The following is a 55,881-nucleotide window of genomic DNA, read 5'->3' as shown; positions in this document are numbered from 1 at the left end:
CCCTACCCGCAAGAACGCGATGCCTCAAGGCAGTACCGCGCCGCGAACCGCGGCTCTTGACCGCAAGGCCGGAGCGCGACGCAATCCGGCCCGGCACGATGCGGAGGGAAACGCGATGAGCGAGCTCAAGTACAGCAAGGTCGAGAAAGACGGGCGCCTGCTGGTCGTCACGATCAACCGGCCCGAGGTCTACAATGCCTGCCATCCCATGGCGAACCAGGAGCTGGGCGACATCTTCGACGAGTTCGCCGCCGATCCGGAGCTATGGGTTGCCATCATCACCGGCGCCGGCGACAAGGCGTTCAGCGCCGGCAACGATTTGAAATACCACGCTGAATTGCAGAAGACGACGGGCAAGCGCCCGCACTCCCCGCCCAAGGGCTTCGGCGGCCTGGCCAACCGCTTCGACCTCGACAAGCCGGTGATCGCGGCGGTCAACGGCGTGGCGATGGGCGGCGGCTTCGAGATCGCGCTGGCCTGCGACATCATCATCGCCTCCGACAACGCGCGCTTTGCCCTGCCTGAACCCCGGGTCGGCCTGGCCGCCGGTGCCGGCGGCATGCAGCGCCTGTCGCGCCAGATCCCGCTGAAGAAGGCGATGGGCATGATGCTCACCGGCCGGCATGTCTCGGCGCAGGAAGGCTACGAGCTGGGCTTCGTCACCAAGGTCGTGCCGCAGGCCGAGCTGATGAAGGAGGCCCGCGCCTGGGCGCAGCAGATCCTCGAGTGTTCACCGATGAGCATCCGCGCCACCAAGCAGGTCGTCATGCGCTCGCTCGACGTGCCCGCCACCGAGATGGCCATGCGCAACCAGAGCTACCCCGCCTTCGTCGCCATGGCCCGCAGCGAGGACACCGTCGAGGGCCCCCGCGCCTTCGCCGAGAAGCGCAAGCCCAACTGGAAGGGTCGCTGAGCCGTCCGTCTCCCCGGGCGGACCGGAAGCGGGGCTCTGCGATTCGGGGCTTTGCGATGGTTTGCCATGGTCCGGCGCGGTCGGTGAGGCGGCAGCCGCCTCCCCGGCCGCGCTGACTTCCGGCGGCTTCTCCGCCGGATAGCGGCGCCGGGCGGTCTTGCCGACGCGCTGGAACTGCGCCCAGCCGACGATCGCCAGGTATTCGACGCCGTCGACCGCGTAGATCCGCACCAGCCCCTGCGCCGCCAGCTCGTCGATCATCGCGCGGATGCTATCGTTTTCTATGGTGTCGCCGGGAAAGACCTGCATGCGGATGGTGCGCGGCTTGAGCGGCTGCACGCCGTGATCGTCGGCGAAATTCCACAGGCCAATGAACAGCAGGCGGGCCATGGGCTGGCAGTCGATGACTGCCTCCCAGGTCCAGAAGTCGGAAGGAAGCGTACGGTCGCGGGCCATCGGACGGACTCCAGGTTTGAAACACTGGCGCAGGTTTACCGCGGCAGGACGCCCGCACCGATTTAAACCCCTACAGTTGCGCTCGAGGGGGTAGAAAGCCTTGTGGCCGTAGCAGTATTTCCACCCCTACGGTGGTCGGTTTTGCCCTTCAGGATCAATTTTTCCGCAGAATCCTGTCCATCGCCTTTCCCCTGGCCAGCTCGTCGATCAGCTTGTGGGCGTGGTGTCAGGCTTGCATTATTGCGTTGTTGCGCCGTCCAACGGCGCGCCGCTCCCGCGGATCGGCCAGCGTCTGGCGCAAGGCGGCCATCGAGCGATCAGGAGCCGGCGGTCCCGTCAGCGGACCCCTGGGTCCCCGCCGCCAGCGGAGGACGGTCGCTTCGTTCGATCAGGTCGTGCGCGCCCGTGCTCACGGTGCCTGGCTGAAGTAGCTTCCAGAAGCTACCTTAGGTCAATGCGCGCCGTCGACCTGAAGACCCTCAAGAACAAGCTCAGCGAATACGTCCGCCTCGCGGCGGGCGGCGAGACCGTGCTGGTCACCGACCGCGAGCGGGTCGTGGCCGAGTTGGTGCCGCCGCGCGCCGGGCGCGGCGAATTTCTCGCCGACGCCTTGTTGGCCGATGAGGTGCGACGCGGCGTCATCCGGCCGCCGCTGATCGTCGGCGGCCCGCCGCCGCCGCGCGAACCCGTGATGTCTCACGACGAGCTGATGGAAGAGCTGCGGCGGGACCGGGAAGACCGGTGATCTGCCTCGACACCACGGTCGCCTTGGCCGTTCGCACAGCGAGGAGGTACGCGCCTTGCTCGATCGCGTCGGGCTGATCGAGCTGATCCCATCGGTCCTCGCCCGGGTGCTCGACCCGTTCCCGGTGCCGGTGCGCACGCTTCACGGCCTTTATCTGGCGTCGATGGCGCATCTGCGCGGCCGCAGCCAGTCCGTCGAGCTGGCCAGCTACGACGAGCGACTGCTGGCCGCCGCCGCCGCGATGGGCATTCCGCGGCTGGCACTGTGAGCCGCCTCATTCGATCGCCGCGTCGGCGCGAAGGAGGACGGCGCGCGGGATGGTCTTGCCCAACGCCAGAGCGGTCCGTTGGTTGATGAGCAGTTCAAAGCGGGTCAGAAGGCCGGAGGGCTTGGCGTCCTTGAGACTATCGACAGACGCGCTCAAACAACGCAATAACGCAAGCCTGACACTCGCGCTTAGCGCAATAACGCAAGCCTGACACTCGCGCCTCGTTGACTTACCTCGACCAGTTTCGAGTCAGACTCTAACACTTCAGTGCTTTGGGTGAGCCACCAACATGCATCACTCTCGTCACCAAAGCGTCAGTCGGTGGGCCAGGTCGCAATCGAATCTCTATCAGCCACGCATCTATTCGACTGTAGACGTAGGACCAGCCTCTTCCAGTTATGAACTTTTGCTCGTAGGTATAGATACAAAGATAGTCGCTTTGGCCGCGTTCGTCGCGTTTGCAGAAGAGGTCCGGATCAGGAATGTTGCCGCTGAAATAGGTCCGCCCATCGGGGCCTCTCTCCAACCCCTCCAAGAGTTTTCTTTTTAGGATCGCATCCACAGCAACCTTCTCTGGTGTTGCCTTGGCCAGCACAAAGTCATGGATCGAACGGTCAGCGCTTTGGAGATATGTTGCGAGCGCCCGATCCAATTCTGATCTTGCAGCACAACTATCTGCGTTGCTTTCGCATCCTGCAAGACAGAGCAGCCCAGCGATGAAGAGTACTTTCGCCACCCATTGGTGTGGTGATGCTGTCACGCCGAACTTGCCGTTGCGGTGAAGACTCGATCTCGGCATGCGAGACTCCAGGTAACTGCTCTTGATGACGGGCGACGGCAACTCACCCCGCGCCCATGCCTGCGGTCATGCCGCCATCCGACACGAACTCCGCGCCGGTGACGTAGGTCGCCTCGTCCGACACCAGCCAGGCGACCAGCGACGCCATCTCCTCGGGCTCGGCGAAGCGACCGATCGGCGTCTGTGCCATCCAGCGGGCGCGGCCTTCCGCCTCGCTGGGCGCGCGGGCGATGCTGGCCTTCATCAGCCCGGTCATGGTCGGGCCGGGATGGATCGAGTTGCAGCGGATGGCGTAGCCCTTGGCCGCGCAATGCAGCGCCACGCTCTTGGTGAACTGGCGCACCGCCGTCTTGCTCGCGCCGTAATGCACGGATAGCGGGAAACCGCCATAGGCGGCGCAGGACGAGACGTTGACGATCGCCCCGCCCTTGTCCTTCATCAGCGCGATGGCCGCGCGGCAGCCCAGGAACACGCCGTCGAGGTTCACCGCCATCACCCGGCGCCATTCCTGCAGGGTGCAGGTCTCGGGATCCGCGGGACCGCTGGTGCCGGCGTTGTTGAACAGGATGTCGAGCCGGCCGAAGCGGCCGCGGATCTCGCGCTCGAGGCGCGACCAATCGGCTTCGCTCGCGGCATCCTGCGGCAGGAAAGCGCCTGTCTCGCCGACAATAGCCGAGGCCTCGCTGGCCGCCGGCACGGCGATGTCGGTGCCGACCACGATGGCGCCTTCATCGGCGAAGCGCCGCGCCGTGGCGCGGCCGATGCCGGAGCCCGCCCCGGTCACCAGCGCGACGCGGCCTTTCAGCCGCTCAGCGCGGGCCATGATCCCAGTCCAGCTCGAAATCGTCGCCCTTGGCCTTGATGTACGCCGCGTGTGGCGGCGCGAAATGCGCCGGCATCAAGAGCGCATGCTCGTGCGCGCAATGCGAGAGGATCTTGTTGCGCGACTGGCGCGCGACGTTCGTGTCCTCGCAGAAGCGGCTGTTCCACTTCCACAGCGGCACCTGCACCGGGTTGTGCAGCGCGTCGCCCGAGAACACCGCGCGCCTGCCCTTCGAGTCGAGCGTGACGTGGATGTGCCCCGGCGTGTGGCCGGGCGACGGATTGATCATCAGGCCGCGGCCGAGATCGTGCTGGCCGTCGACCATCTCGGCCAGCCCGGCCTCGACGATCGGCAGCACCGAGTCGTTGTAGGTGTTGCGCTGGTACTCGTCGGTCTCCGGCTTCTTCGCCGCCGCCTGCCAGTGATCGTGATCGCCGCGCGACATCACGTACTTCGCCTTGGCAAAGGTCGGCACCCACTTGCCGTTCTCCAGCCTGGTGTTCCAGCCGACGTGATCGACATGCAGGTGCGTGCACAAGACCAGGTCGATCTCCTCCGGCTGCACGCCGGCGCGGCGCAGCCTGTCGAGGTAGTCCGTGTTGAGCATGTCGAAGCGCGGCATGCCGGGACGCGGCTTGTGGTTGCCGCTGCAGGCATCGACCAGGATGGTGAGCCCGTTCATGCGGATCACCCAGCTGTGGATGCTGGCGATCAGCCGGCCGAGCTCGGGCGAGTAGTAGGAGGGCGCCAGCCAGTGCTCGTGCGCCTTGAACGTGGCGGCGTCGAACTCGGGGAAGAACTGGTCGGCCGGGAAGCCCGGTCCCATGATCTCCTCGATGCGGGTGACCCTGGCGTCCCCGATCATGCGTTCCTGCATCGCTTCCTCCCGTTTGTCTCGCCTGTCATCCCGAGCGCAGCGAGGGATCCAGTGGCAGCCTTAGATCCCTCGCTGCGCTCGGGATGACAGGGGGTCCGATCTGCCCTGCTGTCGCTCAGGCATGCCGACTGTAGCGCGCGACGCGCGGCCCGTGTAAGCGAAGCCTGCATACGCAGCAGGACACGAGGACATGGCAGCTGAAAAGACGACCGGCGCGCTGGCCGGGCTGAAGGTGATCGATCTGTCGCGCGTGCTGGGCGGCCCCTATTGCGGGCAGATGCTGGCCGACCACGGCGCCGAGGTGATCAAGATCGAGCCGCCGCAGGGCGACGAGACGCGGCTGTGGGGCCCGCCCTTCGACGACGAGGGCATCTCCGCCTATTACGCCGGCATCAACCGCAACAAGCGCAACGTCGCGCTCGACCTCACCAAGCCCAGGGGCCGCGAGGTGCTGCTGAAGCTGCTCGAGAGCGCCGACGTGCTGATCGAGAACTTCAAGGCCGGCACCATGGAGAAATGGGGCATCGGCTACGAGGACGTGCTGTCGAAGAAGTTCCCGCGCCTGGTGCATGCGCGCGTCACCGGCTTTGGCAGCGACGGGCCGATGGGCGCCTATCCCGGCTACGACGCCATGGTGCAGGCCTGGGCCGGGCTGGTCTCGGTCAACGGCGCGCCCGACAGCGGGCCGGTGCGCATCGGCGTGCCGGTGGTCGATCTGTCGACGGGCATGAATGCCTGCATGGGCATCCTGATGGCGCTGTTCGAGCGCTCGCATTCGGGCAAGGGCCAGTTCGTCGACGCGACGCTCTATGACAGCGCCGTGGCGCTGCATCAGCCGCACGCGCCGAACTACCTGATGGGCGGCGTGAAGCCGAAGCTGTTCGGCAACAGCCACGGCAATCTCGCGCCCTATGCCAACTTCCCGACCAAAGGCCGCAACATCGTCATCGGCGCCGGCAACGATGCGCAGTTCCGCAAGCTGACGCAGATGCTGGGCAAGCCGGAGATGGCCGACGACCCGCGCTTCAGGACCAACAAGGATCGGCTGGCCAACAAGGCGGCGATGGAGGCCGAGCTCGCGGCGCTGACAAAAGACCGCGACGGTGAGTCCTTCGCCGAGGAGCTGATGCTGGCCGGCGTGCCCTCGGGCGCGGTGCTGGAGGTGCCCGACGTGCTGGAGCATCCGCACACCAAGCATCGCGGGATGGTCTGGGAGAAGGACGGCTATCGCAACGTCGGCAATCCCATCAAGCTCTCGCGCACCCCGCCCGGCGTGCGCAGCAAGCCGCGCCGATTCGGTGTCGACACGAAGACGGTGCTGCAGGAAGCCGGCTACAGCGACGCCGACATCACCGCGATGCTCAACGACGGCGTGGCACTCACAGAAAAGAAATCCTGATACCTTCCCCCGGAGGGGGAAGGTGCCCGAAGGGCGGAAGGGGGATGTCGAAGCCGGACTCCTCCGTTCGTCTTCGACATCCCCCATCCGGCGCTCCGCGCCACCTTCCCCCTCCGGGGGAAGGTAAGACTTCATAGGGGACCAAGTCATGGCGATCGCGGAGTACGAGACGCTGGATGCGATGGCGCTGAGCGCGCTGGTCGAGAAGCGCGAGGTGACGGCGGCGGAGGTGCTCGAGGAGGCCATCGCGCGTGCCGAGAAGCTCAACGGCGCGCTCAACGCCATCACCATCCCGCTCTACGACCTCGCCCGCCAGGTCGCGAAGGGATCGCTGCCGGCGGGGCCGCTGTCGGGCGCGCCGTTCCTGCTCAAGGATCTCGGCACGCTGTACAAGGGCACGCGCTCGACCGGCTCGAGCCGGCTGTTCGCCGACTTCGTGGCGCCGCACGACGCCACCATCGTCGCGCGCTACCACGCGGCGGGCCTCGTCACCTTCGGCAAGTCGGCCTCGCCCGAGATGGGGCTGGCGCCGTCGACCGAGCCGGCGATGTTCGGCCCCTGCCACAACCCGTGGAACCTCGGCTACAGCTCGGGCGGTTCGTCCGGCGGCGCGGCCGCCTCGGTCGCCGCGCGCATTCTGCCGATGGCGCACGCCACCGACGGCGGCGGCTCGATCCGCGTGCCGGCCTCGGCCTGCGGCGTGTTCGGGCTCAAGCCGACGCGCGCGCGCAACCCCAGCGGGCCGGATGTCGGCGAAGGCTGGGGCGGCCAGGCGGTGGCGCATTGCGTCAGCATCAGCGTGCGCGACAGCGCCGCCCTGCTCGACGCCAGCCATGGTCCCGATGTCGGCGATCCCTATTTCGCGCCGGCGCCCGCGGGCAGGTTCCTGGACGAGGTCGGCCGCGATCCCGGCAAGCTGCGCATCGCGCTCTGCATCGATCCGTGGAACGGCGAGCCGGTCGATCCCGAGTGCCGCAAGGGCACGGAAGACGCGGCGAAGCTCTGCGAGCAGCTGGGCCACACGGTGACGATCGCGCGGCCCGAGTTCGACGTCACGCAGTTCCGCGAGGCCACGCGCATCGTCATCGCCTCCAACGTTTACGCCACCTTGGCGGCGCGCGCGAGGGCGCTGGGCAAGAAGCTGGAGTCGACCGACGCCGAGCCGCTCACCTGGTCGATGGCCGAGCTCGGCCTGAAGTACACCGCCGCCGACTATGCCGGCGCGGTCACCGTGCTGCATCGCGTCGGCCGCGTCGTCGCGCGCTTCTTCCAGCAGCACGACATCCTGCTGACGCCGACCATGTGCGCGCCGCCCTGGCCGCTCGGCGTGCTGTCGCTGTCGAGCCAGGACGCCGACGCCTATCTGGTCGCGCTCAACCGCTCGATCGCCTTCACCTCGCTGTTCAACGCCGCGGGCAATCCGGCGATGAGCGTGCCGCTGCACTGGAGCGCGTCGGGGCTGCCGATCGGCATCCAGTTCGTGGCACCGTTCGGCGACGAGGCCCGCCTGTTCCGGCTGGCCGCGCAGCTCGAGCAGGCGAAGCCGTGGAAGGACAGGCGGCCGGCGTTGATTGCGGGGTAGTCTTTCTCTTGGGGGCCGCGCCGCTCCAGCGGCGCTCATGCGAGAAGAGCGCCGCTGGAGCGGCGCGGCCCGAAGTAGTGGGAGGAAGCCGCCATGACTCCAGCCGAGATCGAAGCCGCCGCCGTCGCGCTGCTGCGCGCGCGCTTCACGCGCACGCAGGTGAGCCCGCCCGGGCCGGCGCCGGCGAGCGAGGACGAGGCCTATGCCATCCAGGACATCGTCGCCAAGGGCTACCGGCCAGTCGACGGCTGGAAGACCGGCGCCAAGACGCCCGAGGCGACACCGAACTGCGCGCCGCTGCTGAAGGGCAACGTGATCGACGGCCCGGCCAGCTTCCCCGCCGCCAGCATGGCGATGCATGGCGTCGAGGCCGAAATCGCCTTCCGCTTCGCGCGCGACCTTACCAGCGCGCCGTCGGACGACGCGGTGCTCGACGCTATCGGCTCGGCGCATGTCGTGATGGAGGTCGTCGACACGCGGCTCGCCGACTACAAGTCGCTCGATCCGCTGTGGGCGCTCAGCGACAACGGCATGAACAAGGCGCTGGTCGTGGGTCCCGCCTTCGCCGGCTGGCGCACGCACGACTATGCGAAGCAGCCGGTGAAGCTGATCGTCGACGGCGTGCCGCTGGTCGACATGGTCGGCGGGCTGAGCGGCGGCTCGCCGCTGCGCCTGGTGCAATGGCTGGCCAGGCATGTCGCGGCGCGCCGCGGCGGCATCCGCGCCGGGCAGATCGTCACCACCGGCTCGTGGGTCGGCCTGCAATTCGTGCAGCCGGGTGCGAAGGTCGAGGCGCAGTTCCCCGGCCTCGGCTCGACCTCGGTCTCGTTCCCGACTTAGCCAAGGCACTCTGTCATCCCGAGCGCAGCGAGGGATCCAGGCAGCCACCCTGGATCCCTCGCTACGCTCGGGATGACAGGCTTCAGGCGGCGCGGGCGATCGCGGGCGCCGGCTCCTGGGCCGCCTGCGGCGCCTTCGGCAGGGTCAGCCTGAACAGGGCGCCGCCGTCGGCGCGGTTCTCGGCGCTGAGCGTGCCGCCCATCTTGCGCACGATCTCGAGGCTGATCGACAGGCCCAGCCCGGTGCCCTTGCCGGTCGGCTTGGTGGTGAAGAAGGGCTCGAACAGCCTGGCCAGGGCCTCGGCGGGGATGCCGGGCCCGTTGTCGGCGACCTCGATCACCACCGCGTCGCGCGCGGTGTCGTGGCGGGCGCAGAGCTCGATGCGGCCGCGCCGCGCCGGCGTGGCGCCTTCGGGCGCGCTGTCCTTGATCGCGTCGCGGGCGTTGATGATCAGGTTGATCAGTACCTGCTGCAGGCCGTTGGGATAGCCGTGCACCGCCGGCACCGGCGCGCCCGGCGCGACCTCGAGATCGATGCCGGCCGTGCGCAGCTGCTCGCGCAGGATGTCGACCGTGCTGCCGATGGTCTGCGCCACGTCGAAGACGCCGGGCTTGCTGTCGGCGTGGCGGGCGAAGCCCTGCAGCGAGCGGATGATGCCCGAGGCGCGCTGGATCTGCGCCTCCATCTTGCCCAGGCGGCCCAGGGTGGCGACGCCGAACTCGTCGGGGTCGTCGCGATGGAAGCCTTCCTCGATCTCGTTGGCGAGGCCCTCGACGGCGAATTGCAGCACGGTGAGCGGCTGGTTGACCTCGTGCGCCATGCCGGTGGCCATACGCCCGACGACCTCCATCTTCTGCGCCTGCGCCAGCTGCCGCGTGGTGTTCAGCACCTGGTCCGCCGCCGCTTCGCGCAGCGCGATCTCCTGGCGGACGCGGCGGTCGAAGACCAGGATCGCCAGCGCCAGCAGCAGGACCAGCGCCGTGATGATCGTCGTCACGGTGCTGAAGACCGCGGGATCGAGCGCCAGGTGGTCGGGCTGCTCGTCGGGGACGGCAAAGCAGTTGGTCGAGGCCATCGCCGTGTAGTGCATGGCGGTGACGGCGAAGCCCAGGATCAGGGCGCTGGCGCTCTCGCGCAGCAGCCCGGCGACGCCATCTTTCGCGGCGAACCAGAAGCGCACCTTGAGCGCGACGATCGACAGCGCCACGGCGACGACGATCGAGGTGGCGAACAGCGCCGGGTCGTAGCGCACGATGCCGTCGAAGCGCATCGCCGCCATGCCGGTGTAGTGCATCACGCCGATGCCGGCGCCCATCAGCACGCCGCCGACCAGCAGCCGGCCGGCGCCCACCGAGGGCTGCGCGACCAGGTGCAGGGCGACGCCGGCCGCCAGCATCGCCGGCAGGATCGACGCGGCGGTGAGCAGCGGGTCGTAGGCGACGGGCGCGGGCAGCTCGTGCGCCAGCATGCCGACGAAGTGCATGGCCCAGATGCCGCCGCCCATGGTGATCGCGCCGGCGCCGAGCCACATGAAGCGCAGGGTCGGCAGCTCGGTCAGGCGCCCGGCGAAGCGCAGGAAGGTGAAGCCGGCGAACGAGGCGATCAGGTAGGACAGCACGACCAGAGAGGGCCGGTAGGTCGCCGGCATCGCCGTCGCCGTATCGACACCGATGGTGAAGAAACCGCCGAGATCCACGTCCGCCCTTTCGCTCGCAATCGCGCCACCGACACTGGGCGGAGCCCGCCGCGCGGGCAATCGCCATCGGGTCCGATTCGGTCGCGATCAGGCCGACGAGGTGGCGCGCGTGCCGCCGAAGCGCGCGACGATGTCGTCGGGGATGCGCGTCGCCTTGAGCTTGCCGGGCTGGCCCGCGAGCGCCTTTGTCCAGCAGCGCGTCTCGTGGCCGCTGGCGACCGGCGAGCCGTCGAGGCGCGCCACGGCGTGGGAGACGCGGAACGAGCTGTTGCCCCAGCGCTCGACGATGCTGGAGACGACCAGCGCGTCGCCCGGCGTCACCGTCGCCTGGAAGGCGCCGGCGGCCTCGAGGATCGGGATGTCGACGCCGCCGAGATCCTCGCGCATGGCGCGGCGGTCGAGCCCGATGGCGCGGAACAGCCGCCAGCTGCCCTGGTCCCACCAGCGGAAATAGGTCGGATAGAAGATGATGCCGGCGGGATCGCAATCGCCCCACTCCACCGTCACCCGGTGACGTATCGCGAGGCCGCGGCCGTCGACCGCCGGCACGATGGCGAAGTCGTCGTGGCTCGGCGGCAGCGGAGTCACTTCCCTTCCCCCGGAGGGGGAAGGTGCCCGAAGGGCGGAAGGGGGATGTCGAAGGCGGACAGCGAGCGCGTTGAGGCATCCCCCTTCCGTCGCGCTTCGCGCGCCACCTTCGCCCTCCGGGGGAAGGCAAGAGCGACGGCGTTCACTCCGCGGCCTTCGCCAGCGCGGGCGTGCGATCGGCGATCTCGCCGAGCGTGCGCGACAGCGAGGCGCCTTCCGGATCGGCCAGTGCTGCGACACGCGCGGAGGCGACGGCATCGGCGGCGAGCGTCGCGGGCAGCGTGCCCGCCAGCGCCGGCTCGATCACCGCGCGCTCGATCGCGGCGTAGCTGGCCGAGCCGCGGCGATGCGTATCGCCGTAGCCCTTGATCAGCCGCGCGCATTCCGCGATCTCCAGCGCCAGTGGTGGCGAGAGTGCGACGGCGCGGATGATGGCGTCGAGCCAGCGCTCGATCTGCGCCTGCTCCTCCTGGAAGCGCAGGCTGCGCGGCCGCCACCAGCGCAGCTTCGACAAGGTCCACAGGCGCAGGAAGCCCAGCACCGACGTCGTGTTCACGCGCATCGACCAATAGGATCTGTTGAGCCGCCCGGTGCGCTCGCCCCAGCGGACGAAGGCGCGGCCCATCGCCGGCGGCAGGATCGCGGCGATCTCCTCGATGCCGGGCTTGAAATGCTCGGTGAGCACGACCGGCTCGTGCGCCTTCGCGCGCACCTCGCGGCGCACGCGCGCGAAGCGCTCGGCCGAGACCTTGGCCTGCGCGACGCGGATCACGTCCTCGAACGACATGCGCACGGCGAGATGGCGCGCGCTCTCGCGCAGCAGCCGGTTGTCGGCGCCGGCCTGCTGCAGCCGGTCGAGGCGATCGAGGTACAGATCGGCGTAGGCCAGGCCCTGGTAGTGCACGAGGCGGCGCACGCCCTCCTCGATCCCGTCGAGCGCCTCGCCGGCGAAGCTCGTGCGCGCGCGGGCCAGCGGCGCCTCGGCGCCGGCATCGCGCGCGGCGCGCTTGGCGGCCTCGCGCGCCATCTCCTCGAGATCGCCGCGCGCATGCGCCTGGCCGAAGGCGAAGCCGGCGAGGTTGGCGTCGACCGCCTTGCCGCCCTCGCGGATCGCCGCCTCGTAATGCGACGCCGCCACCGGCGTGCGGTTGCTGCCAGCCAGCGCGCCCAGCAGCACGGCGTTGAGCACCGAGCCGCTTTCCTCGGCCGCCTGCTCCATGTCGAACAGGATGCGCTCGCGGCTGTTGTCCTTGACCACGCGCAGCAGCCTGGCCGCGTCATAGCGGCCGTCGCCCATCTCCATCTTCTCCGAGGTGGCGAAGACGCGATGGGTCGAGCCGATCAGGATCGTGCGCTCGGGCGACATGAAGCCGTTGGCGGCGGCGCGCGCGGCTTCCAGCAGCTCGGTCGCCATCATGATGTCGACCTCGCCCAGCGCCGGGTTCAGCGCCAGCACCGGCGCGCTGTTGCTGCGCCGCGTGCCGTCGGGCGGCACCATCTCGATGTAGTAGGTCGTGGCACCGGTGCGCTGCGCCACGCCGGGGATCGAGGTGAGCTGCACCGCGAGCCCGGCGCCCTGCGCCGCGCGCACGATCCAGTCGGCCAGCACGCCGCCGCCCTCGCCGCCCATGGCGGCGATCAGGATGGAAACGCGGTTGGTTGCCATTACCTTCCCCCGGAGGGGGAAGGTGGCGCGCAGCGACGGATGGGGGATGCCCCAACGAAGCCGGTGTCCGTCTTCGACATCCCCCTTCCGCCCTTCGGGCACCTTCCCCCTCCGGGGGAAGGTAGAGTTCGAAAACTGCACATCGCCCTACTCCGCCGGCTGCATCGCGGGCGAAGGCGCCTTGCCCTGCAGCGCGCCGATCACGGTCCTGCGCACCTTCCAGACCAGGCGGTCCCACCAGCTCGGGTTCTGCACGATGTCGGCCTTGTAGAAGCTCGGGCACAGCACGGCGGCGTCGGCGACCTCGCCGCACAGGCCGCAGCCGACGCAGGAGTTGATCACCGCCGCCACCGGATCGCTGCGCAGCGGATCGGGGCTGGGCTTGATGGTCAGCGACGGGCAGCCCGACAGGCGGATGCAGGAGTGGTCGCCGGTGCAGACCTCGTCGTCGACGCCGTAGCGCGTGCGCACCACGCGTTCGCCCCGCGACAGCGCCGCGGCCTGCAGCGGGCGGATGCGGCGCTGGCGCGCCAGCTGGCATTCGCCGTCGCCGATGATCACCTTCAGGCCGCGCTCCTTCGACGAGAAGGCCTCGCGCAGCACCTTGATCATGTCGCGCAAGGAGTAGGTGTGCTGGATGCGCAGCCACTTCACGCCCACGGCGCGCAATGTGTTGGCGATGTCCGAGGTCTTCTGGTCGTCGCGGCGGTTGCCGGCGCTCGACGGCAGGTACTGCGCGCCGGTGGCCGAGGTGTAGCCGTTCTGCAGGATGATCAGCACGCCGTCGCCGCGATTGAAGAGCGTCGAGGACACGCCCGACAGCAATCCGTTGTGCCAGAAGCCGCCGTCGCCCATCACCGTCAGCGTGCGCCGATCCATGAACGACGACACGCCCTGCGCCGCGGCCAGCGACATGCCGAAGCCGAGGATCGAGTTGCCGAGGCTGAAGGGCGCGAAGGTCGCGAAGGAATGGCAGCCGATATCGGTCGAGACATGCACCTTGCCGATCTCGCGCTCCACGAGCTTCACCGCCGTGAACACCGGCCGCTCCGGGCACCCGGTACAGAAACCCGGCGGGCGCAACGGCAACGGCGCGCCGAGCGCGGCCTGCACGCGCGCGCGCCGCTCGCGTACGGCGGCGAAGCGCTTGGCCGGTTCGCTGATGTCTATGTCGGGACGCGCCGCGCCGATGAAGGTCAGCAGCCCGTCCGTCAGCACCTCGGCGGTGTACTCACCGGCCATCGGCAGGGCGCCCTTGCCGTGGATCCTAGTCTGCACGTCGGCCTTGCGCAGGATCGAGTCGATGGCGGTCTCGACGAAGTTCGGGCTGCCCTCCTCGATCACCAGCACGTGGCGCTTGCCCGTGCAGAAGCCGCCGATCTGCTCCGGCACCAGCGGGTGCACGACGTTGAGCACCAGCATCGGCACCCTGGTGCCGCCGAAGCCGTCGGCCAGGCCCAGCCGCTCCAGCGCGCGCAGCGTGACATTGGTCAGGCCGCCCTGCACGATGATGCCAATGTCGTCGAGATCGCCCGGCAGCGTCTCGTTCAGACCGCGCTCGACGATGTACTTGCGCGCCGCCGGCAGGCGCACCTCGAACTTCAGCTTCTCGTGCGCGTAGGTCGAGGGCGGGTGCGAGAGCTTGGCGTAGTCGTGCGGCGCCGGCTTCGACAGCAGGCGGTTGCGCGAGATCGCCGGCGCCACGTTGGTCTTCGCCGTGAACTCGCCGGTGACGTGACAGGCGCGGATGCGCAGGTCCATGATCGTCGGCGTGTTCGACGTCTCCGACAGCTCGAAGCCGCTCTCGACCAGCTTCACGATGGTCGGCAGGTCGGGCCTGGGATCCATCAGCCAGACCGAGGACTTGAGCGCATAGGCATGCGTGCGCTCCTGGATCACCGAGGCGCCTTCGCCGTAATCCTCGCCGACCACGATCAGGGCACCGCCGACCACGCCGGCGGAGGCGAGGTTGGAGAGCGCGTCGGAGGCGACGTTGGTGCCGACGATCGACTTCCAGGTGACGCACCCGCGGATCGGGTAGTTGATCGAGGCGGCCAGCAGGGCGGCGGCCGAGGCCTCGTTGGCGCAGGTCTCGAGATGCACGCCGAGCTCGTCGAGCAGGTCCTGGGCGTCGACCAGCACGTCCACCAGGTGCGACACGGGCGCGCCCTGGTAGCCGCCGACATAGGCCACGCCGGCCTGCAGGATGGCCTTGGTCACCGCCAGGATGCCTTCGCCGCGGAAGGTCTCGCCGTCGCCCAGGCGCAGCGACTTCACCTCTTCCTTGAACGATCTCTCGGCCAAGCGCGTCCTCCCGGAACGTCTTTCGCGCGCGTTCCGCCGCCCGAGTGATCGGGCGGCCGCGGCGCCCTGTCAATGCGTTTTCCCTTGCCGCACCGGGCACCCCCCACTACCGTCGTTCGGGTGAAGGCGCGTGCAACAGCGTCGACCGTTGGGGGGTGCAACATTTGATGATCCGCGGGATCGTCGGTGCGATCGCAGCCATGCTGCTGGGCCTCGGCACCGCCGTCGCGCAGGACGGCCCGGTCGAGCTGAAATTCGCCCATTGGCTGCCCGCCGACCACGTGCTGCACCGCATCGGCTTCGACGCCTGGGCGCGCTCGATCGAGGCGGAGTCCGATGGCACGCTGAAGATCGTCATGCATGGCGCGCAGGGCCTGGGCAGGACCGGCGACCACTACGACATGGCGCGCGACGGCGTCGCCGACTTCGCCTTCATCAACCCCGGCCATATACCCGGCCGCTTCCCGATCTTCACCGCCATCGAGCTGCCGTTCAGCGTCACCGACCCGCTGCGGGGAACCGCGGCGCTCGACCGCTGGTACCGCCGGCACGCCGCCCAGGAGATGGCCGAGGTGCGCTTCTGCCTGGCACACGTCCATGACCCCGGCGCGCTGCACGGGCGCATGCCGGTGGCGAGCCCGGGCGACATCGATGGCGCGCGCGTGCGCACCGTCAGTGATTCGACACATGCGCTGGTCAAGGGGCTGGGTGGCATACCGGTGCGCGTGCCGGCGCCGGAGGTGCGCAAGGCGATCAAGAAGGGCGCCATCGACGCGGTGCTGATGCCGTGGAGCACGCTCAGGACCTGGGGAGTCGACAGGCTCGCGACCTTTCACCTCGACCTGCCGTTCTACGTCGGCGGCTATGCCATCGTGATGAATCCTGCCACCTACGCCCGGCTGTCGCCCGCCCAGCGCAAGGTCGTCGACCGCCATTGCACCACCGACTGGGCGGTGAAGGTCGCGACGGCATGGGCCGAGGACGAGCAGCGCGGGCACGCGGCCATGCTCGTGGCACCGGGACACACGGTCCATCGGCCGACCGGCGGCGATCTCAAGGCATGGCGCCGGCTGGCCCAGCCGCTGGTCGAACGCTGGACGGATGCGCTGCGCGGCCGGGGCATCGAGTCTGAGTCGCTCCGCCAGGGACTGCGCCGCGAGCTGCAGGCCGCCAACGCCGCCTACTGAATGACAGGCGCATGTTGATCGGCAGGCAAGCTCGAACCGGGCATTTGGTCACGCTCGATCCGCTGGCAGTGGCCCAGATGCATCGCCCGTGCTGGCCGAATTGAAGCGCGATGTGACTCCCCGAGATGCTGTTGCGCAGGCTCTAGACCATGCAAGCTATGTCCCGGGACCTGTGCGTAGGCTCGCTGCTCGAGCTTGCTGGAGCTGCCCCATCAGCAACGGGATGAAGACGTGACCAACCAGCTTCGATTCTCCGTGCTCGTGCTGCCAAACGTGCCGTGGCCCGAGTTCCTGCGCCGCTGCCGCCAGGTCGAGGAGCTTGGTTTCGACTCCATCGGCCTCGCCGACCATCTCGTCGATTGGGCCGGCAACAAGGGGCCCTGGTTCGAGCTGTGGACCCAGGTTGCGGCCGTCGCCCAGGCGACCACCCGCATTCGCCTGACGACGCTGGTCGCCCAGATCCCGCTGCGCAACCCGGTCCACTTCGCGCTGCAGGCGCTGACCGCCGATCACATCTCCGGCGGCCGGCTCGACATCGGCCTCGGCACCGGCCTGACGATCGACCCGTCGTACCGGATGATGGGCATCGAGAACTGGAGCGCGAAGGAACGCGTCGCGCGCTTCGGCGAATATGTCGAGATCGTCGACCGGGTGCTGTCGCAGGAGGAGACGCATTTCAAGGGGCGCTACTACCAGGTTGATGGCGCGGCGCTCGGTCCGCGTCCCGTCCAGTCACCGCGCCCACCCATCATGATCGCCGCGATGGGGCCGCTCATGCTGGGGCATACCGCGCGGCATGCCGACATCTGGAACAGCATCAGCTTCGCCAGAACCTTCGAGGCCCAGCTCGAGGAGACACGCGGCCGCGTCGCCGCGCTCGACGCAAGGTGCGCCGCGATCGGCCGCGAACCGGCGACGCTGCGGCGCTCCTATCTCATGTTCGACGCGATGGCGCGGCAGAGCGGCGGCAGGGTCAACTACTACGACTCGGAGGAGGCCTTCACGCGGATGGTCGGCCAGGTGATCGCGCTCGGCATCACGGAGATCGCGCTGTACTACCCGATCGCCGACGAGCAGAAGCCGGTATTCGAGCGCATCGCGCGCGACGTGCTGCCGGCGATGCGGGCGGCGCACAAGTAACGGCCCATCTGTCTTATCCTCCCCCTCCGGGAGAAGGTAAAATCAGGTCAATTCAGTCGGGCGGCTGCGCGCCAGCCTGGCGTCCTTCCAGGCGAAGTAGCGCATCGCCAGGGGCAGGAACCACGGATTGCCGCGATAGAGCGGCATGGTCGGAAAGGCGGCCGCCTCGAAGGCGGTGGCGCCTTCCGGCAGGCCGAGAATCCTCTGCGCGATCTTCAGGCCGAAGAACGATCCCATGGGAATGCCGGCAAAGTTGTAGCCCATGCCATGCCAGATGCCGTCGTGGCAGCCGATATGCGGCATCATGTCGAAGGTGCCGGCGCAATGCCCCGTCCAGACATGGCTGAGCTTGACGTCGGCTAGGTCCGGCAGCGCGCGCGCGAGACGTCCGCGCAGGAGCGCGGCGATGGCTTCCGGGTCCTGAAGACCGTTTGCCGTGGCGCCGCCGAACAGCAGGCGCACCGAGTCGGGGGCCGGCCGGAAGAAATCGATGTCGAGATTGGAATCGATCACCGTGCGCCGGCGCGGCAGCTGCTTCTCCAGCAGATCGGGCGGCAGCGGCTCGGTCGCCGCCATGTAGCCGACGAACGGAATGACGCGCCGCGCATGCCAGCGCAGGCTCCTCGGCGTGTAGCCGTTGGTGGCGACGACCACATCCCGTGCGCGTGTTTCTCCGGCGGCAGTGGAGACGCGGAAGCGTTCGCCCTGGCCGCCCTGCTCGACCGCAGTGACCTCGCACCTGCCGAAGATCGCGACGCCGGCAGCGAGCGCGCGCATCATCAGGCCGCGGTGATAGAGACCCGGATGCAGCGATCCAAGATCAGGAATGACGGCGCCGCCGTCGTAGAGGTCGGTCGCCATTTCCTCGCGCTGCCGGGCGCGCGGCAGCATGGAATAGGGCAGGCCGAGATCGGCTTTCATGCCCTCCAGCTCGCGTTCCAGCACGGCATAGTGGGCGGCCGACGTCGCCCCGATGAAACGCCCGCAGCGGACGGCGTGGCAGTCAATGCCCTCCTCTTCGATGAAGCGCAGCGTGCTCTCGAAGGCCATCGCCAGGTCACGATAGATGGCGGTGGCATGGGCGATGCCCTTGGCAGCTTTCAGGTCGACATAGGCGTGCTTCAGCGTGCGACCCAGAAACCCGGCATTGCGGCGCGACGCGCCATGGCCCGGCAGCTCCTTGTCGAACACCGCGACACCTCGTCCAGCCCGCGCCAGGGTCAAGCCGGCACGCAATCCGGTGTAACCCGACCCGATGATGACCACGTCGTAGGAGGGCGCGAGGGGACCACCGGGAACCCCGGTGAGCGGCGCGGCGTCCCACCAATAGGACGCATTCCTGAAGTCAGTGGTCAGCAGGTCTTTCATCAGGAGGAATCCCAAGGCGAAGTCTCACTCATACTCCGAGACCTTGGCTGAGGTCACGGCAATGACCCTGCGCTGAACTCAGGCTGAATGATCCAACGCAAGGTTTCATGTTTCACGATGGTCCCTGCGGCTGGGTCAGTTCCGCTTCTGCGCAAGCTGACCGAGAACGGCGTCCCGCTCATCGTCGTCGCCGCCGCCTGCGATCCGGAGTCTTGGGACGCGCAAAGCTGTCGCGGTACTTGCGCAGCAGCATCCGCAGCGGCTCGAGCATCGGCGCCACGATCTCAGGCCGCCCCTCGAGGATCGACAGCGCCAGCGCGCCCGCCTCCAGGGTCGAGACGCTCTCGCGTCGCGGCTCGCGGCGCAGATCGCCGTAGAGCGAGGGCGCCCGCGGATTGAGGACGAGGCGGCGCGTCTTGAGGAGCCAGGCGTTGCGCCACCAAAGCGCCTTGGCCTGCGCCCAGTTGCCGTCGAGCAGGATCAGCCCTTCGAGCGAATCCAGCACACCCTCCTGGTCGGGCAGCTCGGCGCCCTCGGCGTCGACGGCGAGCAGCGGTGGCGCGTCGGGGGCCGGTGCCTGGGTGCGGGTGCCGAGATAGAGCGCGCCCCAGCGCCGCGTCTCGGCCGGCCGGCCCAGCGCCCTGGCAAGATTGGGCCACGACAGGCCGGTGACGAGCGTCGCGCGCGCGAGCTGGCGGCAGAGGATGCCGGCGGTGCCCAGCTCGCGGTCCTGCTCCTGGGGATGACGCAGCACCAGCAGCTCGACGCGGTTGTCGATGCGCACCAGCGCGGCACAGACGCACAGTCCCACCGGCTTGCCGCAGCGCGGACAGGATTGCGCCTCGGGCCCAGGGCTGTCGGTCATCGGCTGCTTGTAGCGCGATTTCGCGCGGCGCGGGCGGCGGTCAGCGCGGGCTTGATCTGGCGACGATAGCGGTCGAAGAATCCGGCCGGACAAGGGAGACAGGATCGATGCCTAGCGTCGCGGTTAAGTCGGAAATCGCCGGCAAGGTATGGAAGATCGAGACCAAGATCGGCGATTCCGTCGAGGAAGAGGGCCAGATCATGATCCTCGAATCGATGAAGATGGAGATCCCGGTCCTGGCGCCGCGCGCCGGCACGATCAAGGCCCTCCTCGTCGCCGAGGGCGACTCGGTTGCCGAAGGCCAGCCGGTCGCGACGCTGGATACCTGACGGTCGCCGACACCGCGACAACGGCCCCCGCCCGCCGCCCCCACGGACGGGACGGAACGTCTCGTCCGCTGCGTGGTTTCGGGCCAGCTCCGTGGTCCCGCCCACGCGTCGGAGCCGCCCGTCATGGCTCGACTGCCAGCCCTGCACAATCACCGGTAGTGATTTTCGCATTGCTTGGTACTATTCACTGACGATCCTATTGCATCATGACTTGATTCTGGATGGCTGACCCGAGCCGGGCTCGCATGGCGCGCAGCTTACTTCCGGCGCTTCGGGAGGACGAGCATGGCCACACAGCAGCAGCAGATGTTTCTGTCGCTGATGCCCGCCGGACGCGCCGACAACCGCCTGGCGCTGACCGTCGTTCTGATCTCAGCCGCCGCCTTCGTCGCCGCGGCGCCCTTCGCCACCGAGCAGCTGGGACGTCTCGACGCCTTCATCCCGATCTACCAGTCGGCGCTGACCCTCAGCGACCTGATCACCGCGGTGCTGCTGTTCGGTCAGTACAGCATCCTGCGTCGGCGCGCGCTTCTCGTGCTGGCCAGCGGCTATCTGTTCACCGCGGCCATGGTCGTCATCCACACGTTGAGCTTCCCCGGCCTGTTCGCGCCCGGCGGCCTGCTGGGCGCCGGGCCCCAGAGCACGGCCTGGCTCTACATGCTCTGGCACGCCGGCTTCCCCCTGGCGGTGATCGCCTATGCCCTGCTCATGCCGCGCAACGGCGATCTCGGCGAGACGCCGGGCGCGGCGCGCGGCGACATCATCTTCGCGATCGCCGGCGTCGCGGCCATCGTCAGCGTACTGTCCACCCTGGTGACGGCCGGCCATGCGCTGTTGCCGCCGATCATGCGGGGCAACCACTATACGCCGATCATGATCGGCGTCGTCACGACGGTGTGGCTGCTCAGCCTGATCGCCCTGGCCGTCCTGTGGCGCCGTCGCCAGCGCAGCGTGCTCGACGTCTGGCTCATGGTGACGATGTGCGCGTGGATGTTCGACATCGGGCTGAGCGCCGTGCTCAACGCCGGCCGCTTCGATCTCGGCTTCTACGCGGGCCGCATCTACGGGCTTCTTGCTGCCAGCTTCGTCCTGCTCGTGCTGCTGCTCGAAACCCGCGCGCTCTACGCCAAGCTGGCGCGCTCGCTGCTGGCCGAGCGCGAATCGGCCGACGCGCGGGCGCGCGACCTGGCGCGCAGCGAGGATCGCCTGCGCCAACTCAACGAGACCCTCGAGCAGCGCGTCGCCGAGCGCACAAGTGAGCTGCGGGCGGAGGTCGCCGAGCGCGAGCGCGCACAGGAAGCGTTGCGCGAGACGCAGAAGCTCGAGGCCGTCGGCCGGCTGGCGGGCAGCGTGGCGCACGACTTCAACAATTTGCTCACGGTGATCCAGGGCAACACCGAGTTCCTGCTCGACAGCGCGCAGACCGAGGCCGACCTGCACGCGGCGCAGGCGATCGACCGCTCCGTCGAGCGCGGCACGCGGCTGGTGCGCCAGGTGCTGGCGTTCTCGCGACGCCAGGGCGTGAAGCCCGAGGTGATCGACATGCACCGGCGCAAGAACGAGCTCGCCGAGCTGCTGTCGCGATCGCTGCGCGGCGACATCCGGCTGACGGTGACGATTCCCGGCGACATCTGGTCGATCGAGTGCGATGCGGGCGAGCTCGAGCTGGCGCTGCTCAATCTGTGCGTCAACGCGCGAGACGCGATGCCCAATGGCGGCGCGGTGCGCGTCGAGGTGCGCAACTTCGACGCCGCCGTCGAGGCGCCCTTCGACGACGAGCTGGACGGCGAGTACGTCGCGCTGTCGGTGACCGATTCGGGCACCGGCATTTCGCCGGACGTGCTGGCGCGCGTCTTCGAGCCGTTCTTCACCACCAAGGAGGTCGGCAAGGGCACCGGCCTTGGGCTGAGCCAGGTGCATGGCTTCGCCCAGCAGACCGGCGGGCGCGCCGCGATCAGCAGCGAGGTCGGTCGCGGCACCATCGTGACGCTCTATCTGCCGCGCGCCACCGCCGCCGTCGCTGCGCAGCCGGCGGCGGCGAAGCGGCCCGCCCTGGCGCGCGGCAGCGGCCTGGTGCTGCTGGTCGAGGACGACGACGAGGTCGCGGCCGCCGCCGAGCGCATGCTGGCGGCGATCGGCTATCGTGCCCAGCGCGTGCGCAACGCCGGCGCGGCGCTGGCGCTGATCGTCGCCGGCCAGCGCTTCGACGCGATGTTCAGCGACATCGTGATGCCGGGCAATCTCAGTGGCCTCGATCTGGCGCGCAGGGTTCGCCAGCGCCAGCCGTCGCTGCCGATCCTGCTCGCCAGCGGCTACGGCACCGCCGTGGCCGACGCCGTCGGCAGCGGCTTCACGCTGATCGCCAAGCCCTATGGCATCGTCACCCTGTCCGAAGCGCTGCACGAGATCGGCGCCGACAGCCGCGACAGGGACTTCGGCAGCGCGCTGGGCAGCACCGCCTGAGTCTCAGGCCCGCGCGTTTGGCCGGCCCCGCGCAGCCTTCAAATCGCGCAGATCGTTGATGTCGGTCAAACGACCGACGAGCGAGATCAACTAGCCTCGTCCGCGTTGATCGATGCTCTCGGCCACTCGGGGTGCTGGGCCGGCGACTTCTTCGGGTGAGGGAATTCCTGAAGGTCGACGAGGCGGCGGTGCGCCCGTGGATCGGGCTCGGTGAACTGCGCGCCGTTGCCCTGATGCGCGAATGGCATCGCCTCCGGATTTTGAGAACCGTGCGTGGCGGCATGACAGAGGAGCGAACCATGGCGCAAAAGATGAAAGCGGCGGTCTTCGTTGAACCCGACCGGATCGTCCTCGATGAGAAGCCGATCCCGGATATCGGTCCTCTCGACGCCCTGATCCGCATCACCACCACGACGATCTGCGGAACGGATGTGCATATCCTGAAGGGTGAGTATCCCGTCGCGCGCGGCCTCACGATCGGCCACGAGCCGGTCGGCGTCATCGAGAAGCTCGGCTCGGCGGTCGAAGGCTATCGCGAGGGACAGCGCGTCATCGCCGGCGCCATCACGCCGAGCGGGCACAGCGCCGCCTGCCTGTGCGGCTGCCATTCGCAGGATGGCGCCGGCACCCGGCATGGCTTCAGGCCCATGGGCGGTTGGCGTTTCGGCAATACGATCGACGGTGCTCAGGCGGAGTATCTCCGCGTGCCCGACGCCATGGCCAATCTCGCCCCGATCCCTGAAGCTCTCAGCGACGAGCAGGTGCTGATGTGCCCCGACATCATGTCCACCGGCTTTTCGGGAGCCGAGAGCGGCAAGGTGAGGGTCGGCGACACTGTCGCGGTCTTCGCGCAAGGGCCGATCGGTCTGTGCGCCACGGCGGGTGCGCGCCTGATGGGCGCGACGACGATCATCGGCGTCGATGCAGTGCCCGCGCGGATGGAAATCGCCCGCAGGATGGGGGCCGACCACGTCGTCGATTTCACCAGGGTCGACCCGGTCGACGCGATCATGCGACTCACCGATGGTCGCGGCGTCGACGTCGCGGTCGAGGCGCTGGGCCGGCAGGAGACGTTCGAGGCGGCGCTGCGTGTCCTGCGTCCCGGCGGAACCCTTTCCTCGCTGGGCGTTTATTCGAGCGACCTGAAGATTCCCCTCGGTCCGTTCCTCGCGGGGCTTGGCGATCACACCATCGTCACGACGCTCTGCCCGGGCGGAAAGGAGCGCATGCGGCGACTGATGGAGGTGATCGCTTCCAATCGTCTTGATGCGCGACCGCTGGTCACGCACCGGTTCAGGCTCGACCAGATCGAGGCGGCATACGATCTCTTCGCCAGCCAGCGCGACGGCGTCCTCAAGGTCGCAATCACGCCGTGACATGCGCCAGCCAGGCCGAAGCTTCCCGCAGGAGGCAGCGTCGTGCCGCAAGACCGCACTGATGGAGCAGGAATCCATGCGCAACGCGCCATCCACGGCACCGTCGACCACGACTTCGTCGGGCACGCCGGACCTGGCATGGCATGCCGTCACCCCTGATGCCGCGCTTGATGCGCTCCACTCGAGTGTCGACGGCCTTTCCGAACAGGAAGCGGCTCGTCGCCTGGAGACCTATGGTCCGAACCGCCTGCCCGAGGGGCGCCGTCGCGGTATCCTGACTCGATTCCTGCTGCAGTTTCACAACCTGCTCATCTATGTCCTACTGGCGGCGGGCGGGCTCGCCGCGGCAATCGGCCATGGGACGGACGCGCTGGTCATCTTCGCCGTCGTCCTCGTCAACGCGTTCATCGGCTTCATCCAGGAAGGCCGCGCCGAGAAGGCGCTCGACGCCATCCGCGCGATGATTGATCCAGACGCTTCGGTCATACGCGACGGTCGGCGCGCGACGATCGCAGCGGACAGGGTCGTGCCGGGCGACATCGTGCTGCTCGAAGCCGGGGACCGGGTGCCGGCCGACCTGCGGCTCGTCAAGGCACGCAACCTGCGGATCGACGAGGCGATCCTCACGGGCGAATCCGTACCCGTCGACAAGGCCGTGAAGGCGGTGGATGCCGGCGCCGCCCTCGGCGACCGCTTCGCGATGGCCTTCTCCGGGACGTTCGCCACCGCCGGCCAGGGAACCGGGGTCGTCGTGACGACGGGCGCAGCCACCGAACTCGGCCGCATCAGCACCATGATCGGCGCGGTGGAGCGGCTGGCGACACCGCTCGTGCGGCAGATGGACCAGTTCGCGCGGCAGGTCACCATCGCCGTGCTGGGCGTTTCCGCGCTCGTGTTCGGCTATGCCGTGCTCATGCAGGCCTACGGTCTCGATGATGCCTTCATGGTCGTTGTCGGGCTGGCTGTGGCGGCTATCCCGGAGGGTTTGCCGGCGGTGATGTCGATCACCCTCGCCGTCGGCGTGCAACGCATGGCACGCCGCAATGCCATCATCCGGCAGCTGCCCGCCGTCGAGACGCTGGGCTCGGTTTCCGTGATCTGTTCCGACAAGACCGGAACGCTTACACGCAATGAGATGATGGTCGGCGCCATCGCCACCGCCGATCGGACGATCGCGGTCGAAGGCTCGGGCTACAGGCCGGAGGGTCGCTTTCGCGGCGAAGCAGGCGATCCTCTCGATCCCGCCGCCGATCCCGTCCTCGAGGAACTCTCGCTCGCGGCGCTGCTCTGCAACGATGCCGGCCTGCGGCACTCGGGCGAAGAGTGGTCAGTGGATGGCGATCCCATGGAGGGAGCGCTGGTATCGCTGGCCATCAAGGCCGGGCACGACGCCTCCGCCGCTCGCGCCGGCTTCCCTCGCCTCGACGAGATTCCGTTCGACTCGCGTCATCGATACATGGCCACGCTCAATGCGCGCGGCGAGCATGCGCCTGTCGCCTACGTCAAGGGCGCACCGGAGCGCATCCTGGGCATGTGCAGCCATGTCGCGACAATGGATGGCGAGCGCCGGCTCGCTCCAGAGGACTGGCTCGGGCGCGTCGAACGGCTCGCGGCGGACGGCCAGCGCGTGATCGCCCTCGCGCGCCGGACCATGAACCATGGCGACCGGCAGATCGCGTCGCCCGATATCGAGCGCGGCCTCACGCTGCTCGGCCTGGTGGGACTGATCGATCCGCCACGGCCGGAAGCGGTGGCGGCGATCGCCGAGTGCAAGGCCGCGGGCATCCGGGTCAAGATGATCACCGGCGACCACGCCGCGACCGCCCGTGCCATCGCCATCCAGCTTGGGCTCGCCGACGATCCGAAGGCGATAACCGGCCAGGAGCTCGACGCGCTCGAGGATGCCGGATTCAGGAAGAAGGCCCGCGAGGCGAGCGTCTTCGCGCGCACCAGCCCCGAGCACAAGCTGCGGCTGGTCGAGACGCTGCAGGCCGACGGTTCGGTCATCGCCATGACCGGCGACGGCGTGAACGACGCGCCGGCCTTGAAGCGCGCGGATGTCGGGGTCGCCATGGGCGGCAAGGGCACCGAGGCCGCCAAGGAGGCCAGCGAGATGGTGCTCGCCGACGACAATTTTGCCTCCATCGTCGCGGCCGTGCGGGAGGGCCGGACCGTCTACGACAATCTCACCAAGGTGATCTCCTGGACACTGCCGACCAACGGCGGCGAGGCATTCACCATCATCCTTGCGATCCTGTTCGGGCTCACGCTGCCCGTGACACCGGTCCAGATCCTCTGGATCAACATGGTCACGGCCGTCGCGCTCGGCCTGACCCTCGCCTTCGAGCCCACGGAACCACACGCCATGCGTCGCCCGGCGCGCCCCGCCGGGCAGAGGCTTCTGTCGGGCCGTTTGCTGTGGCGAATCGTGTTCGTCTCGGCCCTGATGGTCGCCGGCACCTTCGGCATCTACACCTGGGCGACCGGGCGGGGCCTGCCACTCGAGACGGCGCGCACCATGGCGGTCAACACGATCGTCGTGATGGAGATCTTCTATCTGTTCAGCGTGCGCTACGTTCACGGCACGTCGCTGACCTGGCAGGGCGTGCTCGGCACCCGCGCGGTCCTCGTCGGCGTGGCGATCGTCATCGTCGCACAGCTCGCCTTCACCTATCTGCCGCCGATGCAGGCCATCTTCGCCACCCGCGCCGTTGCGTTGGGCGACGCAGCTGTCATCGTGGCGACAGGCGTCGCCCTCCTGGCCATCGTCGAGATCGAGAAGCGCATCGCTGCATTGTGGCCGGCGTGAGAGAAAGCCGGGGGTTCCCTCCCCGGCAAACATGCGCTGAGGCTGACCTCGGAACTTCCTGTACAGTAGGGAGAAGCGCCACGCAGCATCGTCCGGATTTGTCTTCAGCGTCCGAGTTCCGGGTCGGGCGTCCGCGAGGAGGTCCATGGCCAACGTCGTCTTTCACGAGATCGCATGGTTGCTGCTCGGCGCCGCCGCGATCGGGCTGCTGGGTACCGTCCTGCGCCAGCCCGTGATCGTGAGCTTCATCGCGGTCGGCATCGCGGCCGCCGCCCTGGTCGACAGCAGCGCCGAGACGGCGACCCAGATCCGCTTTCTCGCCGAGCTCGGTGTCTCGCTCCTGCTGTTTCTGGTCGGCCTCAAGCTCGACTGGCGCCTGGTCAGGACCCTCGGACCGGTCGCGCTCGCCACGGGGCTGGGGCAGGTCGCGTTCACGGCGGGTATCGGCTTCCCGATCGGGCTGGCGCTCGGGCTCGACTGGCTGACCAGCCTCTATGTCTCGGTCGCCCTGACCTTCTCCTCCACGATCATCATCGTGAAGCTTCTGAGCGACAAGCGCGAGCTCGAGACGCTTCACGGGCGCATCGCCCTCGGCTTCCTGATCGTCCAGGACATCGTCGTCGTGATCGCCATGGTCGTGCTGTCGACGATCGGGGTCGGATCCGCCAAGGCGGACGGTCCCGACGAGATCCTGGCCATCGGTGGCTCGCTGCTCGGCTTCATGGTGGCCCTCGTCCTGTTCGTCCGCTTCATCGCCGACCCGCTGATGGCCCGGCTCGCCCGCACCCCGGAGCTGCTGGTCATCGCCTCCATCGGCTGGGCGGCGACCGCGGCCGCAATCGGCGATACGGTCGGGCTCGGCAAGGAGCTGGGCGGGCTCGCGGCCGGCATCTCGATCGGCTCCACGGCCTATCGCGACATGGTCGCAGCGCGACTGAGCGCGCTCAGGGATTTCCTGCTGCTCTTCTTTTTCCTGTCCATCGGCGCGACGCTGGACTTGTCGACATTGGGACAGGACATCCCGCGCGCCATCGTCTTTTCCCTGTTCGTGCTCATCGGCAATCCGCTCATCGTCATCTTCATCATGGCATGGATGGGCTACCGCGCCCGCACTGGGTTCCTCGCCGGTCTCACCGTCGCCCAGATTTCGGAATTCTCGCTGGTCTTCATGGCAATGGGACTGACCCTCGGACACGTGAACCAGTCCGCGGTCGGGCTCGTCACCCTTGTCGGGCTCGTCACGATCGCCCTGTCGGTCTACATGATCACCTACTCCCAACAGCTCTACCTCTGGTGTCGCCCCCTGCTGAATCCCTTGAACTTCGGGTTCTGGAGGGAGGCGGCGGCGGAGGACGATGACGGGAAGCCCGCCGTCGACGTCATCATCTTCGGCCTCGGCCGCTTCGGCAGCCAGCTTCTGAGGCGTCTGGAGGACGCCGGCTACAGCGTGCTTGGCGTCGACCTCGACCCGCAGACGGTCAAGCACTTCACGAGCAAGGGCTATCAGGTTCGCTTCGGCGACGTGACCGAGCAGGAGTTCTGGGCCGAGCTTCCGCTCACGCAGGCGCGATGGGTCGTCCTCTCGGTTCCGTACGGCACGATCCTGCTGACGGAGACCGACCCGCGCAGCGGCCTCCTTGCCGCCATCCGAAGTCATCAGTTCGCCGGGCGGGTCGCCATGGCCGCACGCAGCGACGAGGAAGCGCGCCGCCTTCAGGAAGGCGGCGGCGTCGATCTGGTCCTCTATCCTTTCGACGATGCGGCAACATCCGCGGCCAGACAGATCACCGACCTCGACGAGAAGAGCGTCACGCAGGAGGCCACGACAACGCTGGTGCCGGGCGCGGTCCCTTCCGCCGTTCCAGAAGGCCAGCCCAGGGTGATCGTCGTCGGGCATGGGCGCGTCGGCGGCCTCGTCGGCGAGATGCTCTCCCAGCATGATGTGCCCTATGTCGCGCTGGACAGCGATTCGGCCCTGGTCGCGCGCGAGCGGCGGCGAGGCAAGCCGATCTTCTACGGCGACGCCGCCGGTCCGGAGCTATTGCGCCGCCTGGGGATCGCCTCTGCCCAGGCTCTCGTCGTGACTATGGACAGCCCGCTTGCGGTGGAGTCGGTCGTCACGACGGCACGTGCCGAACGACCCGATCTCGTCATCATCGCACGCGCCCGCGACGCCGAGCATGCCGCCAGACTCTACGAGCTGGACGTCACCGATGCTGTGCCGGAGGCGGTCGAGGCGAGCCTGCAACTGTCCGAGACCCTGCTGGTCAATATCGGCGTTCCCATGGGCTCGGTCATCGCCTCGATCCACGAGAAGCGCGACGAGTTCCGCAAGGCTCTTCAGGGGTCCGACGGAGAGGGTCGGGCGCGGCGCGCGATCCGCGCGCGCACGCGACGAGAACCTGGCGGCGGCGCCTGACGGCCGGAAGCGTCAGTCCAGGTGGGAGTATGGTCCCCTGGCATTCGGCGCGTTCTTGCGCGGATAGAGCATGGTGGCGCCTCCGCTGGCCGGACGACGAGCCGCGGTTCATCATGGGCCGGCATCGAACGGAGACCGCATGCGCACGTCCTCCTCCATGATCACAGTCGTCCTGGCGATCGTCGTGCTGATGATGCTGGGCATGGTCGTTGCGACCTTCAGCGGCATGCGGATGATCGACCGCGCGATCGAGAATCCCGCCGACGCCGTACCCTCGATGATGTCGTCCGTCGTGTGGATGGCGCTGCCGCCGCTGCTGATCACGGCGCTGGGCATCGCCGCCTTCGTATGGGTGATCCGCCGCTTCCGGCACGGCGACCAGGCGCTCCTGCGCAATGGCGTCGCCGGCACGGCCACCGTGCTTTCTGTTCGCGACACCGGTACGACCATCAACCGCGTGCACGCCGTCGTCGAGCTCGGCCTGCTCGTCACGATTGCCGGCCGTACGCCCTTCAATGTGAAGACAGAGACAATGATCGCGCGCATGAACTGGGGCCGCGTGCGGCCCGGCATGCAGCTGGCAGTGCGCGTCGATCCCGCCAACAACTCGCGCATCGCCATCGATTGGAGCGGCGGCGCTGCGAACCCGCTGCTGGCGGCGATGGCGACGCCGGCCGCGGTGGCTGGCGGCGCGGCGTACATGACACCGGGCGCGCAGGACGCCTTCCGTGTCGCGGCCGTGCGCTCGGCGGCCGACATCGTCGCGCAGGGCCGCCCGGCCGAGGCGGTGATCCAGTCCCTGGCGCATACCGGGGCGACGGTGGCGCAGATGGCGCCGCCTGGCGCCTACGCCCCCGACATGGCTGACGATCCGATGGTGCGCATCACCTTGCGCGTCGAACCGCCCGGCGGCGCGCCGTTCACCACCGACGGCCTGTTCCGCGTGCCCAAGGCGAAACTCGGAATGCTGGCGCTGGGCGGCCGCGTGCCGGTCGCGGTGATATCCGGCGATCGCGATTCGGCGACGATCGACTGGGCGCGCCTCTAGGTTCCAGACTCAATCAGGTCCACCACAGGACGATTGTTGCAATGGCGACGGCTGCGGCGAAGTTGGCCGCCAGCTTGTCGTAGCGGGTGGCGATGCGGCGCCAGTCCTTGAGCCGACAGAACATGCGCTCGATGAGATTGCGTTGCTTGTAGGTCTCGGCATCGAACGGATGGAAGCGTTTCCGGGTCGGGTTGTTGGGGATCACCGGCTGGGTGCCGCGCTCGCGCAAGAAGTGACGTAGCGCATCGCTGTCGTAGGCCGTGTCGGCAATGCACAGTCGCGCCGCCGGCAACGGTGCCAACAAGGCCTCGGCGGTGCGCACATCGCCGAGCTGGCCCGGTGTTATCTCGAAGGCGATGAGCCTGCCGAGGCAGTCGATGACGGCGTGGATCTTCGTCGTCCGCCCGCCGCGCGAGCGGCCGATCGCCTGCGCCAAGGCCCCCCTTTTCCGCCACCCGCGGAACGGTGGGCCTTGGCCGTCGTGCTGTCGATCATCTGCGTATCGCTGGCGTCCGATCTCACCAGGGCCTCGAACAGTCGCTGCCAAAGCCCGCGCCGGGACCATCGATTGAAGCGATTGTAGATCGTCGTCGGCGGTCCGTAGAGCGCCGGACAGTCCCCCCAGCGACAGCCCACCTTCAGCACATGAACGATGCCGCTGATCACCCGTCGATCATCGACCCGACGCGCGCCCGGTTAATTGCGCGGCAACAGCGGCTCGATCGCCGACCACTGCTGCTCGTTGAGCCAGAACTCGTTCGCCATCTCCAACGCTCCGTCGTTTCAGAGCTTGAATCACCACCGGCTAACGAATTCAATCATCTGATTGAGTTTTGACCCTAGAGCATCGAGCGGTCAATCGGACCCACCTGTCATCCCGAGCGCAGCGAGGGATCCAGGGAAGCTGCCTGGATCCCTCGCTGCGCTCGGGATGACAGGGTGAGTCTGATATTGCGCGCGTCGCGCTAGTCGCGCCTCCGCCCGGCGCCTACATCGTGCCGAGCAGGCGCTGGGCCAGCTTCAGGTGCGGCTTGTCGAGCATCTTGCCGTCCATCTGCGTGACGCCGCCATTGCCCGCTTTGGCAAAGGCCTCGACGACCTTGCGGGCCCAGTCGAGCTCGGCCTGTGACGGGCTGAAGATGCGGTTGATCGGCTCGACCTGCGAGGGATGGATCGCCATCTTGGACAGGAAGCCCATGCGCTTGGCGGTGACGCATTCCGCCTCGAAGCCGGCAAGGTCGCGGAAATCGGCATAGACGGTGTCGAGCGGCGTCACGCCGGCGGCGCTGGCCGACAGCAGGCAGACGACACGGGCATAGCGGAACGTGTCGTCGAGCACGCCATCGGGGCCGGCCTTCGCCACCGCGCCGATGTCAGCCGACAGATCCTCCGCGCCCCAGGTCAGCGCGGTGAGCCTGGGATGCGACAGACGCGTCGAGGCGGCCACCAGCACCGCCGGCGCGGTCTCGGTGACGAGGGCCAGCACCCTGGTGCGGCCGGCGGCGATGCCCTCGCGCGCCTCCAGCGCATCGAGCATGTGGCCCAGCCGGTCGAGCTCGGCCTGGCCCTCGCATTTGGGCAGCAGGATCGAGTCGGGCGCGGCCTGCATCACCACCGCGAGGTCGCCGGCGGTCAGCCCGGTCGGGAAGCTGTTGACGCGCACCGTCTTGTGGTGGCCGCCGGCGCCGCGTGCGCGGATGTGGTCGCGCACGATGGCGCGGGCCGCTTCCTTGCGGTCGGGCCCGACCGAATCCTCGAGATCGTAGATCAGTGCGTCGGCCGGCGAAGCCTGCGAGCGATCGAGCTTCTTGAGGTCGTCGCCCGGCACGAAGAGATAGGAGCGGATCATGTCGGCTTGCGCCGCATCAGCGCCTGGCGCCTGCAATAGGCGACCTCCTCGCCCCGCTGGTTGAAGGCGCGGTGCTCGAACTCGACGATGCCGGCATTGGGCCGCGACTTGCTCTCGCGCAGGCCGACGATCCTGGTCTGCACGCGGATCGTGTCGCCGTGGAACACCGGCTTGGCAAAGCGCGTGTCGGTCATGCCGAGATTGGCCACCGTGGTGCCGAGCGTCGTGTCGTTGACCGTGATGCCGATCATCAGGCCCAGGGTGAACAGGCTGTTGACGATGCGCTGGCCGAACTCCGTCTTCGACGCGAACTCCTCGTCGAGATGCAGCGGCTGCACGTTCATGGTCAGCGAGCTGAACAGCACGTTGTCCATTTCCGTGACCGTGCGCGTCCAGGGATGGTCGAAGACCATCCCCTCCTTGAACTCCTCGAACCACAGCCCGGCCACAGAGCCCTCCCCCGATGTTGAGGCGACGAAGCTGGCTGCTGCAAGGTGTCCGGGTCAAGCCGCGCAGCCGCGTGCCACCCCTGCAGAATCCGATACGATTAAATCGCGTTCAATGTTAAACTCGCCGCCATGCGCACCACCCGCTCCCTTAGCGTCACTCTGCCGAACGAGATGGCCGACATGATTCGCCGCAAGGTCGAGTCCGGCGAGTATGCCAGCGAAAGCGAGGTCATTCGTGACGGCCTGCGCGCCCTTCGGCAGCGCGACGCCGCCATGGAGCGCTGGCTGAGGGAGGAAGTCGTCCCGGCATACGACGCCACCATGGCCGACCCGTCCAAGAGAATACCGGCCGAGAAAGCTTTTGGAGAAGCCGCAGCCCGTTATGCCGCGCGCAAGCGCGCCGCCAAGCGGCGGTGACACGAAGGGTCGTCTTCGCGCCCGAGGCGCTTGCCGACCTCGACGATATATTCTCGTGGGTTGCCGACGCGACAGATGTGGCGGTCGCTCAGTCCTATGTCGATCGCATCCGGGAGTACTGCCAGGGATTCGCCGTCTTTCCGAAGCGCGGCACCTTGCGCAGCGACCTTCGGCCTGGCCTGCGCACAATTGGCTATCGACGGAGGCTCACGATCGCATTTGTCGTGGATGGCGACGAGGTCGTGATGGTCCGCTTCGCGCATCGTGGTCGCGATATCGCCGCACTGTTTACGTCCGAGGATAGCTGAGCTCAATGCCCGCCAACGCCCCCGCCTCGCCGATCTTCCGCGAAGAGCACGAGATGCTGCGCGATCAGCTGCGCCGCTTCATCGACGAGGAGGTGAAGCCCAGGGCCGAGAAATGGGAGGAGGACGGCTTCGTGCCGCGCGACGTGCTGCGGCGCATGGGCGAGCTGGGCTTCCTCGGCATCCGCTATCCCGAGCGGTATGGTGGCGCGGCAATGGACTCGCTGGGCAGCGTGGTGCTGGCGGAGGAACTGGGCAAGTCGACCTTCGGCGGCTTCGCCATCACGGTGCTGGTGCATACCGACATGGCCTCGCCGCACCTGATGAATGCCGGCACGCCCGGGCAGATCGCGCGGCTGATGCCCGACATCGTCGCCGGCCGCACGATCGCCGCGGTGGCGGTGACCGAGCCCGGCGCCGGATCGGACGTGAAGGGCATCCGCACCTCGGCGCGGCGCGAGGGCGGGCACTACGTGCTCAACGGCACCAAGATGTTCATCACCAACGGCGTGCATGCCGACGTCTACTTCGTCGCCGCCAAGACCGACACGAAGGCGCGCGGCTCGGCCGGCATCTCGATGTTCATCGTGCCCAGGGGCACCCCGGGCTTCTCGGTCGGCCGGGCCCTGAAGAAGACCGGCTGGCTGTCGTCGGACACGGCGGAGCTGGTGTTCGAGGATGCGCGCGTGCCGGTCGAGAACCTGCTGGGCGAGGAGAATCGCGGCTTCTACGCCGTGATGAAGAACCTCCAGAACGAGCGACTGGTGCTCGGCGCGCAGGCCATGGGCGAGGCCGAGGCGGCGCTGGCGCTCACCCTGCGGCACGTGCAGACGCGCCAGGCCTTCGGCGCGCCGCTGTGGGACAAGCAGGCGATCCGCCAGCGCCTGTCGATGCTGGCGGCGCGCGTCGCCGCCGCGCAGCAGCTGGTGCACCATACCGGCTGGCTCGACGCCCAGGGCCGCGAGTGCGTCAAGGAAGTCTCGATGGTCAAGGCGCTGTGCGGCGAGCTGGTCAACGAGGTGATGTACGCCTGCCAGCAATTCCACGGCGGCATGGGCTACATGCGCGAAACCGCCATCGAGCGCATGGTGCGCGACGCCCGCGTCCAGGCGATCGGCGGCGGTGCGACGGAAGTGATGCTGGAGGAAGTCGCCAAGCGCCTGCACGGCTGATGCCGTGCTAGGTTGGCCGCCCCGTCCGCCCGTATCGCCAGGGATCGATCCGCAATGAGCACGACCGCCGCCCACGAGAACGACGCCGGCCAGCTGGCGCTGCGCGCCGCCGCGCGCAACCACGGCCTCAGCATCGCCCGCGACCGCTTCCTGTTCCTGCGCCATGGCCGCACGCCGGGCAATATCGGCCGCATCTACCAGCACCCCGACCTGCCGCTGGCCGCCGAGGGCTTCATCGACGCCGACACCGCGGCCAAGGTGCTGTGCGAGCACACTTTCGACCTGATCTACGCCAGCGACATGGCGCGCGCCTGGCTGACGGCCGGCCGCGTCGCCGACCTCACCGGCCGCCCGGTATGGCTGCGCCGCTGCCTGCGCGAGCGCTATTTCGGCGACTTCATCGGCACGCCCAGCGAGGGACTCGACTGGCGCGTCAGCCCGCCCAACGGCGAGACCATGCACGGCTTCATCGAGCGCACGCTGACCGGCGCCGCCGAGCTGCTGGGCGACGGCCCGATGCCGCTGCTGGTGAGCCACGGCGGCGTGCTGCGCGTGCTGACCGGCGCGCTCGACGTCGAGCTGCCGGTCGAGCTCACCGCCAACGGCCTGCCCCTGGCCTTCGAGCGCAGGGGCAGCGCCTGGACCGTCACGCCGCTGATGCAGCCCGCGCCGATCGAGCAGAAGCTGGGTGCCGCTTAGCGCATCGGAGGTTTTGTCTTGGGGCGCGCAGCGAAAGCAAGCGACGCGGCGTCAGACGCGGCCGCCACAGGCGGAATACCTTTCCCTTCCTTTCCGAGTTCCTTTCCCTTCCCTTCCTTTCCCAACAGGTCCGGCACTGTGCCGGCACAGGACTCGTCCAGTTCCAGTGCAGGCAAGGTCGAGGCCTTCTCCTTGACGTTGAACACCTGGTGCTCGGTGAAGGCTGGAACGACACCGTATGCGACACCGCCAACCTCTTCAGCTCGGCCGGCCGCCACAACTCAGTGCGGCGGCCGCACCGGCACGATCGCCACGGTCTCGGTGGCGTGGGCATAGAGGCGGCCAGCCTCGTCGACCAGCTTGGCCTCCGACGTCGCGAGCGTGCGGCCCGATGACAGCACGGTGGCGATGGCGCGCACCGGGCCGGTCTTCTCGGTGACCGCCGCGACGTAGTTCACCTTCATCTCGACGGTGGTGGCGATGGTGCGCGGCGGCAGGGTCGCGTGCACCGCGACCGCCAGCGCCGTGTCGAGCAGGGTGGCGATCCAGCCGCCATGCGCGGCGCCCAGGATGTTGCGGAACGCCTCCGCCGGATCGCCCTGGAACACCGCGCGCCCGCCGCCGACCTCGATCGGGTGGATGCCCGCGACATAGGCGAACTCAGGCGACGGCAGCTCACCGGCGCCAATGGCGGCGAAGATGCGCTCGCCCGGCCAGTCGGCGATCTCGGCCAGCGGCAACGGCCCCGGCGGCGCCAGCCGGCGCTTGCTGGCCTCGACCTCTTCCCTCCACGCGGACATCCGGTCATCTCCTATTTAAGTGCATATGCACCTATATAGACGCGAACCATGATTGGCGTCGATCAGAGGTTTCTTATGCTCGGATAAGCCGGACTACGCCTCGCGCGGCGTCCATCGGCCGGCTTCGACGAGGGCGATGAAGTCCCACAGGGCGCGGTTGAAGGCGTCGGGGTCCTCGAGGTTCACGGCGTGGCCTGCCTTGGGCATCACCAGCAGGCCGGCATTGCCCATCACCTTCTTCAGGTAAATGCTGGGCTGCAGCACCAGGTCGTCCTCGTCGCCGGCGACGATCAGCGCGGGCACCATGCAGGACTTCCACTCCGCCTCGAAGTCCCACAGCGAGGGCCGCTTGCCCTGGAACTCGCTCACGGTATGCGCCGCGCCGATCGGATCGTGGCTGGCGAACTGCTCCATGAACTCGGCATGCCCGCGTGGGTCCTTCTGGCGATAGCGTCGCCGGCTGGGGCCCTCGCCGTACTCGGCGGCGAAGGCGGCCTGGCCGATCCGGCGGATCTTCTCGCCATTGGCGCGCGACTCGGCGGCGAAGGCGGCGTGCAGATGCTTCTCCGAGCCGAAGCCGCAGCCGCAGATCGCCGTCGACAGGGCGCGCTGCGGATGGACCCGCGCGAAATGCGCCGTCGCGAAGCCGCCCATCGACAGGCCGCAGACATGCGCCTTGTCGATCTTCAGCCCGTCGAGCACGCAACGGATGTCCTCGACCACGCGATCCTGGCCGTATCGGGCGGGGTCGTCCGGGATGTCGGAGGGCGCATAACCGCGGAACGAGTAGGTGATGCAGCGATGCCTGCGCGAGAAGAAGCGCATCTGCGGCTCCCAGGCGCGCCAGTCGCCGGCGTACTCGTGCACGAAGACCAGCGGCGTGCCGCTGCCGGCCTCCTCGTAGTACAGCTTCACGCCGTCGTCGCAGGTGATGTACGGCATCGTTCCCTCCCCCTTGCCTATCGCGCCGCCGCGTCAAGCCGTGCCACCACCTCGGGGATCACGGCATCGGCGACATTGGCATAGGCCAGCCTGACGAAACGCTCCTGTCCCTCGCCGAAGGTCGTGCCGGGCAGCAGCAGGAGATGCTGCGCATCGGCCAGCTGGCGCACGACCTCCATTGCCGGCACGCCGGCGAAGGGATGCTCGAGATAGGCGAAGTAGGCGCCCAGGCTCACCAGGCGCCAGCGGTTGGAGCGCGCGAGGAGATCGCCGAAGGCACGGCCGCGCGCCACGACAGCGGCGATGCGCTCGCGTGCCCAGCCGGAAAGGTGCCGCAGGCCGTAGAGCGCCGCCTCCTGCCCTGGCCGCGGCGCACAGATCGCGACGCAGTCCATGACCTTCTCGATCTCGGCGATCGCCGCGGGTCCCGCCGTGAGCGCACCGACGCGATGGCCGGGCAGTGCATAGACCTTGGAGAAGCTGTAGAGGTGGATCAGCGTCTGCGGCCAGGCGGGATCGTCGAAGAGGCGATGCGGGCGCGTGCCATCAGGGAGGAAATCCTTGTAGGTCTCGTCGAGCACCAGCGCGATGCGGCGGCGCTTGGCCAGGGCGTAGAAGGCCTCGATCACCTCAGGCGGATAGGTGGCGCCGCTGGGATTGTTGGGGCTCACCAGCACGATGGCGCGGGTCGTGCCATCGATCAGCGCCTCGGCGTCGGCGGGATCGGGCACCGCGCCGCTGCCGTCGCGGAAATCCAGCGGCACCGGGCGAACGCCCAGCATGCGCAGCCACATGGCGTGGTTGAAGTAGTGCGGCCGCGGCAGCACCACCGAGGAGCCGGGCGGCGCCAGCACCATCATCGCGGCGCAGAAGGCCTGGTTGCAGCCAGCCGTGATCGCCACCTGCGAGGCCGCGATCCGCGTGCGATGGAAGGCGCCCAGATGCGCGGCATAGGCCTCGCGCAATTCCGGAGTTCCGAGGATATCGCCGTAGCGGTGGAGCGCGGGATCGGCGAGGCGTCGCGCGAGATGCTCGCTGAGCTCGGCCGCCGGCGGGTAGCTCGGCGCGGCCTGGGTCAAATCGATCAGCGCTTTGTCGGCGGGGAAGAGGCGGCCGGCGATCAGGGCGCGCACGGCGGCGATCGGCGCCGCCTCAATACCGGTGACGGCGGGACTGAGGACGTAGGACATGCTGCGCTGATAGCCGATCCCCGGCGGAACGAACAGGGTGCTAGCCTGTCCGCCGATGGAGGAGCCCATGCGCTTGAAGGACAGGACGGCGATCATCACCGGCGCGGCGTCGGGCATCGGCGCCGCCACGGCCCGGCTTTTTACGGCCGAAGGCGCGCAGGTCACACTGGTCGACCGCGACGCGGCCGGCGTCACGGCGATCGCGGCCGAGCTCGGCGAGCGCGCCCGACCCTATGTCGCGGAGGTCACCGACGAGGCCCATGCGCGCGCCTGCGTCGAGCAATGCGGCACGGTCGATGTCCTCGTCACCGCCGCCGGCATCTCGCTGGGCAAGCCGGCACTCGATACCGGCGTCGCCGACTGGAACACCGTGATGGGCGTCAACGTCACCGGCAGCTTCATCTGGATCCGTGAATGCCTGCGGCCGATGAGCGCCAGGGGCCGCGGCTCGATCGTCACCATCGCCTCTCAGCTCGCGCGTGCCGGTGGGCGCGGCAATGCCGCTTACGTGACGTCCAAGGGCGCGGTGCTGGCGCTGACGAAATCGGTGGCGCTCGACTACGTCGATCAAGGCATCCGCTGCAACACGATCCTGCCGGGCGCCACCGATACGCCGATGCTGCGCCGCTCGCTGGGCCGCGCGCCCGATCCCGAGGCGGCGCGCGCTCGCTCGCTGGCGCGCCATCCGATGGGCCGCTTCGGCGACGTGCGCGACATCGCCTTTGCCGCGCTTTACCTGGCCTGCGACGAATCGGCCTTCGTCACCGGCGTCGAGCTGCCGGTCGATGGCGGCTGGCTCGCCGGCTGACGCTGGCACGCCACATGCTATGAAATGAGGCGATGAGCCTCCCCAGCCATGGCCGCTACGACTACCTGCCGATCAACGCCCGGCCCGATTACCGCTGGCCCGGCGGCCAGCGGCTGGCGGTCTACCTCGCGCTCAACCAGGAGCATTTCGCCTTCGGCGAAGGCCTGGGCGCCGAGCTGGCGCCGGGCGGGCCGCAACCCGATGTTCTGAATTTCTCCTGGCGCGACTACGGCAACCGTGTGGGCGCCTGGCGCCTGCTGGAGCTGTTCGACGAACTTGCCCTGCCCTCGTCCGCGCTGGTCAACAGCGCGATGTACGACTACGCGCCGCAGCTCATCGCCGCGCATCGGATCCGCGGCGACGAGATCGTCGGCCACGGCCGCACCAACAGCGAGCGTCAGGGCGTTCTCGACGAAGCCGGCGAGCGACGGCTGATCGCCGAGTCGACGGCGCGCATCACCGAGGAGGAAGGCGCCGCGCCGGCCGGCTGGCTGGGACCGTGGATCTCGCAGAGCCGCGTCACGCCCGACCTGCTGGCCGAGGCCGGCTACCGCTACCTGCTGGACTGGTGCATGGACGACCAGCCGATCCGCTTCCGCGTGCGAGACGGCGGCTCGATCCTCGCTGTCCCCTACCCGCAGGAACTCAACGACATCCCGATGATCGCGCGCCGTCAGCTCGACGCCACGGCCTTCGCCGACATGATCGTCGACAATCTCGACGAGATGCGCCGGCAGTCGGCGGGCCAGCCGCTGGTCATGGGCATCGCCCTGCACGGCTACCTGATGGGTCAGCCCTATCGCCTGAAGCACCTGCGACGCGCACTCGCGCACATCGCCGCCCATCGCGATGAACTGTGGATCACCACGCCGGGCGCGATCGCCGCGCATTGCCTGGCCTTGCCTCAGGGGACCGTGCGTTGACTGAGCCGGCGAGACGCCGGCGGTCCCAAAGAGCCTACGCCGGCAGCTTGTCCAGCATGTCCGGCAGCATGGCGTTGAACGCGTCGGCGCCTTCAAAGGCGATCCAGTGGCCGCCGCCCTCGATGTAGCGCAGGTCGATCTCGGGGTGGTGGGTGCGCAGGAAGACCTCGCGCTCCTCGTAGTACGGATAGGCCGTCGAATCGAACTCGCCCCAGATCGCGTTGACCCGCGTCTTCAGCGTCGGCACGACATCGCTCAGCAGGCCCAGCGCCGAGATGCCCCGGCTCTTGGTTCGTGCGCGCAGCGAGTTCACGACCTGCATGTGCAGCGCGATCGGGTCGATCGACCTGGGATCGTGCACCATCAGCAGCTCGAGGTTGCGCCGGGCCTCGGCGGCCAGCTTTTCGCCCGACATGTCGCGCGTAAGCCGGCCAAGCGCCGCGCGCGGCTGGCGCTTCATGCGGAAGCCGCCCGGCCCGACCAGGGTCATGCTGCGCACGCGATCACCGTAGAGCGTGCAGACATGCGAGCCGATATTGCCGCCGAAGGAGAAGCCGGCGATGTCGAAGCGCTGGTCCTTGGGCAGCAGCGCATCCATCGCGGTCCTGGTGGCGTTGGTGACCGACCAGACGTCCTTGAGATCATCCGGCGAGTCGCTCTCGCCCAGCCCCGGCAGGTCGGCGACGTAGAGCGCGTAGCGCTGCGACAGCGGCAGCACATTGCGAACCCAATGGAGCCACGAGCCGCCGCCGCCATGCAGCAGCACCAGGACCGGCTTGCCCGGCTCCGCGCCCCAGACGTGCCACATCATCCGCCCGCCATTGCCCATCGGCACGCGCTCGGCATGCGACCTGGCCTCGATGTCGGCGATGTGGTCGGCGGCCGTTCGGCCATCGGCCATCAGTGGAATGGCGGAAAGGTCGGGCGAGGCATCGGCGTCCATGGTGTCTTGTCTAGCACGCGGCCGGCCGCTGCGGAGGCATGGCTGCCTGCCGGTTTCGCGTCGTGGCATGCCAGCCGCAACCCGCCTAAAGTCCCGGCCGGCTCGGTTGAACGGGGATGACAAACAATGGCCTACAGGCGCGTGGTGCTGGAGATCGGCATGGGCACCGACATCCGCGGCGGCGACTACACCAAGGCGGCCGTGCGCGCCCTGCGCGACGCGCTGTGGCACAATTCCCTGACGGTGGCCGACGCGCTGGGCAAGCCGGTCGATTCGATGCGCGTCGACGTCACCATCGGCGTGCCCAAGCCCGACAAGGTCGACAAGGCCGAAGTGCTGGCGGTGCTGCCGCACGGCACCGGGACGGTCACCGTCGTGGAGGGCGGGCTTGAGATCGCCAACGCCGCCGGCACCGACGTCACCGTCATGGCCAATGCCGCCGCCGTCGTGCGGCTCGACCTGCCCTGAGGAGACCGGCCATGGCGAGAAGGCGCGTCATCCTCGAGATGGGAACCGGCAACGACCTGCACGGCGGCGACTACACCAAGGCCGCCCTGCGCGCGGTGCAGGATGCCATCCATCACAGCTCGCTCACCGTGCTGCGCACGCTCAAGGTCAACCCCAAGACCTCGATGTTCGTCGAGGTCACGATCGGCGTGCAGCGGCCCGACAAGGTCGATGCCGAGGCCGTGAAGGCCTCGCTGCCGCACGGCATCGTGGCCGTGAAGGTGGTCAAGGGCGGACTTGACGTGCCGGATGAGGAAGTGGGCGACGTGGCCGTGATCGCCAGCGCCGCCGTGGCCGTCAGCCTGGAGCTTCCCTGATCGCGTAGCAGCCCTGTGCCGGACGCCCATTGTACCGGGCCGACGGCGAGCGGATGATCACCGCACAAGCAGCGGGAAGAAGCGCGCATAGACGGGTCACTGAAATATAGGCCGGACACCCGAGCTGTCCGTGGCGGCATGAGCCGTCAGCGCGTGCGGCTGCTGGTCATCGGTGCAGTCCTCGCGGCCGCCCTGGGGCTGGGCGCCTACGAGGTCTACATGCGCTCGACCCATGTCTACGAGACGGACGCGCGCATCACCGCCGACATCGTCACCATGTCGAGCCGCGCCGAGGGCTGGCTGGTCGAGGTCCCGGTGCGCGAGGGCATGCGGGTCGAGGCCAACCAGGTGGTCGCCCGGATCGATGACCGCACAGCGAAACTGCGCGCCGAGGCGCTGAAGGCGCAGATCGAGGCGGTCAAGGCCGACCGCTCGCGCCTCATGGCCGAACGCCAGATGATCGAGAACCAGGCCGACGCGAAGGCGCGCACCCGTGCCTCGGGCGTGAAGGTCACCCAGGCGGCGCGCGACGCGCTCGATTCCGACATCCTGCTCGCCAACCAGGAGCTCGAGCGCAGCAAGCAGCTCTACGAGCGCCGCGTGATCACCGACAAGCAGCTCGAGACGGCGCAGGCGGCGGTGACGCGGCTGGAGAACACCCGCCGACGCATGGATGCCGAGCGCACCCAGGCCGAGGGCGCGCTGGCCGAAGCGCTGGCCGAACGCGACCAGCTGGCCGTCATTGATGGGCAGATCGCCGGCCTGGTGCACGCCGAGGCCAACCTGCAATCGCAACTGCGCCAGCAGCTGGTCGACGTCGAGGACCGCACCATCCGCAGCCCGATCGCCGCCGTCATCGACCGCACGTTCATGCTGGCGGGCGAGTATGTCGGGCCGGGCCAGCGCATCCTCATGCTGCACGATCCCAACGACGTGTGGATCGAGGCCAACATCAAGGAGACACGCATCCGCTACCTGCGCGTCGGCCAGCCGGTCAGCGTCACCGTCGACGCCTATCCCAACGAGCGCTTTGTCGGCCGGGTCGCGCGCATCGGCAGCTCGACCACGGCGCGCTTCGCCCTGCTGCCGACGCCCAACCCGAGCGGCAATTTCACCAAGATCACCCAGCGCGTGCCGGTGAAGATCGACCTCGTCGAGAAACCCAAGGTGCTGGCACCCGGCATGATGGTCGAGATCGCGATCGATGTACGATAGCACCGAGGTGCTGGCCGAGCGCTACGGCCCGTCCTATCGGTGGCTGGTCACCATCACCGGCATGGTCGGCGTCGTCGCCATGGTGCTCAGCATGACCACGGTGAATGTCGCGGTGCCCGATGTCATGGGCGCCTTCGGCATCGGCCAGGACATGGCGCAGTGGATGTCCTCTGCCTTCTCCGCGACCATGACCTTCGGCATGCTGCTCAGCGCCTGGGTGGTCGGCGTGCTGGGCGAGCGGCGCACCTTCATCGGCTCGCTGCTGGTGTTCTCCGGCGGCGCCGTGCTGGGCGGCGGCGCGCCCAACGAGGACGTGCTGGTCTTCGCCCGCGTGCTGCAGGGCTTCTCGTCGGGCATCAGCCAGCCGCTGGTGATGGCGATCATCTTCAGCGTCTTTCCGCCCGAGCGCCGCGGCATGGCGATGGGCACCTTCGGCCTGGGCGTGGTCTTCGCGCCGGCGATCGGCCCGACCCTGGGCGGGCTGATGATCGAGTACTTCTCCTGGCGCTACGTGTTCTACGTCGCGCTGCCCTTCTGCCTGCTGGCGGCGGTGCTGGGCTCGCTGTTCATGCCCACCCAGCCGCTGCCGAAGACGCTGCCGCGCTTCGACTGGATCGGCTTCATCCTGGCCGGCGCGGCGCTGTTCGGCATCATGACCGGCTTCGCCAACGGGCAGAGCGAGGGCTGGAACTCCGACACCATCGTGCTGCGCCTGGTCGGCGGCACGGTGGCCTCGATCCTCTTCGTGCTCTGGGAGCTCCACACCGACCGGCCGCTGCTCGACGTGCGCATGTTCGCCAACAGCCAGTTCGCCTCGGCCGGCATCGTCGCCTTCATCTTCGGCGCCTGCATGATGGGCTCGACCTACCTCGTGCCGGTCTTCGTGCAGACCACGCAGGGCTTCACGCCGCTGGTTTCGGGCCTGATGATGATGCCCGCCGGCCTGATGCTGGCGGTGATCTTCCCGGTCGCCGGCCGCATGGCCGACGTGCTGCCGCCGGCGCTGATGATCATGGGCGGGCTGATCCTGTTCGCCATCGGCTTCCACTTCATGAGCCTGGCCGACGTCAACACCGTGTTCTGGACGCTGGTCCTGGTCACCATGATCTCGCGCCTCGGCCTGGGCTTCATCAATCCCAGCCTCAACGCGTCGTCGCTCAAGGTGCTGCCGCCGGACAAGGTACGCCAGGGCGCCGGCGCCACCAACTTCATGCGTCAGCTCGGCGGTGCGCTGGGCACCGTGTCCTTCGTCGCCGTGCTCGAGACGCGCGGCGCCTTCCACGCCGAGGCGCTGACGGCGACGCAGGACTACGCCAACCACGCCACCGACCGCCTGGTGCACCAGGTCGAGACACTGTTGAAGACCGTCGGTCTCACGGAGCGCATCCGCCACTACAGTGCGCTCGACTATCTCGGCACTGTCGTGCATGCGCAGAGCCAGACGCTGGCGTTCCAGGACACGTTCATGGTCGTGGGCGGCGTGACACTTCTGGCGCTGCTGCCGGCCTACATCCTGTCGCGCTCGCAGCGCCGCGACATGCGCGCGTCGGATTGACAAAGTCTGTCATCCCGAGCGGAGCGAGGGATCCAGGCGGCTTTCCTGGACCCTCGCTCCGCTCGGGATGACAGGTGATCTGCCTCAGCCCTCCAGCAGATACGCCGCGTTGCTCTTGCGGCAGACGTCGCGGATCTGGTCGGCCAGCATGCGCGGCACCGGAATGCCGTCGCGCAGCCGCGTCGCCTTCTCGGCGTATTCCGGATCGCCCGGCACCAGCACCGGCTGCGCCGCGTCGGCCGGCACCTGGCCGCGCAGGAAATCCATCATCTCGTCGAGATCGGATTCGAACTCGCCTTCCTCGCGGAACAGCTTGGGATCGATCACCAGGAAGAAGTGGCCGATATTGTCCGGCGTGTCGGTGCCCTCGCGCTTGACCCGCAGCGGCTGGAAGGTCGTGCCGGCGAGCGTCTGCGAGAGGATGTTCACCACCATCGCCAGACCATAGCCCTTGTGGCCGCCGCTCTCGCGCGTGCCGCCCAGCGGCGCCATGCGGCGCGTCTTGAAGGCGCGCTCGGCGTTGCGCTCCGATCCGCCCTGCTCGTTGTAGGCCCAGCCCTCGGGGATCTCCTTGCCCTTCAGCCAGTAGACCTTGAGCTTGTTGACGGCGACCGGCGTCGTCGCCATGTCGAGGTTGAACGGCTGATGCTTACCGGCCGGCGCCGCCACCGAGATCGGATTGGTGCCGAACACCGGCACCGTGCCGTGCGTCGGCACCATGGTGATGCCGCGCGCCGAGGTGGTGACGATGCCGATCATGCCGGCGCGGGCAGCCATGTCGCTATAGCAGCCGGCGGCACCGAAATGCGCCGAGCGCCGCACGCAGACCACCGCCAGCCCCATCGCCCTGGCCTTGGCGATCGCCATGCCCATGCCGATGGTCGAGGGCACATGGCCGATGCTGTTGTCGGCGTCGATCAGCGCCGACACCGGCGTCTCCTTCACGACGCGGATATCGGGCGTCATGTTGATCTTCTTGCCGCGCATGTCGTTGTAGATCGGCAGCATCGACAGGCCGTGCGATTCGATGCCGCGCAGATCTGTCTCGAGCAGCACTTCCGACGTCATCTTCAGATGCTCCTCGGACATCCCCCACGCGCGCAGGATAGCCTCGCACTGCGCGCGCACCGTCTGCGCCGGCACATTCACCATCTCGACCTCGGCCATTACGCTTCCTCCGCTTCAGTCTTGCGCCCGTGGCGCGATTCTCTCGCGGCGAACATGCCGCACGCGATGCACCACGATCTCGTTCGTCAGGACCTCGTAGAAGATCACGTAGGGATATGGCAGCGCCAGCACCCGTCGGATTCCGGGAACGTCGGTCGGCGCGCCATGCTGCGGGAACTCGACAACGAGATCGAGCGCTCGACGAACACGCGAAGCCACCTTCCGGGCGCCTACAGGATTGCGCTCTTCGATATAGGTGAGAATGTCCCGAAGTTCGTCTCGGGCAGCGGGTGTGAAGCGGACGATCACGCCCCGTAGCCGCGCCAGAACTCCTCCATCTCGCGCTCTGACACAAACTCGCCTCGGCGCATTTGAGCGCGGGAGACCTCGATCGCCACGCGATCCTCGCTGGTCAATTTGTAGACCTCGCCGCTCGGCAAGATCTCCAACAATGCCCGAGCGTAGGCATCTTGTGCATCCGGAGACAACCGGCGCAACGCATCGACGGCTTGCTCTAAGAGCTTGGTCATGACGAAAAGGTAGCGCGCCATTGCGGCGGCGGGAAGACGCAAAGACCCACTAAGTCACCGGCGGAAAGCCGCAGCGCGCGCGGGCGATCATGGCCGCCAGCTCGATCAGCGCACAAAGACCCGCACAGAATGGGCGGCATTGCGCGCGCCGTCCTCCGGCTGGGCCGTGCCGTCGACGTCACGCGCCCGCGCCCGCAGGATGGCCTCGCCGCGCTCGTCGGGCCGCCAGATCAGCGAAAAGCGCCGCCAGGCCCAGCCGCGTCGCGGCTCCAGCGCCGCGCGCGCACAAGTGGCGCCGCCATCGACGCTGACCTCGACGGCGGCGACCTCGCGGAACGACCAGGCCCAGCCCCAGATCTCGACCGGCTCGCCGGTCGCGACCATGGTGTCCGGCGAGGGCTCGACGATCACCGATTCGGGCGCAATGGCCCAGACCGGCCGGCGCGGCCCGAGGCCCGCAGCGCGATCCTCCTCGCTGGTCTCGTCGTTGTAGAAGCGACCGGTGAACATCCCGTCGGCGCGATGCTCGGCCAGACGCAGGCGCCAGAGCCACTTCACGCTGTTGGTGCCGTAATAGCCGGGAACCACCAGGCGCACCGGAAAGCCATGCTCGGCCGGCAGCGGCCTGCCGTTCAACTCGTAGGCGATGAGCACGCCGCCGGCCGCGAGGCGCTGCAGCGGCAGGTCCTTGACGAACCAGTCGACCGGCGATCCGGCGAACTGCCCGCCATCGAGGCCGTATGCCCACAGGAAACGCGCGCGCGGATCGACGTCGAGCCGGGCCAGCAGCGTGGCGAGGCCGACACCGCCCCAGCGCACGTTGGCGACGCGACGCGTCGGCACGGTGGGCTCGGTCGGGCTGCCGCAACACTGATGCACCGCCTCGATGGTCTGCTTCGGCACCTGCCGGAGATCGGCCAGGGTGAGGATCCGCTGCCGCCCGACCAGCCCGTCGATCGTCAGCGACCAGTGCGCCGGATCGACCCGGGGAACGCCGAGATGCGCGAGGATGAAGAGGTCCTCGCTCGCCGTCACTGTCGTGGTCATCTGGTGCGGGGCGAGCCGGATACGGCGCACGCCGCTCGCGGGCTCCATCGGCGGACGAATCGGGGCGGCGTCATGCATCATGACCGGTCTCCGTCGTTCACGGGCAGTCGTGGTTCTTGGCCGGCGAATCGGATCCGGGATGCCGCCTGGAGCGCAAGATCGCTCCGAGAGCACGGCTTGGCGCCCCCTACGGGATTCGAACCCGTGTTTCAGCCTTGAGAGGGCCGCGTCCTGGGCCTCTAGACGAAGGGGGCGAGGCCGGATCGCGAGGCTTGTAGTCCATGGGCCGCTGGGACGCAACACCCGGCAGAACGATGGACGGAATGGGTTTCCGGACGGCTGGACACGGCTTCGGGCGCACGGCCGCCGGCCAGGGACACGCGTGTATCCCGCAACGCCGCGGGAGACGCTGGCTTGACCCGGACTCGATCTCGTGCATGCTCCCCACTCAAGCGCCGGACAACAAGCAGGCGCAGTATAGGGAGGATATCATGAAGCGTGTCGCGACTTCGGTCGTGGCCGGCGCACTGGTTGTCGCCTTGAGCGCTACAACGGCGTCGGCCCAGACCGTCACCTGGAACTTCAACGTCTTCGGCCCGCCCCGCGCGGTCACGGCCGGTATCGACGCGGTCGCCGAGTTCTTCAAGAAGGAATCGAACGGCCAGTTCGAGATCAAGGTCGCCTACGGCGCCGCGCTCGGGCCCGAGCGTCAGGCGCCCGAAGCCATCAAGTCGGGCGGCTATGAAGGCGGCCTGCTCTGCGCCGGCTACTATCCGAACAAGTTCCCGCTCATGACGGTCATGGAGCTACCGTTCCTGCCACCGCGCAGCCTGGCCGACAACGCATCCGTGTACGCGGCTGTCCAGAACCACCCGGCGATCATCAAGGAAATGGCCGATCGCTGGAACATCAAATACTTCCTGCCCATCGTCCTGCCGCCATTCGAGTTCATGGGCAACAAGCGCATCGCCTCGGTCGCCGACATGAAGGGCGTCAAGATGCGCATAACCGGGCTGAACGCCAAGGCGCTGCAGGCCTTCGGCGCCGTGCCGACCATGGTGACCGCGCCGGAGAGCTACCAAGCGCTGGAGCGCGGCACCGTTGACAGCTTCGGCTTCCCCTACAGCTACACGTTCGGGGCCTACAAGCTGTACGAGGTGTCCAAATACGTCACCGAAGGCCTGGCGATGAGCGGCTTTATGTGCTGGTACGGCGTGAGCCAGTCGGCCTGGAGCAAGCTGCCCGACAACCTGAAGGCGAAGCTTCCGCAGGCTCAGGAGATCGCCCTGGACGCGATCTTCAAGGCCTACAAGAAAGAGGACGACAAGTGGATCCCGATCTTCCGCGAGAAGCTCGAGATCACCCAGTTCCCCGACTCGGAGCGCGACAAGATCGTCGGGGCCTCCGACCCGATCTGGGCGACGTGGACCAAGGAGCAGGACGCTGCCGGCCGGCCCGGCACCGATCTGCTGAACTTCGTCAAGGCGGAAGTCGCCAAGACCAAGGCCAAGGCGGCCGGGAAATAGGCCGCCATGCATGAGCTGGCGGTTCTCGCCATAGTCGTCGTCGCGATCCTCGCGGCGACGACGTTCGTGGCCGGCTTGGCCGGCCGCATCCTGCGGCGGGTCGAAGTCGCGATGGCGGCCATCGCCGCGGCCATCGCCTTGTTCGCGATGGCGTTCGTCGGCGCCGAGGTGCTGATGCGCTACGCCTTCGATGCGCCCATCCCGGGCCATCTTGAAGGCTCCGAGCTCCTGATGCCGATCATCGTCTTTCTGGCGTTGTCCTACACGCAGTCGATGCGCGGCCATGTCGGCATGGATCTGGCGCTCGACATGCTGTCGCCGCGCCTCAGGCGCTACGCCGTCATGGGCACGCTGCTGGTCAGCATCTTCATCTGCGCAATCATCGGCTGGTTCAGCGCGCGGATGGCGTACCAGCTGTGGCTGTACGACGACGTCACGATGTCGCCGCCCTATTTCAAGACCTGGCCATCGGCCGCGGCGATCGTGGTGGGCTACGCGCTCATCAGCCTGCGCATGTACCTGCAATTCCTCCATCTCTGGAATCCCGACCGCTTCCCAGCCAATGAGCCGGAAGGCGGCGGCATCCACGCAGTCGAATAGCCCGCTGCTCAACTCCCCACATCCTTCACCGTCCTCGAGGCGACCTCATCATGGACCCTGTCAGCATCGGCGTCGTGTCGCTGATCGCGCTCACGCTTTTCCTGGCGTCGGGCGTGCGCATCGCCTTCGCCACGGCGCTGTGCGGTTTCTTCGGCCTGTGGATCCTGCGCGGCTACGATCCGGCGGCGTCGCTCTCGGCCCAGAGCGTCCTGGGCCACATCACCAACTACAACCTGCTGGTGCTGCCGCTGTTCATCATGATGGGCTTCTTCGCCTACTACGCCAACATCACGCGCGACATCTACTGGGCGGCGCGGCAGTGGCTCGGCCACCTGCCCGGCGGGCTGGCGGTGGCGACCGTGGTGGGCTGCGCCGGCTTTGCGGCGGCCTGCGGCGCCTCGACGGCGTCGGCCGCCGTCATGGGCCGCGTGGCGCTGCCGGAACTGAAGAAGTTCGGCTACGACGACAAGGTATCGACCGGCTGCGTCGCCGCGGGCGGCACCCTGGCGATCATGATCCCGCCTTCTGTGCTGATCGTCATCTACGGCTTCATCGCCGAGGAGTCGATCGGCGCCCTTCTGCTGGCCGGCATCCTGCCCGGCCTTCTGCAGGCGGCGAGCTACGTCGTCATGCTGCTGATCCGCTTCAAGCTCAATCCCTCGCTGGGCCAGCCGATCCGCGGCATCACCTGGTCGGAGCGCTTCTCCTCGCTCAAGGGCGTGTGGGGCATGATGGTCATCATCCTGCTGGTGATGGGCAGCATGTACACCGGGCTGGCCACACCCACCGAGGCGGCCGGCGTCGGCGCCATCGGCGCGCTGGCAATGGCGATCCCGCGCATCAACTTCAAGGACTTCGGCGGGGCGATGATGGAGACGATGCGGACGACCGCGCTGATCTTCGCCATCGTCGCCGGCGTGCTGATCTTCGTCCACTTCCTGGGCTTCACCGGCACGCCGGCGGCGATCGCCAAGAGCATCACCAGCCTGGACGTATCGCCGACGGTGATCCTGATCTGCATCCTGGCGTTCTACCTGGTGCTCGGCATGTTCATCGACGGCATCGGCATGGTGCTGCTGACGGTGCCGATCCTGCTGCCCACGATCAAGGAACTCGGCATCGACCCCATCGTGTTCGGCATTCTCGTGGTGCGCATGGTCGAGATCGGGCTGATGACGCCACCCGTCGGGCTCAATGTCTATGTGCTGAGGGGCGTGGCCAAGGGCGTCAGCATGGGCGACATCTTCCGCGGCTGCGGCTGGTTCGTGCTCGTCGACATCATCAACGTCGCCATCCTGATCGCCTTCCCGGCGATCATCCTCCTGATCCCCCAGACGATGATCAGGTAGCGCTCGCCGCGGTCGCCGCCAGGACCCGCTGCGGAAGCGCGCGGCGTCGCGTGATTTTCTGCGCCATGGAGTGGCTCCGCCGCCGGTAACCGGCGCGACGCGACCACTGAACAATCACGCCGGCGCCTTGCTCGAGACCGCCCTGACCATCCATCGGATGGTTCTCACTCCGAATACCCGTCTGGAATGAGAGTGGTAGGAGCGCGGACTCTTGCTAATGTCGCCCTACCTGATGCCAGCAAACACGAGGCCTGCCATGACCGATACCCAACTCGCCCCCAACATGCCCAAGTGGATGATCGACCACACCGAGCTCTACCTCAGGAGCGGCGGCAAGGAAGGGCACATGTACAAGATCAGCCTGCCCAACCTGCCGGAGCGCGAGGTGCCGTCGCTGCTGCTGACCACGGTCGGCCGCAAATCCGGCAAGAAGTACCTGTTCCCGTTGTTCTACGGCCGCCACGGCCAGAGCTACTACATCGTCGCGTCGAAGGGCGGCGCGCCGGAGCATCCCGGCTGGTTCCGCAACATCCTCGCCAACCCGGAGGTCGAGCTCCAGGTCGGCACCGAGAGGCTGAAGGCCAGGGCGCGCATCGCCGAGGGCGCCGAGCGCCAGGCGATGTGGAACGACGCGCTCACCTTCTGGCCGCCCTACGCCGACTACCAGGTGAAGGCCGGCTCACGGGAGATTCCCGTGGTCGTGCTCGACCCGGTCAAGTAGCCATCTTCGGTTGGCAGATCGATATCCTCTGTCATCCCGAGCGCAGCGAGGGATCCAGGCGGCTTCCCTGGATCCCTCGCTGCGCTCGGGATGACAGCATGCGCTCTACGCGTCGAAGAACACCGTTTCGCGATCACCCTGCATGTGGATATCGAAGCGGTAGGTATTGCCCTCCCGCCTGGCGATCAGCGTGTCGCGCCGGTCGGCCGGCACGCTCTGCAGCACCGGGTCGGCGGCATTGGCCGCCGCCTCGTCGGCGAAGTAGATGCGCGTGTAGGCGTGCAGCAGCAGGCCGCGCATGAAGACGATGACGTTGATGTGCGGCGCCTGCCGCGCATCGACGCGGCCCGGCTTGATGGTGTCGAAGATGAAGCGGTGCTCGGCGTCCGTGCCGGTGCCGGCGCGGCCGAAGCCCTTGAAGCGCGCGTTCGAGCCGCGCGGGTCGGCGGGATGGGCGTAGCGGCCCTGCGCGTCGGCCTGCCAGAGCTCGATCATGGCGTCGAACACCGTGGCGCCAGCGCCGTCGAAGACGCGGCCCTCGATGCGGATGCGCTCGCCCTCGGTGTCTGATTGGCACATCGACCCTGAGGCGATGCTGGTCATGGGATAGCCGTACTGCGCCGGGGTCAGCCCGTAGGCGAAGTAAGGGCCGACGGTCTGCGACGGCGTCTGCTTGAGAGCCATGGATCAGCTCTCCATCGGCGTGGCGTTGCGGCCACGCAGCACGATGTCGAAGACGTAGCCCAGCGCGTAGCCCGGCTGGGTGACGTCGATCGAGAATTTCGACACCAGCAGCTCGCGCGAGCCCGCGGGCGTGGCGTTGTAGATCGGATCGAGCGGCAGCAGCGGATCCCCGGGGAAGTACATCTGCGTCACCAGCCGCGTCAGGAAGCTCGGGCCGAACAGCGAGAAATGGATATGCGCCGGCCGCCAGGCATTGTGGTGATTGGGCCAGGGATAGGCGCCCGGCTTGATGGTCTGGAACCTGTAGCGGCCCTCGGCATCGCTGACGCATCGGCCGCCGCCGAAGAAGTTGGGATCGAGCGGCGCGTCGTGCTGGTCGACCGCGTGGATGTAGCGGCCGGCGGCGTTGCACTGCCACAGCTCGACCAGCGCGTCCGGCACCGGCTTGCCGTTCTCGTCGAGCACCCGGCCGGTGACGATGATGCGCTCGCCCTGCGGCTCACCGCTCTTGCGGCCGTTGCGGGTGAGATCGGCGTCGAGCTCGCCGACGCTGTCGTGGCCGTAGACCGGCCCGGTGAGCTCCGAAAGCGTCTGCTTCAGCGGGATCAACGGCCTGGTCGGCGCGCGCAGCGGTGTCGACTTGTACTCGGGCGCGAGATAGGGCGGCTGGGTCGACCAGTCGCGCAGATTGTAGCCGTCCATGTCAGGCTCCGGTGTATTTGTCGTTGCGAGCGTAGCGAGGAATCTTTCCGCGATGGAGTCCCTGTGACGAAATGATCCCTCGCAGCGCTTGGGACAGCGGGGTGTGCTCAGTAGGGCAGGCCGACATAGTTCTCGGCCAGCGCCGTGCGCGCGGCGCCCGAGCCCATCAGGTACTCCAGCTCGGCGATCTGCATGCGCGCCTCGAACGAGCCGGGCTCGTGGAACCTGTGCAGCATCGAGGTCAACCACCAGGAGAAGCGCTCGGCCTTCCAGACGCGCGCCAGCGCCATCGACGAATAGGCGTCGAGCAGATCCTCGTTGCCGCCCCGGTAGCGCGACACGAAGGCGCGCGACAGGTAGTAGACGTCGGAGGCGGCGAGGTTGAGGCCCTTGGCGCCGGTCGGCGGCACGATGTGCGCGGCGTCGCCGGCGAGGAACAGCCGGCCCCAGCGCATCGGCTCGGACACGAAGCTGCGCAGCGGCGTCACGCTCTTCTCGATCGACGGGCCGGTGGTCATCGATACGCCCAGCCGCAGCTTCAGCTCGTCCCAGATGCGCTCATCAGGCCATTCCGCGAGGTTCTCGTCGATGCGCGCCTGGATGTAGTAGCGGCTGCGGCGCGGCGATCGCATGCTGGCCAGCGCGAAGCCGCGCTCGTGCGCGGCGTAGATCAGCTCATGCGAGGCCGGCGGCACGTCGGCGAGGATGCCGATCCAGCCGAAGGGATAGACGCGGTCGTAGGTGCGCAGAAGGTGCTGCGGGATCGTCTGGCGGCTGACGCCGTGATAGCCGTCGCAGCCGGCAACGTAGTCGCAGCGCAGCGTATGGATGGTGCCGCCCTTGCTATAGGTCAGCTTCGGCGCGTCGGTATCCGCGCCATGGATCGCCACGTCGGCGGCCTCGAACACCAGCGGCCGCCCGGCCGCCAGCCGCGCCTCGATCAGGTCGCGCGTCACCTCGGTCTGGCCATAGACGGTGACCGTCTTGCCGACGAGGTCCCTGAAGTCGACGCGGTGGCGCTTGCCGAGGAAGGCGATCTCCACCCCGTCATGGACCAAGCCCTCGCGCTTCAGCCGCGCATCGACGCCGATCTCGTGCAGCATGTCGACCGTGCCCTGCTCCAGCACGCCGGCGCGGATGCGGCCCTCGACATAGGCCCGGTCGTGGCGTTCGAGGATCACGCTGTCGATGCCCTGGACGTGCAGCATCTGGCCCAGCAGCAGTCCCGCCGGACCGGCGCCGATGATGGCGACCTGGGTGCGTGTCTCAGCCATCACGGAACCTGGCGATTACGGCCTCGGGGATCGGCTGGGATTTCAGCCGGTGCGGGTCCTCGGGATGGCGCCCCGACCAGACGCGGGTCTCGAAGCCCTCGACCGCCAGCTCGCCACCGTTGAGCAGCCGGTGCCGCACATCGAAGCTGGAGCGGCGGAACTCGGCGATCGAGCTTTCGATCACCACGATGTCGCCGAACTTCGCCGGCCGCAGGAACTTGGCGCGCGATTCGACCAGGGGGAAGCCGACGAAGTCGAAGGCCTTGACCATCTCGTGCTTGCGCAGGCCGACATGGGCGAAGAGGCCCGCGGTGCAGTGGTCGAACCACTCGAAGAAGCGCGGATTGAAGACGATACCGGCCGGATCGCAATGTCCCCATTCGACCTCGATCCGCCTGACGGCGACGATCATATCTGTGAATACCCCGAGCCCACGGTGTCGACGCCGCGGCCGGCGCCCTTCTCGATCCAGCCGAACTCCTTGAGGATCTGCTGGCTGTAGGTGACTCGGCCGTTGACCTTCGAGGCCGGCTCGCTGGCCAGCAGCAACGCGGCTCGTGCCATCATCGAGGGCGGCTCGCCGCGTGGATCGTCGATGCCGGTGACCAGCTTGTGGTGCACGGTGCCGGGCGTCGGCACGACGCGCGAGGGCGAGAGCGCCGAGATCGCGATGCCGCCGTGCTGCGCCATCTCCTGCGCCAGCCCCTGCGTGAACCGCTCCAGCGCCGCCTTGGTGGCGCCGTACATCACGCCGCCGCGCACGGTCTTGTCCTCGTAGGGCCCGCGCCCCGGCCCGATCGCCGAACCCGAGCTGATGTTGACGATGGCACCCGCCTTCCTCGCGATCATGTCGGGCAGCACCGCCTTGCTGAGCATGAACGGGCCATGCACGTTGACGGCGAACGCCTTGATCCAGCGGTTCGTCGGATAGGTCTCGGTCGGCAGGTAGTAGTTCAGCGCGGCGTTGTTGACGAGGATGTCGATCGGCCCGTAAGCCTTGCGCGCCGCCTCGGCGAGCTTGAGACACTCGTTGTCGTCGGAGACATCGGCGGCGACTGCGCTGGCCTCGCCGCCCTTGGCCTTGATCTCGGCGACCGTGCGTCCGAGGGAGCCCTCGAACATGTGGTCGCCTTCCTTCAGCGTGCGGGCGGCGACCACCACTTTCGCGCCCTCGGCTGCGAAGAGTTCGGCGATCGCCTGGCCTATGCCGCGGCTGGCGCCGGTGACGATCGCCACCTTGCCGTCGAGCTTGCCCATCGTCCCCTCCCGACCGACGCCTCCCCTTCGGGGCATCGGTCATGGAGCAGTATCGGGCAGGCCGACGAAACTTTCGAGGGCCTCAGTGGACGACGATCGGCCCACGCATCGGCGGCAGCTTCGGCATCGACCAGGCAGCGGCCTCGACCTTGCGATGACCGGCAGCCCCGTGGCGGGCCGTGGCGTCGCCTTCGACTTCGTGCAGCGATCCACCGTTGAGATGGCCGGCGCTCAGGAGGCCCGCCGGCGGCAGATCGACGTTGAGGCGCTCAAAGGTGTAGCGGCCCTCGAAGACCGTCGGCATGCCGCCTTCGGCGACGAAGACATCCACACGCTCGTGCGGCTCGACGATCAGCAGGATGCCCGGCTCGTACCAGAGGCCGCCGCTGCGGGCCATGTGGCCCTCTTCCACGAAGAACGTCTTGACCATGGCTACTCTCGCCTTCTGCCCAGCCATCCCGCGGTGCGGTCTGTAAAACTGAGCACTCACTCTCAATGACGCAATCCATAGGATGAGTGATCGCTCACGGTCAAGCAGAATTTATCCACAGGCGTTGATTTTTCTGCGGCCTCCCAAAGAATTCGCCCCGCCGATGACCGGCGGGGCGCCAATTTCCTGAAATCCTTGGAGATTCCGGCTCAAGCCGGCATCTTCGAACGCACCAATCTACCCGGCAGGTTGCCGGTCGGCTCGTTGTCCCGCAGCAGGGTCTGGCCGTTGACCACCGTCGCGCGGATGCCGTGGGCCTTCTGCCGCAGACGCTTGGCCCCGGCCGGCAGGTCGGTCACGACTTCCGGCATCTGCGGCCCGACGGTCCTGGGATCGAACACGACCATGTCGGCCGCCATGCCCTCGCGCAGCAGGCCGCGATCGTGGAAGCCGAACTGCGTGGCCGTATCGCAGGTGATCATCTTCACCGCTTCTTCCAGGGTGAAGGCCTGCTTCTCGCGCACCCAGTGGCTGAGCAGATGC

General features: G+C 68.1%; 55 protein-coding genes, 1 tRNA gene and 1 pseudogene (1 of these 57 running past the window's edge). 28 read left to right on the top strand and 29 right to left on the bottom strand.

The annotated features are described in order from the left end of the window. The first annotated feature begins 115 nt into the window (after positions 1–115). The 3 genes from KF889_22540 (at position 116) to KF889_22530 (ending at position 2,382) form a co-directional block, all read left to right on the top strand. Positions 116–913: an enoyl-CoA hydratase/isomerase family protein gene (locus KF889_22540; protein ID MBX3502228.1), complete on the top strand. Its 798-nt coding sequence runs from the start codon at positions 116–118 to the stop codon at positions 911–913. Between the two features lie 910 nt (positions 914–1,823). Then, the gene (locus KF889_22535) at positions 1,824–2,114 is read left to right on the top strand and encodes a type II toxin-antitoxin system Phd/YefM family antitoxin (GenBank protein ID MBX3502227.1); all 291 of its coding nucleotides are present in this window, start codon (positions 1,824–1,826) and stop codon (positions 2,112–2,114) included. A 55-nt stretch (positions 2,115–2,169) separates the two neighbouring features. Then, positions 2,170–2,382: a hypothetical protein gene (locus tag KF889_22530; protein ID MBX3502226.1), complete on the top strand. Its 213-nt coding sequence runs from the start codon at positions 2,170–2,172 to the stop codon at positions 2,380–2,382. 256 nt (positions 2,383–2,638) lie between these two features. Here KF889_22530 and KF889_22525 read toward each other — a convergent pair whose 3' ends face one another. From KF889_22525 to KF889_22515, 3 genes are read right to left on the bottom strand one after another with little or no spacing between them, the layout of a single operon-like run. Next, positions 2,639–3,181 carry a hypothetical protein gene (locus KF889_22525; protein ID MBX3502225.1) on the bottom strand — a complete coding sequence of 181 codons (543 nt, stop codon included), beginning with the start codon at positions 3,179–3,181 and terminating at the stop codon, positions 2,639–2,641. Positions 3,182–3,224: 43 nt separating this feature from the next. Further along, the gene (locus KF889_22520) at positions 3,225–4,004 is read right to left on the bottom strand and encodes an SDR family oxidoreductase (GenBank protein ID MBX3502224.1); all 780 of its coding nucleotides are present in this window, start codon (positions 4,002–4,004) and stop codon (positions 3,225–3,227) included. Continuing rightward, positions 3,991–4,881, bottom strand: coding sequence for an MBL fold metallo-hydrolase (locus KF889_22515; protein MBX3502223.1), 891 nt, complete (start codon positions 4,879–4,881; stop codon positions 3,991–3,993). The genes KF889_22520 and KF889_22515 overlap by 14 nt, the downstream gene beginning before the upstream one ends. Before the next feature lie 190 nt (positions 4,882–5,071). Between KF889_22515 and KF889_22510 the strand changes: the two genes are divergently transcribed. The 3 genes from KF889_22510 (at position 5,072) to KF889_22500 (ending at position 8,702) form a co-directional block, all read left to right on the top strand. After that, the gene (locus KF889_22510) at positions 5,072–6,280 is read left to right on the top strand and encodes a CoA transferase (protein ID MBX3502222.1); all 1,209 of its coding nucleotides are present in this window, start codon (positions 5,072–5,074) and stop codon (positions 6,278–6,280) included. A gap of 148 nt (positions 6,281–6,428) precedes the next feature. After that, positions 6,429–7,862 (top strand): amidase, encoded by a 1,434-nt coding sequence (locus tag KF889_22505; protein ID MBX3502221.1) that lies wholly within the window; start codon positions 6,429–6,431, stop codon positions 7,860–7,862. A 93-nt stretch (positions 7,863–7,955) separates the two neighbouring features. Further along, positions 7,956–8,702 (top strand): fumarylacetoacetate hydrolase family protein, encoded by a 747-nt coding sequence (locus tag KF889_22500; GenBank protein MBX3502220.1) that lies wholly within the window; start codon positions 7,956–7,958, stop codon positions 8,700–8,702. Between the two features lie 82 nt (positions 8,703–8,784). On the opposite strand, the gene KF889_22495 is transcribed toward KF889_22500, so the two are convergent. From KF889_22495 to KF889_22480, 4 genes are all read right to left on the bottom strand, one after another. Further along, positions 8,785–10,398 carry a hypothetical protein gene (locus KF889_22495; protein MBX3502219.1) on the bottom strand — a complete coding sequence of 538 codons (1,614 nt, stop codon included), beginning with the start codon at positions 10,396–10,398 and terminating at the stop codon, positions 8,785–8,787. Positions 10,399–10,485: 87 nt separating this feature from the next. After that, a complete protein-coding gene (locus tag KF889_22490) occupies positions 10,486–10,986 on the bottom strand; it encodes an acyl-CoA thioesterase (protein ID MBX3502218.1) in 501 nt (166 codons plus the stop codon). Between the two features lie 142 nt (positions 10,987–11,128). Continuing rightward, the gene (locus KF889_22485; GenBank protein ID MBX3502217.1) at positions 11,129–12,652 is read right to left on the bottom strand and encodes an indolepyruvate oxidoreductase subunit beta family protein; all 1,524 of its coding nucleotides are present in this window, start codon (positions 12,650–12,652) and stop codon (positions 11,129–11,131) included. 147 nt (positions 12,653–12,799) lie between these two features. Continuing rightward, positions 12,800–14,956, bottom strand: coding sequence for an indolepyruvate ferredoxin oxidoreductase subunit alpha (locus tag KF889_22480; protein MBX3502216.1), 2,157 nt, complete (start codon positions 14,954–14,956; stop codon positions 12,800–12,802). A gap of 167 nt (positions 14,957–15,123) precedes the next feature. On the opposite strand from KF889_22480, the gene KF889_22475 reads away from it, so the two are divergent. Continuing rightward, positions 15,124–16,143, top strand: coding sequence for a TRAP transporter substrate-binding protein (locus KF889_22475; GenBank protein ID MBX3502215.1), 1,020 nt, complete (start codon positions 15,124–15,126; stop codon positions 16,141–16,143). Between the two features lie 231 nt (positions 16,144–16,374). Continuing rightward, the gene (locus KF889_22470; protein MBX3502214.1) at positions 16,375–17,283 is read left to right on the top strand and encodes an LLM class flavin-dependent oxidoreductase; all 909 of its coding nucleotides are present in this window, start codon (positions 16,375–16,377) and stop codon (positions 17,281–17,283) included. A gap of 42 nt (positions 17,284–17,325) precedes the next feature. Here the strand turns inward: KF889_22470 and KF889_22465 are convergent, their stop codons facing one another. Together KF889_22465 and KF889_22460 are read right to left on the bottom strand one after the other, a co-directional pair. Next, entirely contained in the window at positions 17,326–18,651 is a 1,326-nt protein-coding gene (locus KF889_22465; GenBank protein ID MBX3502213.1) for an FAD-binding oxidoreductase, read from the bottom strand. Between the two features lie 178 nt (positions 18,652–18,829). Then, a complete protein-coding gene (locus tag KF889_22460) occupies positions 18,830–19,516 on the bottom strand; it encodes a DTW domain-containing protein (GenBank protein ID MBX3502212.1) in 687 nt (228 codons plus the stop codon). Between the two features lie 107 nt (positions 19,517–19,623). Here KF889_22460 and KF889_22455 point away from each other — a divergent pair, with 107 nt between their 5' ends. From KF889_22455 to KF889_22430, 6 genes are all read left to right on the top strand, one after another. Further along, a complete protein-coding gene (locus KF889_22455) occupies positions 19,624–19,845 on the top strand; it encodes an acetyl-CoA carboxylase biotin carboxyl carrier protein subunit (protein ID MBX3502211.1) in 222 nt (73 codons plus the stop codon). 285 nt (positions 19,846–20,130) lie between these two features. Then, entirely contained in the window at positions 20,131–22,308 is a 2,178-nt protein-coding gene (locus KF889_22450; protein ID MBX3502210.1) for an MASE4 domain-containing protein, read from the top strand. 299 nt (positions 22,309–22,607) lie between these two features. Continuing rightward, a complete protein-coding gene (locus KF889_22445; GenBank protein MBX3502209.1) occupies positions 22,608–23,684 on the top strand; it encodes an NAD(P)-dependent alcohol dehydrogenase in 1,077 nt (358 codons plus the stop codon). Between the two features lie 76 nt (positions 23,685–23,760). After that, on the top strand, positions 23,761–26,493 hold the full coding sequence (locus KF889_22440) for a cation-transporting P-type ATPase (GenBank protein ID MBX3502208.1): 2,733 nt from the start codon (positions 23,761–23,763) through the stop codon (positions 26,491–26,493). 145 nt (positions 26,494–26,638) lie between these two features. Beyond that, a complete protein-coding gene (locus KF889_22435; GenBank protein ID MBX3502207.1) occupies positions 26,639–28,912 on the top strand; it encodes a cation:proton antiporter in 2,274 nt (757 codons plus the stop codon). Between the two features lie 157 nt (positions 28,913–29,069). Beyond that, positions 29,070–29,960 carry a hypothetical protein gene (locus KF889_22430; GenBank protein MBX3502206.1) on the top strand — a complete coding sequence of 297 codons (891 nt, stop codon included), beginning with the start codon at positions 29,070–29,072 and terminating at the stop codon, positions 29,958–29,960. A 13-nt stretch (positions 29,961–29,973) separates the two neighbouring features. On the opposite strand, the pseudogene KF889_22425 reads toward KF889_22430, so the two are convergent. The 3 genes and pseudogenes from KF889_22425 to KF889_22415 all read right to left on the bottom strand — a co-directional run bounded on the left by KF889_22425 (position 29,974) and on the right by KF889_22415 (position 32,258). Beyond that, positions 29,974–30,725: pseudogene (locus KF889_22425) on the bottom strand (IS5 family transposase). Positions 30,726–30,948: 223 nt separating this feature from the next. Then, positions 30,949–31,809: a CoA ester lyase gene (locus KF889_22420; protein MBX3502205.1), complete on the bottom strand. Its 861-nt coding sequence runs from the start codon at positions 31,807–31,809 to the stop codon at positions 30,949–30,951. Continuing rightward, positions 31,806–32,258 carry a MaoC family dehydratase gene (locus KF889_22415; GenBank protein ID MBX3502204.1) on the bottom strand — a complete coding sequence of 151 codons (453 nt, stop codon included), beginning with the start codon at positions 32,256–32,258 and terminating at the stop codon, positions 31,806–31,808. Before KF889_22415 ends, KF889_22420 begins: the two co-directional genes overlap by 4 nt. 129 nt (positions 32,259–32,387) lie before the next feature. Here KF889_22415 and KF889_22410 point away from each other — a divergent pair, with 129 nt between their 5' ends. Genes KF889_22410 through KF889_22395 form a run of 4 tightly spaced genes read left to right on the top strand, consistent with a single transcriptional unit; the run spans position 32,388 to position 34,851 of the window. After that, positions 32,388–32,675 (top strand): type II toxin-antitoxin system ParD family antitoxin, encoded by a 288-nt coding sequence (locus tag KF889_22410; GenBank protein MBX3502203.1) that lies wholly within the window; start codon positions 32,388–32,390, stop codon positions 32,673–32,675. Then, positions 32,672–32,983: a type II toxin-antitoxin system RelE/ParE family toxin gene (locus tag KF889_22405; protein ID MBX3502202.1), complete on the top strand. Its 312-nt coding sequence runs from the start codon at positions 32,672–32,674 to the stop codon at positions 32,981–32,983. Before KF889_22410 ends, KF889_22405 begins: the two co-directional genes overlap by 4 nt. A 5-nt stretch (positions 32,984–32,988) precedes the next feature. After that, positions 32,989–34,152 carry an acyl-CoA dehydrogenase family protein gene (locus KF889_22400; protein MBX3502201.1) on the top strand — a complete coding sequence of 388 codons (1,164 nt, stop codon included), beginning with the start codon at positions 32,989–32,991 and terminating at the stop codon, positions 34,150–34,152. Positions 34,153–34,206: 54 nt separating this feature from the next. Then, on the top strand, positions 34,207–34,851 hold the full coding sequence (locus tag KF889_22395; protein ID MBX3502200.1) for a histidine phosphatase family protein: 645 nt from the start codon (positions 34,207–34,209) through the stop codon (positions 34,849–34,851). Here KF889_22395 and KF889_22390 read toward each other — a convergent pair. The 4 genes from KF889_22390 to KF889_22375 all read right to left on the bottom strand — a co-directional run bounded on the left by KF889_22390 (position 34,848) and on the right by KF889_22375 (position 37,783). After that, complete coding sequence (locus KF889_22390) at positions 34,848–35,057, bottom strand: hypothetical protein (GenBank protein ID MBX3502199.1); 210 nt, start codon at positions 35,055–35,057, stop codon at positions 34,848–34,850. The two genes, KF889_22395 and KF889_22390, sit on opposite strands and share 4 nt — an antisense overlap. Before the next feature lie 75 nt (positions 35,058–35,132). Then, positions 35,133–35,651 carry a PaaI family thioesterase gene (locus KF889_22385; GenBank protein ID MBX3502198.1) on the bottom strand — a complete coding sequence of 173 codons (519 nt, stop codon included), beginning with the start codon at positions 35,649–35,651 and terminating at the stop codon, positions 35,133–35,135. 93 nt (positions 35,652–35,744) lie between these two features. Then, complete coding sequence (locus KF889_22380) at positions 35,745–36,593, bottom strand: alpha/beta hydrolase (protein MBX3502197.1); 849 nt, start codon at positions 36,591–36,593, stop codon at positions 35,745–35,747. 17 nt (positions 36,594–36,610) lie between these two features. After that, positions 36,611–37,783 (bottom strand): aminotransferase, encoded by a 1,173-nt coding sequence (locus KF889_22375; protein MBX3502196.1) that lies wholly within the window; start codon positions 37,781–37,783, stop codon positions 36,611–36,613. 67 nt (positions 37,784–37,850) lie between these two features. On the opposite strand from KF889_22375, the gene KF889_22370 reads away from it, so the two are divergent. Together KF889_22370 and KF889_22365 are read left to right on the top strand one after the other, a co-directional pair. Continuing rightward, complete coding sequence (locus KF889_22370; protein MBX3502195.1) at positions 37,851–38,591, top strand: SDR family oxidoreductase; 741 nt, start codon at positions 37,851–37,853, stop codon at positions 38,589–38,591. Positions 38,592–38,623: 32 nt separating this feature from the next. Then, a complete protein-coding gene (locus tag KF889_22365) occupies positions 38,624–39,514 on the top strand; it encodes a polysaccharide deacetylase family protein (protein ID MBX3502194.1) in 891 nt (296 codons plus the stop codon). A 34-nt stretch (positions 39,515–39,548) separates the two neighbouring features. Here the strand turns inward: KF889_22365 and KF889_22360 are convergent, their stop codons facing one another. Further along, positions 39,549–40,457, bottom strand: a complete 909-nt coding sequence (locus KF889_22360) for an alpha/beta hydrolase (protein MBX3502193.1) — start codon at positions 40,455–40,457, stop codon at positions 39,549–39,551. Between the two features lie 126 nt (positions 40,458–40,583). On the opposite strand from KF889_22360, the gene KF889_22355 reads away from it, so the two are divergent. From KF889_22355 to KF889_22340, 4 genes are all read left to right on the top strand, one after another. Continuing rightward, positions 40,584–40,925, top strand: coding sequence for a Lin0512 family protein (locus KF889_22355; GenBank protein MBX3502192.1), 342 nt, complete (start codon positions 40,584–40,586; stop codon positions 40,923–40,925). An 11-nt stretch (positions 40,926–40,936) separates the two neighbouring features. After that, positions 40,937–41,281 carry a Lin0512 family protein gene (locus KF889_22350; GenBank protein ID MBX3502191.1) on the top strand — a complete coding sequence of 115 codons (345 nt, stop codon included), beginning with the start codon at positions 40,937–40,939 and terminating at the stop codon, positions 41,279–41,281. A gap of 138 nt (positions 41,282–41,419) precedes the next feature. Further along, positions 41,420–42,496: an HlyD family secretion protein gene (locus KF889_22345; GenBank protein ID MBX3502190.1), complete on the top strand. Its 1,077-nt coding sequence runs from the start codon at positions 41,420–41,422 to the stop codon at positions 42,494–42,496. Further along, complete coding sequence (locus tag KF889_22340) at positions 42,486–44,051, top strand: DHA2 family efflux MFS transporter permease subunit (protein MBX3502189.1); 1,566 nt, start codon at positions 42,486–42,488, stop codon at positions 44,049–44,051. Before KF889_22345 ends, KF889_22340 begins: the two co-directional genes overlap by 11 nt. A gap of 84 nt (positions 44,052–44,135) precedes the next feature. Here the strand turns inward: KF889_22340 and KF889_22335 are convergent, their stop codons facing one another. The 5 genes from KF889_22335 to KF889_22315 form a co-directional block, all read right to left on the bottom strand. Next, positions 44,136–45,218, bottom strand: a complete 1,083-nt coding sequence (locus KF889_22335) for an Ldh family oxidoreductase (GenBank protein ID MBX3502188.1) — start codon at positions 45,216–45,218, stop codon at positions 44,136–44,138. 15 nt (positions 45,219–45,233) lie between these two features. Next, positions 45,234–45,527: a type II toxin-antitoxin system RelE/ParE family toxin gene (locus tag KF889_22330; GenBank protein MBX3502187.1), complete on the bottom strand. Its 294-nt coding sequence runs from the start codon at positions 45,525–45,527 to the stop codon at positions 45,234–45,236. Then, positions 45,524–45,769 (bottom strand): hypothetical protein, encoded by a 246-nt coding sequence (locus KF889_22325; GenBank protein ID MBX3502186.1) that lies wholly within the window; start codon positions 45,767–45,769, stop codon positions 45,524–45,526. The genes KF889_22330 and KF889_22325 overlap by 4 nt, the downstream gene beginning before the upstream one ends. A gap of 84 nt (positions 45,770–45,853) precedes the next feature. Beyond that, on the bottom strand, positions 45,854–46,876 hold the full coding sequence (locus KF889_22320; GenBank protein ID MBX3502185.1) for a molybdopterin-dependent oxidoreductase: 1,023 nt from the start codon (positions 46,874–46,876) through the stop codon (positions 45,854–45,856). 97 nt (positions 46,877–46,973) lie between these two features. After that, positions 46,974–47,049 (bottom strand) — tRNA-Glu (locus tag KF889_22315). Positions 47,050–47,076: 27 nt separating this feature from the next. Between KF889_22315 and dctP the strand changes: the two genes are divergently transcribed. From dctP to KF889_22295, 4 genes are all read left to right on the top strand, one after another. Continuing rightward, entirely contained in the window at positions 47,077–48,321 is a 1,245-nt protein-coding gene (dctP, locus tag KF889_22310; protein MBX3502184.1) for a TRAP transporter substrate-binding protein DctP, read from the top strand. 6 nt (positions 48,322–48,327) lie between these two features. Beyond that, the gene (locus tag KF889_22305; GenBank protein ID MBX3502183.1) at positions 48,328–48,921 is read left to right on the top strand and encodes a TRAP transporter small permease; all 594 of its coding nucleotides are present in this window, start codon (positions 48,328–48,330) and stop codon (positions 48,919–48,921) included. 50 nt (positions 48,922–48,971) lie between these two features. Beyond that, positions 48,972–50,270, top strand: coding sequence for a TRAP transporter large permease (locus KF889_22300; protein ID MBX3502182.1), 1,299 nt, complete (start codon positions 48,972–48,974; stop codon positions 50,268–50,270). A gap of 232 nt (positions 50,271–50,502) precedes the next feature. Next, on the top strand, positions 50,503–50,991 hold the full coding sequence (locus tag KF889_22295; protein MBX3502181.1) for a nitroreductase family deazaflavin-dependent oxidoreductase: 489 nt from the start codon (positions 50,503–50,505) through the stop codon (positions 50,989–50,991). A gap of 105 nt (positions 50,992–51,096) precedes the next feature. Here the strand turns inward: KF889_22295 and pcaG are convergent, their stop codons facing one another. The 7 genes from pcaG to KF889_22260 form a co-directional block, all read right to left on the bottom strand. Continuing rightward, a complete protein-coding gene (gene pcaG / locus KF889_22290; GenBank protein ID MBX3502180.1) occupies positions 51,097–51,675 on the bottom strand; it encodes a protocatechuate 3,4-dioxygenase subunit alpha in 579 nt (192 codons plus the stop codon). 3 nt (positions 51,676–51,678) lie between these two features. Beyond that, a complete protein-coding gene (gene pcaH, locus KF889_22285) occupies positions 51,679–52,377 on the bottom strand; it encodes a protocatechuate 3,4-dioxygenase subunit beta (GenBank protein ID MBX3502179.1) in 699 nt (232 codons plus the stop codon). A 107-nt stretch (positions 52,378–52,484) separates the two neighbouring features. Next, complete coding sequence (gene pobA / locus KF889_22280; GenBank protein ID MBX3502178.1) at positions 52,485–53,651, bottom strand: 4-hydroxybenzoate 3-monooxygenase; 1,167 nt, start codon at positions 53,649–53,651, stop codon at positions 52,485–52,487. Then, positions 53,644–54,063 carry an acyl-CoA thioesterase gene (locus tag KF889_22275; protein MBX3502177.1) on the bottom strand — a complete coding sequence of 140 codons (420 nt, stop codon included), beginning with the start codon at positions 54,061–54,063 and terminating at the stop codon, positions 53,644–53,646. The genes pobA and KF889_22275 overlap by 8 nt, the downstream gene beginning before the upstream one ends. After that, positions 54,060–54,908 (bottom strand): SDR family NAD(P)-dependent oxidoreductase, encoded by an 849-nt coding sequence (locus KF889_22270; protein MBX3502176.1) that lies wholly within the window; start codon positions 54,906–54,908, stop codon positions 54,060–54,062. The genes KF889_22275 and KF889_22270 overlap by 4 nt, the downstream gene beginning before the upstream one ends. An 82-nt stretch (positions 54,909–54,990) precedes the next feature. Continuing rightward, the gene (locus tag KF889_22265) at positions 54,991–55,338 is read right to left on the bottom strand and encodes a hypothetical protein (GenBank protein MBX3502175.1); all 348 of its coding nucleotides are present in this window, start codon (positions 55,336–55,338) and stop codon (positions 54,991–54,993) included. Between the two features lie 209 nt (positions 55,339–55,547). Continuing rightward, positions 55,548–55,881, bottom strand: the end of a protein-coding gene (locus tag KF889_22260) for an amidohydrolase family protein (GenBank protein ID MBX3502174.1). Its footprint extends 1,373 nt past the window's final position; the window shows 334 of its 1,707 coding nt (coding positions 1,374–1,707); its start codon lies beyond the right edge, outside the window; its stop codon occupies positions 55,548–55,550.

It is taken from the genome of Alphaproteobacteria bacterium (assembly GCA_019635875.1).
Taxonomy (GTDB): Bacteria; Pseudomonadota; Alphaproteobacteria; order Reyranellales; family Reyranellaceae; genus JAFAZJ01.
Note: the sequence above shows the minus strand (reverse complement) of the source record. Positions and strands in the feature narration are given on the sequence as shown.

Coding starts and splice junctions, on each gene's coding strand:
- KF889_22465 (MBX3502213.1), bottom strand. CDS start 18,651: ATGAAAGACCTGCTGACCACTGACTTCAGGAATGCGTCCTATTGGTGG.
- KF889_22300 (MBX3502182.1), top strand. CDS start 48,972: ATGGACCCTGTCAGCATCGGCGTCGTGTCGCTGATCGCGCTCACGCTT.
- KF889_22325 (MBX3502186.1), bottom strand. CDS start 45,769: ATGGCGCGCTACCTTTTCGTCATGACCAAGCTCTTAGAGCAAGCCGTC.
- KF889_22525 (MBX3502225.1), bottom strand. CDS start 3,181: ATGCCGAGATCGAGTCTTCACCGCAACGGCAAGTTCGGCGTGACAGCA.
- KF889_22265 (MBX3502175.1), bottom strand. CDS start 55,338: ATGGTCAAGACGTTCTTCGTGGAAGAGGGCCACATGGCCCGCAGCGGC.
- KF889_22295 (MBX3502181.1), top strand. CDS start 50,503: ATGCCAGCAAACACGAGGCCTGCCATGACCGATACCCAACTCGCCCCC.
- KF889_22435 (MBX3502207.1), top strand. CDS start 26,639: ATGGCCAACGTCGTCTTTCACGAGATCGCATGGTTGCTGCTCGGCGCC.
- pcaG (MBX3502180.1), bottom strand. CDS start 51,675: ATGGCTCTCAAGCAGACGCCGTCGCAGACCGTCGGCCCTTACTTCGCC.
- KF889_22475 (MBX3502215.1), top strand. CDS start 15,124: ATGATCCGCGGGATCGTCGGTGCGATCGCAGCCATGCTGCTGGGCCTC.
- pcaH (MBX3502179.1), bottom strand. CDS start 52,377: ATGGACGGCTACAATCTGCGCGACTGGTCGACCCAGCCGCCCTATCTC.
- KF889_22395 (MBX3502200.1), top strand. CDS start 34,207: ATGAGCACGACCGCCGCCCACGAGAACGACGCCGGCCAGCTGGCGCTG.
- KF889_22420 (MBX3502205.1), bottom strand. CDS start 31,809: ATGATCCGCTCCTATCTCTTCGTGCCGGGCGACGACCTCAAGAAGCTC.
- KF889_22320 (MBX3502185.1), bottom strand. CDS start 46,876: ATGATGCATGACGCCGCCCCGATTCGTCCGCCGATGGAGCCCGCGAGC.
- KF889_22385 (MBX3502198.1), bottom strand. CDS start 35,651: ATGTCCGCGTGGAGGGAAGAGGTCGAGGCCAGCAAGCGCCGGCTGGCG.
- dctP (MBX3502184.1), top strand. CDS start 47,077: ATGGGCCGCTGGGACGCAACACCCGGCAGAACGATGGACGGAATGGGT.
- KF889_22500 (MBX3502220.1), top strand. CDS start 7,956: ATGACTCCAGCCGAGATCGAAGCCGCCGCCGTCGCGCTGCTGCGCGCG.
- KF889_22455 (MBX3502211.1), top strand. CDS start 19,624: ATGCCTAGCGTCGCGGTTAAGTCGGAAATCGCCGGCAAGGTATGGAAG.
- KF889_22380 (MBX3502197.1), bottom strand. CDS start 36,593: ATGCCGTACATCACCTGCGACGACGGCGTGAAGCTGTACTACGAGGAG.
- KF889_22515 (MBX3502223.1), bottom strand. CDS start 4,881: ATGCAGGAACGCATGATCGGGGACGCCAGGGTCACCCGCATCGAGGAG.
- pobA (MBX3502178.1), bottom strand. CDS start 53,651: ATGGCTGAGACACGCACCCAGGTCGCCATCATCGGCGCCGGTCCGGCG.
- KF889_22520 (MBX3502224.1), bottom strand. CDS start 4,004: ATGGCCCGCGCTGAGCGGCTGAAAGGCCGCGTCGCGCTGGTGACCGGG.
- KF889_22365 (MBX3502194.1), top strand. CDS start 38,624: ATGAGCCTCCCCAGCCATGGCCGCTACGACTACCTGCCGATCAACGCC.
- KF889_22335 (MBX3502188.1), bottom strand. CDS start 45,218: ATGGCCGAGGTCGAGATGGTGAATGTGCCGGCGCAGACGGTGCGCGCG.
- KF889_22510 (MBX3502222.1), top strand. CDS start 5,072: ATGGCAGCTGAAAAGACGACCGGCGCGCTGGCCGGGCTGAAGGTGATC.
- KF889_22450 (MBX3502210.1), top strand. CDS start 20,131: ATGGCCACACAGCAGCAGCAGATGTTTCTGTCGCTGATGCCCGCCGGA.
- KF889_22460 (MBX3502212.1), bottom strand. CDS start 19,516: ATGACCGACAGCCCTGGGCCCGAGGCGCAATCCTGTCCGCGCTGCGGC.
- KF889_22400 (MBX3502201.1), top strand. CDS start 32,989: ATGCCCGCCAACGCCCCCGCCTCGCCGATCTTCCGCGAAGAGCACGAG.
- KF889_22305 (MBX3502183.1), top strand. CDS start 48,328: ATGCATGAGCTGGCGGTTCTCGCCATAGTCGTCGTCGCGATCCTCGCG.
- KF889_22345 (MBX3502190.1), top strand. CDS start 41,420: ATGAGCCGTCAGCGCGTGCGGCTGCTGGTCATCGGTGCAGTCCTCGCG.
- KF889_22505 (MBX3502221.1), top strand. CDS start 6,429: ATGGCGATCGCGGAGTACGAGACGCTGGATGCGATGGCGCTGAGCGCG.
- KF889_22485 (MBX3502217.1), bottom strand. CDS start 12,652: ATGGCAACCAACCGCGTTTCCATCCTGATCGCCGCCATGGGCGGCGAG.
- KF889_22350 (MBX3502191.1), top strand. CDS start 40,937: ATGGCGAGAAGGCGCGTCATCCTCGAGATGGGAACCGGCAACGACCTG.
- KF889_22445 (MBX3502209.1), top strand. CDS start 22,608: ATGGCGCAAAAGATGAAAGCGGCGGTCTTCGTTGAACCCGACCGGATC.
- KF889_22275 (MBX3502177.1), bottom strand. CDS start 54,063: ATGATCGTCGCCGTCAGGCGGATCGAGGTCGAATGGGGACATTGCGAT.
- KF889_22540 (MBX3502228.1), top strand. CDS start 116: ATGAGCGAGCTCAAGTACAGCAAGGTCGAGAAAGACGGGCGCCTGCTG.
- KF889_22440 (MBX3502208.1), top strand. CDS start 23,761: ATGCGCAACGCGCCATCCACGGCACCGTCGACCACGACTTCGTCGGGC.
- KF889_22270 (MBX3502176.1), bottom strand. CDS start 54,908: ATGGGCAAGCTCGACGGCAAGGTGGCGATCGTCACCGGCGCCAGCCGC.
- KF889_22410 (MBX3502203.1), top strand. CDS start 32,388: ATGCGCACCACCCGCTCCCTTAGCGTCACTCTGCCGAACGAGATGGCC.
- KF889_22370 (MBX3502195.1), top strand. CDS start 37,851: ATGCGCTTGAAGGACAGGACGGCGATCATCACCGGCGCGGCGTCGGGC.
- KF889_22535 (MBX3502227.1), top strand. CDS start 1,824: ATGCGCGCCGTCGACCTGAAGACCCTCAAGAACAAGCTCAGCGAATAC.
- KF889_22340 (MBX3502189.1), top strand. CDS start 42,486: ATGTACGATAGCACCGAGGTGCTGGCCGAGCGCTACGGCCCGTCCTAT.
- KF889_22430 (MBX3502206.1), top strand. CDS start 29,070: ATGATCACAGTCGTCCTGGCGATCGTCGTGCTGATGATGCTGGGCATG.
- KF889_22360 (MBX3502193.1), bottom strand. CDS start 40,457: ATGGACGCCGATGCCTCGCCCGACCTTTCCGCCATTCCACTGATGGCC.
- KF889_22375 (MBX3502196.1), bottom strand. CDS start 37,783: ATGTCCTACGTCCTCAGTCCCGCCGTCACCGGTATTGAGGCGGCGCCG.
- KF889_22355 (MBX3502192.1), top strand. CDS start 40,584: ATGGCCTACAGGCGCGTGGTGCTGGAGATCGGCATGGGCACCGACATC.